66 protein-coding genes and 5 tRNA genes (1 of these 71 cut by a window edge) are annotated in these 55,381 nt (G+C 47.3%); 15 read left to right on the top strand and 56 right to left on the bottom strand.

Annotated features, from left to right (window positions below; translation table 11 throughout):
* From VFH06_00290 to VFH06_00305, 4 genes are all read right to left on the bottom strand, one after another.
* On the bottom strand, positions 1 to 266 hold a 266-nt coding region (locus VFH06_00290), incomplete at its 3' end, for an NUDIX domain-containing protein (protein HET6746531.1).
* Positions 267 to 300: 34 nt separating this feature from the next.
* Positions 301 to 377 (bottom strand) — tRNA-Pro (locus VFH06_00295).
* A gap of 180 nt (positions 378 to 557) precedes the next feature.
* Complete coding sequence (locus VFH06_00300) at positions 558 to 1,190, bottom strand: site-2 protease family protein (GenBank protein HET6746532.1); 633 nt, start codon at positions 1,188 to 1,190, stop codon at positions 558 to 560.
* A gap of 19 nt (positions 1,191 to 1,209) precedes the next feature.
* Positions 1,210 to 1,920, bottom strand: a complete 711-nt coding sequence (locus VFH06_00305; protein ID HET6746533.1) for an NUDIX domain-containing protein — start codon at positions 1,918 to 1,920, stop codon at positions 1,210 to 1,212.
* Positions 1,921 to 2,058: 138 nt separating this feature from the next.
* Between VFH06_00305 and rpmB the strand changes: the two genes are divergently transcribed.
* The gene (gene rpmB, locus VFH06_00310) at positions 2,059 to 2,262 is read left to right on the top strand and encodes a 50S ribosomal protein L28 (GenBank protein ID HET6746534.1); all 204 of its coding nucleotides are present in this window, start codon (positions 2,059 to 2,061) and stop codon (positions 2,260 to 2,262) included.
* A gap of 58 nt (positions 2,263 to 2,320) precedes the next feature.
* Here the strand turns inward: rpmB and VFH06_00315 are convergent, their stop codons facing one another.
* Genes VFH06_00315 through thrS form a run of 5 tightly spaced genes read right to left on the bottom strand, consistent with a single transcriptional unit; the run spans position 2,321 to position 6,597 of the window.
* Positions 2,321 to 2,959 (bottom strand): MBL fold metallo-hydrolase, encoded by a 639-nt coding sequence (locus tag VFH06_00315; protein ID HET6746535.1) that lies wholly within the window; start codon positions 2,957 to 2,959, stop codon positions 2,321 to 2,323.
* A 12-nt stretch (positions 2,960 to 2,971) separates the two neighbouring features.
* On the bottom strand, positions 2,972 to 3,559 hold the full coding sequence (locus VFH06_00320; GenBank protein ID HET6746536.1) for a transcriptional regulator: 588 nt from the start codon (positions 3,557 to 3,559) through the stop codon (positions 2,972 to 2,974).
* Positions 3,560 to 3,606: 47 nt separating this feature from the next.
* Positions 3,607 to 4,485 carry a tRNA (adenosine(37)-N6)-dimethylallyltransferase MiaA gene (locus tag VFH06_00325; GenBank protein HET6746537.1) on the bottom strand — a complete coding sequence of 293 codons (879 nt, stop codon included), beginning with the start codon at positions 4,483 to 4,485 and terminating at the stop codon, positions 3,607 to 3,609.
* Positions 4,446 to 4,787 (bottom strand): MGMT family protein, encoded by a 342-nt coding sequence (locus tag VFH06_00330; protein ID HET6746538.1) that lies wholly within the window; start codon positions 4,785 to 4,787, stop codon positions 4,446 to 4,448. Before VFH06_00330 ends, VFH06_00325 begins: the two co-directional genes overlap by 40 nt.
* Before the next feature lies 1 nt (position 4,788).
* A complete protein-coding gene (gene thrS / locus VFH06_00335; protein ID HET6746539.1) occupies positions 4,789 to 6,597 on the bottom strand; it encodes a threonine--tRNA ligase in 1,809 nt (602 codons plus the stop codon).
* Between the two features lie 273 nt (positions 6,598 to 6,870).
* On the opposite strand from thrS, the gene VFH06_00340 reads away from it, so the two are divergent.
* A tRNA-Val gene (locus tag VFH06_00340) sits at positions 6,871 to 6,947 on the top strand.
* Positions 6,948 to 7,007: 60 nt separating this feature from the next.
* A complete protein-coding gene (locus VFH06_00345; GenBank protein ID HET6746540.1) occupies positions 7,008 to 7,307 on the top strand; it encodes a hypothetical protein in 300 nt (99 codons plus the stop codon).
* A 209-nt stretch (positions 7,308 to 7,516) separates the two neighbouring features.
* On the opposite strand, the gene VFH06_00350 is transcribed toward VFH06_00345, so the two are convergent.
* Positions 7,517 to 8,005, bottom strand: coding sequence for an NUDIX domain-containing protein (locus VFH06_00350; GenBank protein HET6746541.1), 489 nt, complete (start codon positions 8,003 to 8,005; stop codon positions 7,517 to 7,519).
* 150 nt (positions 8,006 to 8,155) lie between these two features.
* Here VFH06_00350 and VFH06_00355 point away from each other — a divergent pair, with 150 nt between their 5' ends.
* Positions 8,156 to 8,278, top strand: coding sequence for a hypothetical protein (locus tag VFH06_00355; protein ID HET6746542.1), 123 nt, complete (start codon positions 8,156 to 8,158; stop codon positions 8,276 to 8,278).
* Positions 8,279 to 8,791: 513 nt separating this feature from the next.
* Here VFH06_00355 and VFH06_00360 read toward each other — a convergent pair.
* The 3 genes from VFH06_00360 to VFH06_00370 all read right to left on the bottom strand — a co-directional run bounded on the left by VFH06_00360 (position 8,792) and on the right by VFH06_00370 (position 10,946).
* Positions 8,792 to 10,468 carry a hypothetical protein gene (locus VFH06_00360; protein ID HET6746543.1) on the bottom strand — a complete coding sequence of 559 codons (1,677 nt, stop codon included), beginning with the start codon at positions 10,466 to 10,468 and terminating at the stop codon, positions 8,792 to 8,794.
* 3 nt (positions 10,469 to 10,471) lie between these two features.
* Positions 10,472 to 10,846, bottom strand: a complete 375-nt coding sequence (locus VFH06_00365) for a hypothetical protein (protein ID HET6746544.1) — start codon at positions 10,844 to 10,846, stop codon at positions 10,472 to 10,474.
* 24 nt (positions 10,847 to 10,870) lie between these two features.
* Positions 10,871 to 10,946, bottom strand: a tRNA-Thr gene (locus VFH06_00370).
* A 117-nt stretch (positions 10,947 to 11,063) separates the two neighbouring features.
* Between VFH06_00370 and VFH06_00375 the strand changes: the two genes are divergently transcribed.
* The 3 genes from VFH06_00375 (at position 11,064) to VFH06_00385 (ending at position 12,048) form a co-directional block, all read left to right on the top strand.
* Positions 11,064 to 11,139: transfer RNA gene (locus VFH06_00375), tRNA-Asp, on the top strand.
* Between the two features lie 201 nt (positions 11,140 to 11,340).
* The gene (locus tag VFH06_00380; protein HET6746545.1) at positions 11,341 to 11,778 is read left to right on the top strand and encodes a GNAT family N-acetyltransferase; all 438 of its coding nucleotides are present in this window, start codon (positions 11,341 to 11,343) and stop codon (positions 11,776 to 11,778) included.
* Between the two features lie 81 nt (positions 11,779 to 11,859).
* Entirely contained in the window at positions 11,860 to 12,048 is a 189-nt protein-coding gene (locus VFH06_00385; GenBank protein ID HET6746546.1) for a hypothetical protein, read from the top strand.
* Positions 12,049 to 12,157: 109 nt separating this feature from the next.
* On the opposite strand, the gene VFH06_00390 is transcribed toward VFH06_00385, so the two are convergent.
* From VFH06_00390 to VFH06_00415, 6 genes are all read right to left on the bottom strand, one after another.
* Positions 12,158 to 12,754 carry a superoxide dismutase gene (locus VFH06_00390; protein HET6746547.1) on the bottom strand — a complete coding sequence of 199 codons (597 nt, stop codon included), beginning with the start codon at positions 12,752 to 12,754 and terminating at the stop codon, positions 12,158 to 12,160.
* A gap of 11 nt (positions 12,755 to 12,765) precedes the next feature.
* The gene (locus tag VFH06_00395) at positions 12,766 to 13,836 is read right to left on the bottom strand and encodes a SurA N-terminal domain-containing protein (protein ID HET6746548.1); all 1,071 of its coding nucleotides are present in this window, start codon (positions 13,834 to 13,836) and stop codon (positions 12,766 to 12,768) included.
* Positions 13,817 to 14,353, bottom strand: a complete 537-nt coding sequence (locus VFH06_00400; GenBank protein HET6746549.1) for a PH domain-containing protein — start codon at positions 14,351 to 14,353, stop codon at positions 13,817 to 13,819. Before VFH06_00400 ends, VFH06_00395 begins: the two co-directional genes overlap by 20 nt.
* Before the next feature lie 10 nt (positions 14,354 to 14,363).
* Positions 14,364 to 14,440: transfer RNA gene (locus tag VFH06_00405), tRNA-Arg, on the bottom strand.
* A 66-nt stretch (positions 14,441 to 14,506) separates the two neighbouring features.
* A complete protein-coding gene (locus VFH06_00410) occupies positions 14,507 to 15,028 on the bottom strand; it encodes a nucleoside-diphosphate kinase (protein HET6746550.1) in 522 nt (173 codons plus the stop codon).
* Between the two features lie 31 nt (positions 15,029 to 15,059).
* Positions 15,060 to 15,854, bottom strand: a complete 795-nt coding sequence (locus VFH06_00415; GenBank protein ID HET6746551.1) for an undecaprenyl-diphosphate phosphatase — start codon at positions 15,852 to 15,854, stop codon at positions 15,060 to 15,062.
* Between the two features lie 46 nt (positions 15,855 to 15,900).
* On the opposite strand from VFH06_00415, the gene xerA reads away from it, so the two are divergent.
* Complete coding sequence (gene xerA / locus VFH06_00420; protein ID HET6746552.1) at positions 15,901 to 16,815, top strand: site-specific tyrosine recombinase/integron integrase; 915 nt, start codon at positions 15,901 to 15,903, stop codon at positions 16,813 to 16,815.
* Here the strand turns inward: xerA and VFH06_00425 are convergent, their stop codons facing one another.
* The 17 genes from VFH06_00425 to VFH06_00505 form a co-directional block, all read right to left on the bottom strand.
* A complete protein-coding gene (locus VFH06_00425) occupies positions 16,816 to 18,003 on the bottom strand; it encodes a hypothetical protein (GenBank protein HET6746553.1) in 1,188 nt (395 codons plus the stop codon).
* Positions 18,003 to 18,707 carry a prepilin-type N-terminal cleavage/methylation domain-containing protein gene (locus VFH06_00430; protein HET6746554.1) on the bottom strand — a complete coding sequence of 235 codons (705 nt, stop codon included), beginning with the start codon at positions 18,705 to 18,707 and terminating at the stop codon, positions 18,003 to 18,005. Before VFH06_00430 ends, VFH06_00425 begins: the two co-directional genes overlap by 1 nt.
* Complete coding sequence (locus VFH06_00435) at positions 18,694 to 19,320, bottom strand: hypothetical protein (protein HET6746555.1); 627 nt, start codon at positions 19,318 to 19,320, stop codon at positions 18,694 to 18,696. The genes VFH06_00430 and VFH06_00435 overlap by 14 nt, the downstream gene beginning before the upstream one ends.
* Positions 19,311 to 20,048, bottom strand: coding sequence for a hypothetical protein (locus VFH06_00440; protein ID HET6746556.1), 738 nt, complete (start codon positions 20,046 to 20,048; stop codon positions 19,311 to 19,313). The genes VFH06_00435 and VFH06_00440 overlap by 10 nt, the downstream gene beginning before the upstream one ends.
* A 31-nt stretch (positions 20,049 to 20,079) precedes the next feature.
* Complete coding sequence (locus tag VFH06_00445) at positions 20,080 to 20,958, bottom strand: prepilin peptidase (GenBank protein HET6746557.1); 879 nt, start codon at positions 20,956 to 20,958, stop codon at positions 20,080 to 20,082.
* 135 nt (positions 20,959 to 21,093) lie between these two features.
* Positions 21,094 to 21,561 carry a type II secretion system protein gene (locus VFH06_00450; protein HET6746558.1) on the bottom strand — a complete coding sequence of 156 codons (468 nt, stop codon included), beginning with the start codon at positions 21,559 to 21,561 and terminating at the stop codon, positions 21,094 to 21,096.
* 83 nt (positions 21,562 to 21,644) lie between these two features.
* Entirely contained in the window at positions 21,645 to 22,856 is a 1,212-nt protein-coding gene (locus VFH06_00455; GenBank protein ID HET6746559.1) for a type II secretion system F family protein, read from the bottom strand.
* A 3-nt stretch (positions 22,857 to 22,859) separates the two neighbouring features.
* Positions 22,860 to 23,930, bottom strand: coding sequence for a type IV pilus twitching motility protein PilT (locus tag VFH06_00460; protein HET6746560.1), 1,071 nt, complete (start codon positions 23,928 to 23,930; stop codon positions 22,860 to 22,862).
* A gap of 15 nt (positions 23,931 to 23,945) precedes the next feature.
* Positions 23,946 to 25,709 (bottom strand): GspE/PulE family protein, encoded by a 1,764-nt coding sequence (locus tag VFH06_00465; GenBank protein ID HET6746561.1) that lies wholly within the window; start codon positions 25,707 to 25,709, stop codon positions 23,946 to 23,948.
* Positions 25,710 to 25,718: 9 nt separating this feature from the next.
* Positions 25,719 to 25,952: a hypothetical protein gene (locus tag VFH06_00470; protein HET6746562.1), complete on the bottom strand. Its 234-nt coding sequence runs from the start codon at positions 25,950 to 25,952 to the stop codon at positions 25,719 to 25,721.
* Positions 25,949 to 26,650: a hypothetical protein gene (locus VFH06_00475; GenBank protein HET6746563.1), complete on the bottom strand. Its 702-nt coding sequence runs from the start codon at positions 26,648 to 26,650 to the stop codon at positions 25,949 to 25,951. Before VFH06_00475 ends, VFH06_00470 begins: the two co-directional genes overlap by 4 nt.
* A 2-nt stretch (positions 26,651 to 26,652) precedes the next feature.
* Complete coding sequence (locus VFH06_00480; GenBank protein HET6746564.1) at positions 26,653 to 27,378, bottom strand: hypothetical protein; 726 nt, start codon at positions 27,376 to 27,378, stop codon at positions 26,653 to 26,655.
* Positions 27,378 to 28,424, bottom strand: a complete 1,047-nt coding sequence (gene pilM / locus VFH06_00485) for a type IV pilus assembly protein PilM (protein HET6746565.1) — start codon at positions 28,422 to 28,424, stop codon at positions 27,378 to 27,380. Before pilM ends, VFH06_00480 begins: the two co-directional genes overlap by 1 nt.
* A 58-nt stretch (positions 28,425 to 28,482) precedes the next feature.
* A complete protein-coding gene (locus VFH06_00490; protein ID HET6746566.1) occupies positions 28,483 to 30,444 on the bottom strand; it encodes a hypothetical protein in 1,962 nt (653 codons plus the stop codon).
* Positions 30,444 to 30,983 carry a hypothetical protein gene (locus tag VFH06_00495; GenBank protein ID HET6746567.1) on the bottom strand — a complete coding sequence of 180 codons (540 nt, stop codon included), beginning with the start codon at positions 30,981 to 30,983 and terminating at the stop codon, positions 30,444 to 30,446. The genes VFH06_00490 and VFH06_00495 overlap by 1 nt, the downstream gene beginning before the upstream one ends.
* Positions 30,984 to 31,061: 78 nt before the next feature.
* On the bottom strand, positions 31,062 to 31,592 hold the full coding sequence (locus tag VFH06_00500) for a YbaK/EbsC family protein (protein HET6746568.1): 531 nt from the start codon (positions 31,590 to 31,592) through the stop codon (positions 31,062 to 31,064).
* 67 nt (positions 31,593 to 31,659) lie between these two features.
* Positions 31,660 to 32,268, bottom strand: a complete 609-nt coding sequence (locus VFH06_00505) for a hypothetical protein (GenBank protein HET6746569.1) — start codon at positions 32,266 to 32,268, stop codon at positions 31,660 to 31,662.
* 190 nt (positions 32,269 to 32,458) lie between these two features.
* Here VFH06_00505 and ychF point away from each other — a divergent pair, with 190 nt between their 5' ends.
* The gene (gene ychF, locus VFH06_00510; GenBank protein ID HET6746570.1) at positions 32,459 to 33,535 is read left to right on the top strand and encodes a redox-regulated ATPase YchF; all 1,077 of its coding nucleotides are present in this window, start codon (positions 32,459 to 32,461) and stop codon (positions 33,533 to 33,535) included.
* A 20-nt stretch (positions 33,536 to 33,555) separates the two neighbouring features.
* Here the strand turns inward: ychF and VFH06_00515 are convergent, their stop codons facing one another.
* From VFH06_00515 to VFH06_00565, 11 genes are all read right to left on the bottom strand, one after another.
* On the bottom strand, positions 33,556 to 34,458 hold the full coding sequence (locus VFH06_00515; GenBank protein HET6746571.1) for a hypothetical protein: 903 nt from the start codon (positions 34,456 to 34,458) through the stop codon (positions 33,556 to 33,558).
* A 66-nt stretch (positions 34,459 to 34,524) separates the two neighbouring features.
* Complete coding sequence (locus tag VFH06_00520) at positions 34,525 to 35,247, bottom strand: TlyA family RNA methyltransferase (GenBank protein ID HET6746572.1); 723 nt, start codon at positions 35,245 to 35,247, stop codon at positions 34,525 to 34,527.
* Positions 35,244 to 36,962, bottom strand: a complete 1,719-nt coding sequence (locus VFH06_00525) for a serine hydrolase (GenBank protein HET6746573.1) — start codon at positions 36,960 to 36,962, stop codon at positions 35,244 to 35,246. The genes VFH06_00520 and VFH06_00525 overlap by 4 nt, the downstream gene beginning before the upstream one ends.
* 32 nt (positions 36,963 to 36,994) lie before the next feature.
* Positions 36,995 to 37,555: an elongation factor P gene (gene efp, locus VFH06_00530; GenBank protein ID HET6746574.1), complete on the bottom strand. Its 561-nt coding sequence runs from the start codon at positions 37,553 to 37,555 to the stop codon at positions 36,995 to 36,997.
* Between the two features lie 15 nt (positions 37,556 to 37,570).
* Positions 37,571 to 37,984 carry an NUDIX domain-containing protein gene (locus tag VFH06_00535; protein HET6746575.1) on the bottom strand — a complete coding sequence of 138 codons (414 nt, stop codon included), beginning with the start codon at positions 37,982 to 37,984 and terminating at the stop codon, positions 37,571 to 37,573.
* Complete coding sequence (locus VFH06_00540) at positions 37,971 to 38,447, bottom strand: NUDIX domain-containing protein (protein HET6746576.1); 477 nt, start codon at positions 38,445 to 38,447, stop codon at positions 37,971 to 37,973. Before VFH06_00540 ends, VFH06_00535 begins: the two co-directional genes overlap by 14 nt.
* 13 nt (positions 38,448 to 38,460) lie before the next feature.
* On the bottom strand, positions 38,461 to 38,667 hold the full coding sequence (gene rpsR, locus VFH06_00545) for a 30S ribosomal protein S18 (protein HET6746577.1): 207 nt from the start codon (positions 38,665 to 38,667) through the stop codon (positions 38,461 to 38,463).
* An 11-nt stretch (positions 38,668 to 38,678) separates the two neighbouring features.
* Positions 38,679 to 39,119 (bottom strand): single-stranded DNA-binding protein, encoded by a 441-nt coding sequence (locus VFH06_00550; protein ID HET6746578.1) that lies wholly within the window; start codon positions 39,117 to 39,119, stop codon positions 38,679 to 38,681.
* A 12-nt stretch (positions 39,120 to 39,131) separates the two neighbouring features.
* Positions 39,132 to 39,476: a 30S ribosomal protein S6 gene (gene rpsF, locus VFH06_00555; GenBank protein HET6746579.1), complete on the bottom strand. Its 345-nt coding sequence runs from the start codon at positions 39,474 to 39,476 to the stop codon at positions 39,132 to 39,134.
* A 142-nt stretch (positions 39,477 to 39,618) separates the two neighbouring features.
* Positions 39,619 to 41,847 carry a DNA translocase FtsK 4TM domain-containing protein gene (locus VFH06_00560; protein ID HET6746580.1) on the bottom strand — a complete coding sequence of 743 codons (2,229 nt, stop codon included), beginning with the start codon at positions 41,845 to 41,847 and terminating at the stop codon, positions 39,619 to 39,621.
* A gap of 132 nt (positions 41,848 to 41,979) precedes the next feature.
* Positions 41,980 to 44,106, bottom strand: a complete 2,127-nt coding sequence (locus VFH06_00565; GenBank protein HET6746581.1) for a ribonuclease J — start codon at positions 44,104 to 44,106, stop codon at positions 41,980 to 41,982.
* A gap of 221 nt (positions 44,107 to 44,327) precedes the next feature.
* On the opposite strand from VFH06_00565, the gene VFH06_00570 reads away from it, so the two are divergent.
* Entirely contained in the window at positions 44,328 to 45,257 is a 930-nt protein-coding gene (locus tag VFH06_00570) for an alpha/beta hydrolase (protein HET6746582.1), read from the top strand.
* 67 nt (positions 45,258 to 45,324) lie between these two features.
* Here the strand turns inward: VFH06_00570 and VFH06_00575 are convergent, their stop codons facing one another.
* Positions 45,325 to 45,909, bottom strand: coding sequence for a uracil-DNA glycosylase (locus tag VFH06_00575; protein HET6746583.1), 585 nt, complete (start codon positions 45,907 to 45,909; stop codon positions 45,325 to 45,327).
* Between the two features lie 128 nt (positions 45,910 to 46,037).
* On the opposite strand from VFH06_00575, the gene VFH06_00580 reads away from it, so the two are divergent.
* Entirely contained in the window at positions 46,038 to 46,349 is a 312-nt protein-coding gene (locus VFH06_00580; protein ID HET6746584.1) for a hypothetical protein, read from the top strand.
* Between the two features lie 187 nt (positions 46,350 to 46,536).
* Positions 46,537 to 46,737, top strand: a complete 201-nt coding sequence (locus tag VFH06_00585; GenBank protein HET6746585.1) for a hypothetical protein — start codon at positions 46,537 to 46,539, stop codon at positions 46,735 to 46,737.
* 134 nt (positions 46,738 to 46,871) lie between these two features.
* Here VFH06_00585 and VFH06_00590 read toward each other — a convergent pair whose 3' ends face one another.
* The 3 genes from VFH06_00590 to VFH06_00600 form a co-directional block, all read right to left on the bottom strand.
* Positions 46,872 to 47,111, bottom strand: a complete 240-nt coding sequence (locus VFH06_00590) for a hypothetical protein (protein ID HET6746586.1) — start codon at positions 47,109 to 47,111, stop codon at positions 46,872 to 46,874.
* An 85-nt stretch (positions 47,112 to 47,196) separates the two neighbouring features.
* Positions 47,197 to 49,314 carry a polyribonucleotide nucleotidyltransferase gene (gene pnp, locus VFH06_00595; protein ID HET6746587.1) on the bottom strand — a complete coding sequence of 706 codons (2,118 nt, stop codon included), beginning with the start codon at positions 49,312 to 49,314 and terminating at the stop codon, positions 47,197 to 47,199.
* A 608-nt stretch (positions 49,315 to 49,922) separates the two neighbouring features.
* Positions 49,923 to 50,915, bottom strand: coding sequence for a histidinol-phosphate transaminase (locus tag VFH06_00600; GenBank protein ID HET6746588.1), 993 nt, complete (start codon positions 50,913 to 50,915; stop codon positions 49,923 to 49,925).
* 88 nt (positions 50,916 to 51,003) lie between these two features.
* On the opposite strand from VFH06_00600, the gene VFH06_00605 reads away from it, so the two are divergent.
* On the top strand, positions 51,004 to 51,741 hold the full coding sequence (locus tag VFH06_00605; GenBank protein HET6746589.1) for a hypothetical protein: 738 nt from the start codon (positions 51,004 to 51,006) through the stop codon (positions 51,739 to 51,741).
* Here the strand turns inward: VFH06_00605 and VFH06_00610 are convergent.
* From VFH06_00610 to truB, 4 genes are read right to left on the bottom strand one after another with little or no spacing between them, the layout of a single operon-like run.
* On the bottom strand, positions 51,733 to 52,602 hold the full coding sequence (locus VFH06_00610) for an inositol monophosphatase family protein (GenBank protein ID HET6746590.1): 870 nt from the start codon (positions 52,600 to 52,602) through the stop codon (positions 51,733 to 51,735). The genes VFH06_00605 and VFH06_00610 overlap by 9 nt on opposite strands.
* 60 nt (positions 52,603 to 52,662) lie before the next feature.
* On the bottom strand, positions 52,663 to 53,367 hold the full coding sequence (locus VFH06_00615; protein ID HET6746591.1) for a hypothetical protein: 705 nt from the start codon (positions 53,365 to 53,367) through the stop codon (positions 52,663 to 52,665).
* A 27-nt stretch (positions 53,368 to 53,394) separates the two neighbouring features.
* Positions 53,395 to 53,661: a 30S ribosomal protein S15 gene (rpsO, locus tag VFH06_00620; GenBank protein HET6746592.1), complete on the bottom strand. Its 267-nt coding sequence runs from the start codon at positions 53,659 to 53,661 to the stop codon at positions 53,395 to 53,397.
* Between the two features lie 40 nt (positions 53,662 to 53,701).
* Entirely contained in the window at positions 53,702 to 54,358 is a 657-nt protein-coding gene (gene truB, locus VFH06_00625) for a tRNA pseudouridine(55) synthase TruB (GenBank protein ID HET6746593.1), read from the bottom strand.
* Positions 54,359 to 54,408: 50 nt separating this feature from the next.
* On the opposite strand from truB, the gene VFH06_00630 reads away from it, so the two are divergent.
* The gene (locus VFH06_00630) at positions 54,409 to 54,561 is read left to right on the top strand and encodes a hypothetical protein (protein HET6746594.1); all 153 of its coding nucleotides are present in this window, start codon (positions 54,409 to 54,411) and stop codon (positions 54,559 to 54,561) included.
* Between the two features lie 99 nt (positions 54,562 to 54,660).
* Positions 54,661 to 55,347, top strand: coding sequence for a PIG-L family deacetylase (locus VFH06_00635; protein HET6746595.1), 687 nt, complete (start codon positions 54,661 to 54,663; stop codon positions 55,345 to 55,347).
* Here VFH06_00635 and VFH06_00640 read toward each other — a convergent pair.
* On the bottom strand, positions 55,344 to 55,381 hold the 3' portion of the coding sequence (locus tag VFH06_00640) for a hypothetical protein (GenBank protein ID HET6746596.1). 1,891 nt of this gene lie beyond the right edge of the window; 38 of the gene's 1,929 nt are visible here — the last part of the coding sequence; its start codon lies off the right edge, out of view — the gene reads right to left on this strand; it ends in the stop codon at positions 55,344 to 55,346. The genes VFH06_00635 and VFH06_00640 overlap by 4 nt on opposite strands.

The raw sequence follows: 55,381 nt of genomic DNA on the forward strand, positions 1-55,381 counted from the left end.
AGGTACAAGATGAATACATACTGGATATCTCTATCGTCATGGTCTATATATGTTAATACATCAAAAAGCTGAGCTGTTTGGATAACCAAGCCGGCATCTTTTTGTAAATATCTGGCAAGTGCATCTTCAGGTTGCTCGCCATAGTCTAAGCGCCCCCCCGGAAGCTCAAACTTACCTAAAATTGAGGGACGTCCCGTAGAACGTCGCAACAAAAGTGTCTTCTCATCTTTCCGGATAATAGCTCGGACAGCAATTCGTTGGTTCATGTTTATTTCCGCCTGACTTGAAAAATAATACTGATGGTCGGGATGACAAGACTTGAACTTGCGACCTCACGGCCCCCAGCCGTGCGCGCTACCAGGCTGCGCCACATCCCGTCATAAAATCCCAGAACACCACTGTTGGCGCTTGATATTCCTCGCGACATTGCAAGGTGGGTGCTCTCAACGTATTTCCACGGAAATACATCATATTAAGCTCCCTATCAATATGATATTCAGGAAAATCATATACGCCTAGGTATGTCCTGGGACTCTTTTATTATAGCACTTCTCTTCTTACGAAATGCTGAAGATATGACTAAATACTGTCACAAAAAAGTCTATAGCAGAGCTCATAAAGGCTCCTATTAGCGGGCTTAGGAGAAGAACGAGGAGAAAAACAAAGATAATCCCATATCGTTCAATCGCCTCCATTCCCCTTCGAACAAACTCGGGCGCAAGCGCATACAATACGCGTGAGCCATCCAGAGGCGGAATAGGAATAATGTTAAAAACGAAAAAGCCGAGGTTCACATATACAGCAGCATGGAGAATTAATGCGCCAACTCCATCTTGAGGTAGCCCACAGATAACAAAAATGCCGAACGAGATGAATGCAAGCAGAAGGTTGGTAAGAGGTCCCGCAATCGCAATAAGAGCAGCTCCCCATTCGTCATATCGTACCCGCGCAGGATTAAACGGAACCGGCTTGGCGCCACCAAAGATAGGGAGTCCCGCTATCGCAAGCGTCAGAGGAAGCACAAGGGTTAAGAAAGGATCTATGTGTTTTAAAGGGTTAAGAGTAAGACGTCCTTCCAGCTTAGCTGTGTCATCTCCGAGCCAATATCCCGTAAAGGCATGCATTGCCTCATGAAGCGTCATCGACACCAAAATAACTCCAAAAACGATGAGAATATGCACAAAATCCATGTATATCCATTATACAGGACTAATACTCAGATTCGTCGTAATAGAATTGTCTCTCTGCGTAATGAATGTCCCTTTGCATCAGATCAGTGAAATCATCCACACTGACGAACCTCTTAGGTTGCTGGTGAAATTCTTCTATCGTCATCCACTTATTAACTCCTCCCTCAAATTGCTCAATGAGGGCCCCGCTATATTCGGTCGCATAGACACACAGAAAGATCTTATCCTCAAGAAGCTTCCCTGTTTGCTTATTGAAATCTCGTTTATGGTAAAGTGTTTTATACTCAAACTTTGCAGTCAGCCCCGTTTCTTCTAGCAGCTCCCTATTTGCCGCCTCTATAATCGTCTCGCCCCAGCGCATTTTCCCGCCTATACGACCCCAAAAGTCGAAATATGGATTCTTTTTGCGCTGCTGAAAAAGAAATTCGGCCTCTCCCTTATTATTTTTACGTTCAATTGTAATGGCGATTGAGACCTTGGGCTGTTTTTCAATCTCTTTCTCGTCAGTATCCATACGATTAGCGTATTCTTTCCCTTTGTGCGTCAGACGATATATCTTATCTATTTTTTCGACATACCCCTCTTCGACGAGCTTTTTTACGTGGAAGTTAAAGTGATCACTCGTTAGCTTAGTGCCTTTTTGTAGTTCAGCAAAACCCGCATGAGGGGTAAATAACAGATGTCGCAATATAGCTACCTGTGCTTCGTGGGCTTGGGGTTCATAACTCATATGTCTCTCCTTCATATCTAGTTACCTCTAGAATATACCTCGACCTACTATTTTATCTAGTAAAGTCAGCTTCACCTTGACGAAAACCATCAAAAGAGGTAAACTGGTACAGATTGTAAAAATAAGTGGAAATTAATTATGGCATCTCGATGTGAACTTACAGGAAAAGGCGCTTTGACTGGCAACAACGTCAGTTTCTCTTTGCGACGCACAAAACGCCGCTTTAAGCCAAATCTACAAAAGAAAACCTTCGAAGTCGATGGCCAAAAAGTAACTATGATCCTTAGTACTCAGGCTATTCGCACTCTTAAGAAAAAAGGCATTTTAGCAAAAGCCGCTTAGGTTATATCTACAAAAAATTAGCCTCTTTCGAGGCTAATTTTTGTTATGGTAGCAACTTCTACGAAATGCTTAGCGCAAGCGTCGTAAGTGTAGCCGGAAGCGAAGCGACGCCCTTTACCTTGAATTTACCTTCGATCTTTTCCACGGGAGCAGCCAATTCTTTTGTAAACACCTCGAGACTCTCCTGAGGCACCTCGTAAGTAAGCGTACTATCCGCATAATGTACAGGAATAACTACCTTGGGATCCACACTACGGACGATAGCAGCGGCGCTCGTGGCATCAAGGGTAAGTCCGCCACCACCTACAGGAAGGATCAACACATCTACGACACCTATCTCTTCCAATTGATCTTCACTCAACTTAGGGGCAACATTACCTAAAAGTGCAATTCTTACATCACCTACTTCTATTCGATAAATTGTAGACTTCTTCTCATCAGTTTCGTTATCGATATGGCGATGAGCACTTATCCCCTGAATAGAAAAGTCCCCTACCTCATATTCGCCCGGACCCTCCGCATTCAAAATAGCCTCGGGATCATTAATAGCAAACCGCTCCTCTGTAGCAAGCTCTATTTTCCCTTTTGTAACAAGCGGCTTAAGGCCAACGACGGTCAGATTCGGGTCAATTACCAATTCGCTTTTTTTAGTGGCGATAACCACGCCGTTTCCACCTTTATACTCGATATCAAACATATAGCTCCTCTCTTACGGTTTCAGCACTTTATCGGTATCTAGCAATACAGCATGCTTACCATTCAATATCTCTGTAATAAACTTATCACGAACGCTAAGCCTATAATAGAACTCATCGTAGCTTATCACGCTGTAATTTATTTCCCTACCCTCGATTTTCTCTATTTGCTTAACCACATTCTTTACTTTCACAGCCGAAACGTTTCCTACGACCAGGAGATCAATACCAACTCCTGAGCCCCTAACTAACACGCCTGCAAGAAGAACGATACGAACACCACTGAGCCCCTCAAGAAGATTGTGCCAACTATCCTGACGGTTAGTCGGACTCACCTCACTTATTTTTTCGTCTGCAAAAATGGCCCGAAACGGCACATAGTATTCATACCTCTGATTCACCTCATAGTACAATTTATTGTCCGCCGTATCACTCGTAATAATCCCTACATTAAGCATATTTGCCAATTCTCTACGAACCGAATTTATTTGTTCATCGATAAGTCGGGTAATCTCACGAACGTAAAAAGACTTGCCTGGGTTATTCAGGAAAAGGTGGAGTAGCTTTACTCTCGTTTTTGAACCAAATAGTGCATCAATCATCTCTCTACCTCGAGTAACTTTCGTGTTCTATAATAGCATGCTTCGTACTACTTGGCGAGTAGACCAGAAATATAGTGCTCGGCATCTCCTAAGTTAGCCCAATAGATGGATCGGTTTCGCCGCAGCCATGTCATTTGGCGCTTAGCAAGTTGACGATCCAATGTTGTAAATTTATCTTTCATTTCTTCTTCCTTCAGTTCTCCCGATAGATAAAGTCGAACGATTTTGTAGATATTTCCCGTAAAAGCTTCGCTCTCCCAGCCATACTTTTTGCCTAACTTTATTGCTTCTTCCACAACACCGTTTTGAAATAATTGTTCAGTTCGCAGTGCAATCCTTTTATCAAGAATGGGCTTTCCCGTAGAAATTCCTACAATAATACTATTGCTTATTGGTTCACTTTTTCTCCTTAAATTGACACCTTTCTGCTCAATAGCACGAATAAGATACCGTTTGTTTTGAACATTTTGCGGCAACACTATGCTGTTTTTGCGACAATATTCTTGTAATTCCAGAAGAGACAGTCCTTCAAGCATTTGGCGCTGGCTTGGGTCAGTATTGGGACCAAACTGATAATCAAAAAGAATCGCATCAATATAAAGCCCTGTTCCGCCTACAAGAAACGGTATACGTCCCCGTGCCCGTATCTCCCCTATCTTTGCCTCGGCATAGCTCTTAAAGTCTGCCGCCGTAAAGCGTTCACCTGGCTCTACTAAATCAATACCCCAGTGAGGCACTTCCGCCTGTTCCTCTGCCGTCGGCTTAGCCGTTCCAATGTCCATTCCACGGTAGATCGTTCTTGAGTCGGCACAAATAATCTCACCGTTGTACTTTTTAGCAAGTTTTATCGCGAGCGCAGTCTTGCCGCTCGCTGTCGGCCCGGCTATTACAACCAAGGGAAGCTGGTCTGGGGATCGAGATTCCATCGTACATCCTTAAAGTTATCAATGATAAAATCCGTACACATAACACCCTCTTGGGCCAAGAGCTGTTCCTGCGCTTCTCGACCACCGTGAAAACCTGACGCCAGTCCACCAAACCGATTCACTAATCTATGCCACGGCAACTCTATAGGGCCATGATGAGCAACGCCACCTACAATTCGGGCTGCATTCGCCCTACCCGCAAGACCAGCAACATCTCCATAAGTTATAACGCGTCCATAGGGCACCTGCGCCATAATTTCGTACACTTTTTCGCGAAAGCCAACAGGAACTTCCTCTTTCACTTTAAAGCCCTTTCAAGTAGTCCTGAAGCCTATCGAGAGAAACTTTCTCTTCACTGTCACGAGTACGCACACTTACCTCTCGCGCCTCTTTGTCCTTAGGCCCGATGATTAGCTGAACAGGAATTTTCCAAGAGGTCGCCTCGCGAATCTTCTTGCCAAGGCTTTCATTGCGATCATCGCGTGTAAATCGAATTTCATTGTACTTAACAGGCTGCATCAACACGGTATTCTGAAGAACCTTTTCAATTTCATCGACATAATCCAGCACCGTATCATTAATAGTAAGGATACGAACCTGCTCCGGTGCTACCCATAACGGGAACCAGCCTCCAGTGTGTTCGATATAGATACTAAGGAAGCGCTCGATAGATCCCAGCAAAGCGCAGTGCACCATAACAGGTCGGCGTTTTTCACCAGCTTCATCTGTATATTCAAGACCGAACCGTTCAGGCATAGCATAGTCAAGTTGGACGGTAGCAAGCTGGAATTTGCGCCCAAGAGCATCGGTTGCCATAAAGTCCATCTTCGGACCATAAATCGCAGCCTCACCAATTCCAACTTCGTACTCAAGCTCAAACTTTTCTGCCAAGTGCTTAATCGATCCTTGTGCCCGTTCCCACACCTCAGGATCGCCAAGATAGTTGTCGGCGTCATCCCGAAATGAAAGACGAAGAGAAAGTTTCAATCCAAGTAATTCATACATCTCTTGGGCGCTGGCTATCAGCTCAGAAAATACACTTTCTACCTGTTCTTCCGCACAGAAAACATGCGAATCATCTTGAGTGATTGCGCGGACACGGTTCAAGCCTCCGAGCTCACCGCTTTTCTCGTCGCGAAACACAGTTGTTGTTTCCAGGTACTTGATAGGAAGTTCACGATAACTTCGTGGCCGGCCTGCAAATATCTGAGTATGATGCGGACAGTTTACAGGCTTAAGGGCAAGCTCGTCACCTGATTCCATTGAGGTGAATCTCAGTAATTCTGGAAACTTTTCAAAATGGCCGGAGGTCTTATATGTGTCTAACTTTGCGATATGGGGGATCCAGACTTTCTCATAGCCATTTTTACTACGATATGACTGTGCAAGTTCATTAATTTTATCCCGAAGAATAGTCCCTCTTGGGGTAAACAGGGGGAGGCCAGCACCTATGAGTGTTGAACTTGTATAGATATCCAGGTCTTTCCCTAGCTTACGGTGATCACGTTGCTTAGCCTGCTCAAGGCGCTCCAAATAGTCGTCCAATTCTACTTTTGTTGTAAAAGCAACACCATATAACCGCTGCATTTGGGGGTTGTTTTCTTTACCACGCCAGTATGCGCCGGCTACTCGCATCAGTTTAAAGGCCCCTACTTCTTTCGTATTTGCCACATGAGGGCCCCTACAAAGATCGGTGAAGTCTCCGTTTTTAAAGAAGGATACTTCATCCAGAGCCGCATCGCCCTCAGCGATTGTGCCCATAGCTTCACTATCGATATCTTTTGCGACTGTTGTTCCCGCGCGCTTCAAATCATTAAGAAGCTCTTCTTTATAAGGCTGGTTATTTTCTTTAGCCCAGGCGATTGCCTCGTCAATCGGCATCGTAAACCGCTCAAAGGGCTGTCCTTCATTAATGATCTGCCGCATCACTTTCTCAATTTTAGCGAAGTCAGCCTCGGAGACCTTCTGCGCCCCCAGATCAATGTCATAGTAAAAGCCATTTTCAACAACAGGTCCCACGCCAAACTTCGCCTCTGGCCAAAGTTTTTTGACCGCAGAAGCGGTAATATGCGCCAAACTGTGCCGCATTGCATGTAATTGTTCGTTACTCATAATGCCTCCTCTTTTAGTTTAAATAATAAAAACATGCGATAACTGGTTTTAATAGCGTTAAATCCATATATCGCATGTCTCGGACCCTTTTATGGGCGGTTCCACCGGACTTCCTGAAAAACTCAGGCACTTATGAAGCAACGTTTACGTACGTCACTCCTCCCACGGAGTTCAGCGGATGGTTGGGCCGCGTCGTCACTCTATCACATAATAATCACTTACCCTTGTTATTGCAAGTCCCTCCTCTGTTTGCTATGCTATTTAAGGCTGAACGGGCGATTAGCTCAGCTGGCTAGAGCGCCACATTGACGTTGTGGAGGTCAGAGGTTCGACTCCTCTATCGCCCACCAAAAAGATTAGAGGTCCTTCTCCCAGGAGGGCTTTTATTATCTTATGCTATAGTTTGGTATATGATTCGCGGATTTCTTTTTGACTATGATGGTGTTATGACTCGAAGCAACGATGCCAAATACACCCCTCCTGAAAAACTTGCAACTACGCTCAATATGCCTAAGGATAAAGTAAATGATATTTTTATGTCAGTCTGGCCCGACTATCTACGAGGCCGCATCACCGATGAGACTCTCTGGAAAACTATTGAGAGACGAACGGGCCAAGTTATCCCATCGGGCTTCTTACGAATGTTACGCCTACGACTGAACGTGAGGTACGGGAAGGTGGTGGCTACGAAAGCTTTGATTTCACTATAAAATCGTGCGAGGTAGGCTACGCTAAACCAGATGGTGAAATATACACCATAGCGCTCGAACACTTTGCGGATCTCTCACCGGAAGAGATAGTCTATATTGATGATCGCGAACGGTTTTTGGTCCCCGCTCGAGCTCTAGGAATGACAGCAATTCTCTCCACGAATAGTCAGCAGGTTATCTCTGATATCCACCAGCTTCTTGGTAAATAATCACGGGAAAAGTGCTAAAATCTCAGGCATCACCTGAATGTACTTCTCTGGATTATGGCGGAGCTCTTCTAATAGTTGACTCCGAGGTATCCAAGCAATTTGTTCCACTTCTTCTCGTTGAATTGTAAATGCTTCGATTGGCAGATCTACCGTAGCACTATACCACTGAACAAAGTAATCACAAGGAGAAGTGATAAATTGCTTAGGACCTTCTTTAACAATAACACCAGAAAGACCCAGTTCTTCTTCGGCTTCGCGAAGAACCGTATCTACATACGAGTCTTCGCCCTCAACAGTCCCACCAACTGCTTCCGCCCATTTTCCTGGATCTACTTTCTTATCAAACTTGCGCTGAGCTAGAAGGATATCGCCCCTATTGTTGGTAATCCATAAGGAAGCTGTTCGAAAGATATCCGAACTATAATCAACTTCTTCGCGCTCTTTATAGACAATGATATGGTCGTCCTTATCGACGATAGGAATTTTCATGATGAGCTTAAGTATAACAAAGGAGACTTTTTTCTCACAAGTTTTCCACGAAAAAAATAGCTTTTATATCTCTGTTTTCATTTCATATATGATATATTTTCTCCATCCTGCATGATTGACATTTTTATATGCTTATGCTAATATTAAAGTATGGCTAAAGATACCATACGGCACAAACCATCTGCGCTAGAAAAAGTCCCTATCTCATTTGAATATGATATGACTTGGCGTGATGCAAAAAAAGCTATTCGCGTTCGTACCCATAAGCAATAGTTTACAGTTAAGTAAATACCGGAGACACTCCTTACCTGGGAGTGTCTCTTTTCATCCACATTCTTTTTTATGGTTTTCCACTAGCTTTTTATATAGCTGTATGTCAATATATAGACATGTTTTGCATAAATTGTTTTCACCCAAAGACGCAGGTCGTTAACTCTCGGCCCAAGAAAAAACAGCCACTCATATGGCGCCGACGTTTTTGTTCTAACTGTAAGGTTGTCTTTACAACCCATGAATCACCTTCTTTGGCTGAGAATGCTATGGTACATCGTCCAGACAAAGCTGAGCCCTTCAATTTGGGGCGACTCACGCTTAGCCTTGCAAAAGCATTCACTCACTCCGAAACATCCGCAAAGCTCCACACGCTAGAGCTTGCCCGAACTATCGAGACTACCCTTTCTACTCAGGTAGAGGTCCTCACCCCTGAAGAAATAGCAGCCTGCGCACACGGAGTTTTAAAGCGATTTGACGAACTGGCAGCCCTTCAATATGCTGCGCAACATCAGCTTATCGTTTCAACCCGGCAGCGCCGTGGACGCCCTTCGACCGCCTGGCGCGGGCAACCGACTGATGAGTCGCCTTCTCGGTGACATCGAATTTGTCGAGATATTTGCCGAGGAGAAGGTGTGTTTGTGCATTGAACGCTGCAAATGCACTGTAAGCGATCGCCGTGACAGGCATGAGCCCCCATTGAAGAAGCATCCAGATGGTCCGATGCCGCTTATATCTTTCTGGACGAGGCGGTAGCATTTTAAACGCCAAGAAGATAGTAATAACCAGGCCTATCATCGCCACCCTCTGCACTCCACTTACCACCTCTGGAAGTTGATGCGCGGCAATATCACGAGCAGCCTGACTGTTAACAAGAAGCGGTATCCAGCCCCCTACAGCTACAAGGATTGGTACGCTGGCTAGCGTAACATGCCCATCAACAAGGCGAAGGAGCCGGGCTAAGCCCGCAAAGAAAGGAACGTTCCTTTGCTTTGAGAACAAGCGCGTTGCAACGTAAGGTATATCTGAAGCGCCATATGCCCACCTTCGAAGCTGAATAAATTGGGCTTTAAGGGTGCGAGGGTAAGTGTCCGCAAGAACGGCGTCTTGATAAATTGGAACATACACTGGTATAACAGAGTAGTTTCCACCAAAATAGAAATAACTTCGCCAATACTGGTGGCCATCTTCTACGATACTTCGCTTACTCCAGAAGTCCATCTCAACCAATGCATCCATGGGCTGAGAATGGGAGGCGAAATTCCTTAGCGTATGAGGCCGCATTGAACTGATAATATTCCAAAATGAGTTGCCCGTCGCCAACACCCGCATCGGTGCCGGAGCATCCCAAATATTATTCAAAAAAAGGGCTATCGGCTGGTATGAGAGATGCTTGCGATCTTCGTGCACGATATACTCGTACGTTACATAGTCAAAATAGGTCGCGTGGGGACGGTTATCGCTATCGAGAGTAGTGACAATGACATTTTTGTATTCAATGTTTTCCTTTTTGAGCCAGTCTTTTAAGAAATGTCCGGCAAACGTAATGTTGCTTCCTTTACCTCGAATCTCGTCTGGAAGGCCGTCAGGGTGCTCAATAACGTGAAACGCTTTGAATGAATGAGCAAACTTTTCTTTCAGCCTTGCCGCCGTAGCTGCGATAGCTTCGCCTCCCCTGCTTTCATATGTAAAAACAACGATCAGCTTATCATTATCAAACGTTGTATCAGAGACGGACTGGATGGTCGGCTCGATGACTTCGTAGGACTCGTTATATGCGGCAACTATAACGGCGTTATATACCTCCGAGGGCTTTGGAAACGCCGCCGGGTCGGCAGCCATAAGACGAAGATTTTCTTTGTGAACTTCGAATCCGAACCCTTTGGAGCGAGCAAGTTTCTCCTGCTTGTAGCTCTTCACCGGATCCTCAAGCTGGAGAAGCCTTGCACGCCAGTCAACGTTCTGAGCTCTATCAAGCCTGTTGCGGCCGCCAACCGTATGGATTGCGATACCTATAGCTTTTACAAGTACCGTAATGATAATGAGGAGTAGATAGACAGCTGCCGCTAGTGGGCTAAAGAAAGATAGTATAACAAGCAACAAAAGCATACCGTAGCTTAAGATAGCAGGAAGCATTTCAAAAAAACGGTAGAACCGCGTACGTTTTTTTAGAGGTAGCTCTAGATCTAGCATAGATTAAAGGAATGCCACCCTTAGGACTGCCCAAGTTGTAAACCAGACAATAACCGCAAGGAGGATACTAAACCAAACAAATGCCAGTGCAAGCGTACGACGACCCTGAGTGAAAAGTTTCACCGTTAAGACAGTGTGCGCGATTGCCATCAGAGCACCAACAACGATGAAGTTAATAAAATAATACCATTTATCGCGATAGAAACTTGTTTCGCCGAACGAGCTATAGTGCACCGCCACTTGAAGGTCACTTGGCCTCAAGGAAACACCCACATAGATAGAGTAAGCTACGATAATGAGAATAAACAGCAAAAGCAGCAACGCAAGCGCCCTATCGGCGATAATGAGTTTAATGTAATTAATGCCTGCTGTTTTCATATTTTTCCTATAAGAGATCGACCATGGAGCCGCTGACCGGATTTGAACCGGTGACCTACGCTTTACGAAAGCGCCGCTCTACCAGCTGAGCTACAGCGGCATCTATGTAAGTCTCTTGGTTATTATAGCACCGCCCGGACATCCAACAAATAGTCTCTTTCCCTGTTGCGCCTCAAGGCAAAAACTGCTATCATGTGTGGAGCTAAGATAGCATCATGGGCTCGTAGTGAAGGGGTTATCACGCCTCCCTGTCACGGAGGAGATCGCCGGTTCAAATCCGGTCGGGCCCGCCAAGATATGATTCAAATTCACCTCATCGTCTTATGACACCTTGATGGGGTGAATTTTTTATAAAGACAATCGAGCCTATGATAGGTTTATACTTTGTTGAAAGGACCTCGACGCAAAGGCCGAATGGCCGTCCCGGTGAATACCTGTATGTACTGACGAGTGGACATTGATTCTGCCTTCTTTCCATGTCATCATATTCGTAGATGCAAGCAATTCACTATACTGAACTGACTCCAGATGCCGTCACGGCTTCTACTATTAGCAGCCTTAATCGTCTTCTTCCCCAGTTATCTCCAGATATTAAGCCGCTCAATCGTGAGTGGCTTGAATATATTTTGGCCAACAACACCCGAATCTTCATTGCCCTGGATGGTGATCGTATAGTCGGCACCGCCCTTCTCTGCTCCATGGTCATCTTGGTTGGGCAGAAGGACTGGATAGAAGACGTTGTGGTTGATAGGGCTTATCGAGGGAAAGGTATTGCTTCAAGGCTAATGGATATAGCGGAGAGTGCTAGTAGACAAAGCCCAGCTAAGAACATCAACCTCACTTCGAGTTCCCACCGAGAAGGCGCTCGGGGTATGTACGTGAAGCGTGGATACAAACTTCGAGATACAAGTGTCTTTCGCTTAGAGAGATAGACTTTCTGATATGACATCACGGAGATGCTGGATGAGCTATCCGATAATTTTCAAGGTGAGTCGTAAGCCACCGGGAAGATAGTGTTAATCTTCACCTATATTGACGATGAGCACCTTGCCGTGGGTATTGTTGCACTCGACAAGCGTATGGGTCAACGCACGCTTTTTATGATTTTTCAAGAGCGTTACCCTTCGGGAACGGCAGTCACGAGAAAAGCGAAGTTATCCTTGACCAAGGATGGTTCACTTTTGGCCAAGCCGAAGAGCTAATGCTCGACGGCCAAATAAGCGCTGGACATACGCTTGCGAGCATCGCGCTCGTCAACGCTTTCATTTACCAGAATCCGGACCACTCTATTGTTCGCGTGACTCGATAGTTCTACTTCGACTCGTAACGACTTTGGACGAAGTCCCAATTTACTACACTCCACCATGCTTTAATATAATCATCACGTTTGTTTTTGTAATCAAGATAGTAAGCATGCTCCCAAACATCGAGGCCCAAAAGAGGCGCTTCTAACCCCTGGCTAAGGGGCGTGTCTTGGTTTGGTGTTGTAATAATATCAAGATTCGGCTGAAGCCACGCCCATCCACTTCCAAATACACCAAGAGACTTTGCTGTAAATTCATCTACAAATGCCTGGAAATTTCCGTAACGATCTGTGATCGCCTTTGCCAGATCACCAGTCGGCTCTCCGCCTCCGTCCGGTGACATCCATTGCCAAAATAGGCTGTGGTTATAATGACCACCACCTTGGTTTCGAATAGCCGCCTGAACCGACTCGGGTAGACTGCCTAGGTCCGAAAGGAGCGTCTCGAGAGGACGTTCTTTTAAAGCCGGTGCGGCTTCAAGAGCCGCGTTAAGCTTGTCAACATATGCCTGATGATGCTTATCATGATGGAGTTGCATGATTTCTTTACTGATATACTTACCCAACTGATCGTATTCGTATGGTAAATCCGGTAGTGTGTACATTTCACCCCTCCTTATTGTGTTTGACTATTGTTATCAGTAACCCCTTGAGCCTGCACTTCAGGGATCTGAATAAATTCTTTCACCTTGCCTGCCTTTTTTAATTCCGTAAGGCGTTTGTTAAATTCCGTAAGGGGTATTTTTAGAAAAGCATAGCTTACTTGAGTATCGGTTTTTTCAAGCAGACGGATAAAGTAATAGCCATCACCTGTTGTTGTTTTTATAACGCCAGATACTTCGTCTTTATTTAGCTTCACCGCAGCAGCACTCAAGCCACCATCACGGTTGGTATACGAAACGAGTCCCGAAATTCCCGATTCAACCTTGCTCTCACCACTAAGCTCGGCCGCAATTTTATCGAAGTCGGGACCAGCCGTTTTAATGAGCTCGGCCGCCTTTTCTTCTTTTTGCTTGGCCTGTGTGTCAATTGAGTAAGACACATCTTGGCGTGTGAGCTTCGCTTTTACATCCTCTCTGTACTCATCGGGACTCCAACCAAGCACGTTAAGGGCAGATGCGTCGTATGTCTCCTGAGAGATGCGACCATTTGCCGTATTTCTATCATCATCAATGACTTTATCAATCCGATCGTTTGATATTGTAATACCAAGATCGTGTGCAAGTTTAGCAGCGTAGGCATCGGCAAGAACGGTGTTCATAGACTTTCGCTTTACGAAATCTAGTTGCCGCTTGCCATCTTCGCTGCTAAGATTGAGCTGCTCGCTTCGCTGTAAGTAGTGAGCCGAGCTATTATAGTACATGAGGTAGTCGCCATAACGAACCGACTCTCCGTCAATAGATGCAACCGGTAGCGGTAATACACGTGTTACCCGATAAAAAAAGGTGCTGGTATTTTGAACGATATAAAGCTGCCACCACCCTACAAGCACAACGAGAAGCAGTGCGACGATTGTGACCAAAATCGTATTAAAAACAAGACGGTGTTTGGCATATTGCATCGGGTACTTGAAGCGACGACCGCCAGCCAAGATTCGCTCACGATGCTCTGCGACGGTTTCGTTGGTTATACGAGCAGGTGCTTGTTTGCTTGCTTTATCGCGTCGTTTAAGTCGTAATTTTTTCATAATCCCCTTGCTTCTCGTTACCCACCGCTACAGATACTGCGTCCTGGAGCTTGTTATAAATTTCTTCGGGATGATCAACCTTCTTGATAATGAGGTCGCCAACAACGGTTTGGATGATGATTGTCCCAAATCCAAATATCTCTCCCGTGAATCCAGGTATATTATAGCTTATGTTTTGGATTTTTGATAGATTGAGCTCCACCACATCCTTTCCAAAGAAACCATGTTGCGTCACTTGTCTTATGCGCTGGTCGGTCACGATGTAGATGGTAAAATACCACATGATAAAATGGTACGCAAACAGCAGAATACCAATGATCAAACCAGCAATCGGAAGAAGAAAGAGTTCAATCGTATTTTGCCAGATAAGCGGCGGGATGGCCGAAAGAGCGAACGGAATAAGAAGAAGATAAAATCCCTTTCGCATAGATATCATATGACGACGAAAGATAAATAATAATTGCTCGTCCGCGCGTTGACCGTCAAACTCTGGTTGAAAATCGTCTTTTTTAGTCATAATTCCCCTTTGGTACCCCGGGCAGGAGTCGAACCTGCAACCTTTTCCTTAGGACGGAACTGCTCTATCCAATTGAGCTACCGAGGCGTATTAGGGTTAGTATAGCATAAAAACAGCGGCCGCCTGACCGCTGTTTTTTCATAAAGGATGCCCCTATTTGCGGGCGCTGCCAGGACGTGGCTGAGTAAAGTACTCGTGAACAGTCTGGTATTCGTCATAAATTTCATCTTCAGAGAACCAGTGTTCAATTTCTTGCTTTGCTTCATCAGGATCACCTGACGCGTGAAGGATAGTAGGCAGTGCTACGTTATGAGCGTTGACATGATCAAGGCTAGCGTGGGCGTAGTCACCACGGATTGTCCCCGGTGCCGCTTCTTTGGTATTGGTCGCGCCAACCATTTTGCGTACTAAAACAACAGCTTCAACTCCCTCTAGGATCATTGCGATAACCGGACCCTCTTGCATTGCGCCAAGCTGAACCTTAAACTGGTCTTCGCCTCGCCTCGAAACCATCTTGCCAATTGTTTCGTAGTGATGGAAATAGTGATCCTCATCCGGATTAGCCATTTTCATCGCTACGATTTTTAATCCAACTTTTTCAAATCTGCTTAAGACTTCCCCGACAATGCCGCGCTGTACAGCATCTGGCTTAAAAACAACCAGTGTTCGTTCCATAAGTTATTCTCCTACTTGCTTGTAACGTCTCTTATTTTAGCAAAAGTACAACCGTTAAGATACCCGCGAGGCCAAGCCGATACCAGCCAAATAACGCCAGGCCATGTTTGGATAAGTATTTCATAAGGAAACCTACGGCAATAAGTCCTGAAATAAACGCGACAGCATTACTTAAAAGCAACATTGGTAAGTGATCGAACAGGTAGGCACGGTCGCTTGATTTGACGAGCAGCTTTACTGAAACGCCAATCATAATAGGAAGTGACACTAAAAAACTATATTCTGCTGCCGCCGCTGCATTAAGCCCTGCCAAGCGTCCAGCAATAATTGTCGAGCCGGAACGCGAAACACCTGGGATAAGTGCAAACACTTGCGCAATACCAATCCAGAATGCACGCGATGGTCCTAAATGCTGGCCATGTTCTTTAGGGCTGGCCTTGGGTAACTTGTCGGCCAAAACCATAATTGCCCCTACCGTCGCTAGTGCGACTGTGACGACAATTAAGCTACTAAAGAAAGGTGATGTTTCAATAAAATTAGAAAGGAAAAAGCCAATTGCACCGGCCGGAATGGCTGTAATAAGGATGTTGCGTGCCAGGATGAAGTTACGATTAACAAATACGTCCTTGCAAATTTCAATGATGCGCTTACGGAAGTAAATAACCAGCGCGAAAAGTGTTCCGAAGTTAATAAATTCAATGAATAAGTGGTCGGGTGCCATACCGAATAGCTGCTGCGCAATAACGAGGTGCCCCGAACTACTTACTGGTATGAATTCAGTGAGCCCCTGTACCAGTCCAAGGACAATAGCTTCAATAACATTCATCTCCACTATTATACCCAAGAGCTCTTATCTAGGCTATGCTAATACTATGTATTTAAGCGAACTGATCCTCGATTATATTGAACACCTTGAAGTAGAGGGTGGACGATCTGCTAAGACCGCAGAGAACTATCGTCTCTATTTGGAGCGCCTGGTTGAATTTACGAATGATATAACTGTAGATAAAATAACATCAGAGGTCTTGAGAAAATATAGATTATGGCTTAACAGATACAAAAATAACAACGAGGATGAGTTGGCAACAATTACTCAAAGTTACCATCTTATCGCACTGCGAGGGTTCTTGAATTATCTCGCTAAACGTGACATTCCAAGCCTCAGTCCCGAAAAAGTGGAGCTTCCCAAGATATCGAGAAAGCAGGTCACCTTTCTTCACTTTGACGAGGTAGCCCGTATGCTTGACGCTATCCCTCTTGATGACGAGCAGGGTTTGCGCGATAGAGCCATTGTTGAGCTTCTTTTCTCTAGCGGCCTCCGTGTATCAGAACTAGTTAACCTCAACCGCGACCATGTAAACACAAGACGCCGTGAATTTATGGTTCGCGGTAAAGGTCAGAAAGACCGTCCGGTATTTATTGGTGAGACAGCAGCCCTACGAGTTGAAGACTACCTAAAGGCTCGTCTCGATAACCTTCCTCCTCTTTTTTTAAGCTACAGCCGCAATAACATATCGGGTACTACTGGCGACTACCGCAGGTTAACCGCTCGTAGTATTCAGCGTATTATCTCAAAGTATGCACGGCTTGCGGGGATTACGAAACATGTCAGCCCTCATACTATGCGTCACAGTTTCGCGACCGATCTTCTTATGAATGGTGCCGACCTGCGAAGCGTACAGTCGATGCTTGGCCATAGCAACATTAGCACAACCCAAGCATATACCCACGTTACCGACGAACATCTTCGCGAAGTCTACGAAAAATTCCATAGTGACACCGAATAATTACGGTGTACAGGTACCACCGTTAGAGTAACCATCTTCGGCGTCAGTAACGGTAAAGTTTTTACAAAGATCGCCATTCATATCCACCGCGGCTTCAGGATACGTAAAGTCACCTTGTAGCTCAACCCGAGCCTTTACGCGGCGAAAAAGATCATTGGCACGACCAGTTGAGTCGACCTGTGGCTGTACACGGTTGAAGTAAACGTCGTCCGATCCATTTTTCAACTTGACGCTGACATGCGCGCCATTGTAGAGCGCGGTAAGGCGCAGGAATGCATTGCGATTTGCCGTATTGCCGTCGATAGGGGTCGGCAACATTATGGTCGCCTTACAAACATACTCTGCGCTTAAGAAATCGTTGTTGCAAAGTACCTGCTGCGGCGTGCCGGTAGGTGCCTTTCGCGCATCGAGTGCAAAATCCTTATTCGGCACTCCTGTAGCCGATGGATACAAGAAGAGTGTGTTAGCATTGCTTCTATTGCCCGGCTGGCTATCGTCGAAGTCACTGAGCAAGAAACTTGAACCTGTTTGAATAAGTTGCGTGCGCAGGAGCGGTGGATAGTTTAGCTGCCACTTGCTTCCAATTCGTGGAAGGCTCACATCTGCTCCTGTTGTTGGAAATCCAACGACAGTACTATTGGTAGATGCTGAGACGTCGCTTCGACTGAACCAGCTTACCTCTACCCTGTCGAACGTTCCGACACCGGCAATAGGAACGAGGATCGACTGATTCGTCCCGATTTTATTCGTATAGTCCGCAGTATTGACACCTATTTTGACGCATGTGTAGGCCTCATCGAGTTTGGCAGCGTTATCCCCTATAGACTGCTGAACGATCGTCTCGTTATTTGTCTGGCCGACAAGTCCAGCTTTTACCAATGCATCACAATCTGTCTCATTTTGCCCAGGAGGCGGCGTAAGAGCGCTTGCTATTGCTGCGCAATTAACAGTTGAGGCGGCCGTTCCGTTACGACACGATTCGTCTAGCACAAGGAGGCGCTTGGCGTCTTCAATACCCGCAAGTGCCGCGTCGTTAGCGCTTTGAGATAGATCGTTCATGGTTGCCTGACGTTGATCTCGAAGCATAAGTTGTACAAACCCAACCGTGACGATCGTAAGGAGAAGTGCAGCAAAGATGACCACGAAAAGCGACACCGCTCCCTGCTGGTTCATATGTATTCGTTTCATTACTGACCTCCCGCCGCGTTCCCGGCTCGCGCAATTATATCAAACTGATTCACTGAACAATACGCTTCATCTCCAACTCCTTCAGACGGCGGCTTGCACGATGCATCATTGGTCGTCAGTTGTTCTCTATCGTTGGTGCCGATAGTAAATGACAAGGCATAAAGGGATTGGCCTACTCCGGTATCGTCGGCGGTTTTTTTGATGTCAAAAGCATGGATAACAAGATCTCGATCGCCACTCGAAAGCAAATCACTGCTATCCGCCCTCTTAATTAGCTTCGTAGTATCTTCACACAAAGCGCTCCCCGGATCAAGAACCTTCGCGAATCGTACAGTACTTCCATCGTCATATTTGTTGAATATATCTGATCCGCTAGCGATCACCTTTCCGTAGTTCCAGACGTAACTGTAGTTGCCCAAACATAGGCGTCCGCCACCAGGACGCACTACATACTTAGAGGTCGCCGTTGCAGGAGAGCTATCGACCTTCGGCGTTACATCAAATGGAACCGCGTTTGCAATACTCCGCTGAAACTCGTCACTAAGACTTCGACCGGCCTGATTTACCTCACGCAACGTTATTCCTTTATTATAGATATTACTCACCTGAATCGTTGTCATCGCTATAGCGATCAGTAATACTGCGATAAATGTCATCGCAAGCATCAGCTCGATAAGGGTGAATCCTTTATTATCGCGGCTCATACAACCTCACAATCGTCCCTAATGTCACGGGATTCGAGCTCCCAATGGTGTCCCAGCATGCACGAATATGGAAATCAACGAACCCCGGCCCATCAACGTTGGTAGATGGAACCGCTTCAACCCACAGACCGTAGGCACTATTGATGCTGGAGTCTGGATTATAAATAATTTGCGCAAATGGCGGAAATGATCCACCGGGAGGCGCGGACATTGAAGGAGCACCATTCCACAGCTGAGCCGTACGGGCATTAACAAGGAATGGTTTTTCACCGGGCACTGTAGAAGGACAGGCCGAACCATTAGTCGCCCCAAAGTCAGAAGCGCCATTCGCACCTTTGCCCGTTGCTTTGTTGGTAAGTTTGGGCCATTCTGCCGCAATGCCCGTAGGCGGCGTGCCATCCTTTTGATACGACGCAATGTATGCCTGATGGATATATCGGATAGCTTGAGCTTCACTATCGATCTGTTGCCGCACAAGTGTAATTTCAAGCGCCCGCTGAGCCGACGCCGTTCCCTGATTCATAATAGCCATACTGCCAACTGCTACCATAGCAAATACTGTTACGGCAAAAAGCACCTCTATGATGGTGTCGCCCCGCTGCTTTAGTCGCATACGCTCTCACTTTCGGGAGGAATCAGTACCCCACCCTGGTTGGTTGCATACGCATCGATGCGAACTTCCATACGTCTTCCCACGAATGAGCCTATGTCCGCGTTAACACATAGATCGCGAGGTTGACTGGTGTTGCTCACTGTCACCATCGCATTCGGATTCGTAGTCGCTCCTTCGGTCGTGAAAGTGAATAGTGATCCACTCAGAGGAGAGCGAACAATAAGTATGGAGAGCGAAAACGGTTGCGTCGTCTTTTGGCGAACGATCTGTGCGCCCCAAGAAACATCTTGGGTGACTTGGTCTATCGGCGAGATACTCATGCGATAGTTGGTTGCGATTTCCGCGATATCTCCTGGAAGCACAGCAGCCCCCGGAGTACGATATGCGACCACATTTGAAGCCGTTAGCTTCGTCCCCGAGGCATCGACGGTTATCACTCTTCCAATAATGACGCAGTCGCTTGTTCCACGTGGCTGCCCGCTCGTTACCTCAGTAACAACAGCACCTGTGTCACAGGTCCACCCTGCGGATCGGCTATTATCAACGCTCGTCACTTCACTATATTGATCTTGAATAAAAGATTTAAGGCTATTTACACTATCTCGGTACCGTTGCTGCCCGATTGCCACGCCTGACCCTACTAAAATACCTATCGCAAGCAAGCCCGTGACGGACAGGAAGAGCATTATCTCTATAATTGTAAATCCTGTTTGTGTGTGCTTGCCCATTTGGGCTTCATTATAGCATAAGTAGTTTGGCCTAAGCGAATGTCATGAAATACCATTGGATGAGACTCGGACCCCAGAGCATGGTAAGTATCGTGCCAAGGATAAGCAAGGGTCCGAACGGAATACGCGAGGTACGTTTTATCTTGCCCGTAAACATTCCCGGCAAGACGATGAGGCAGCCAATAAGATTTGCCGCAAACAGGGCCAGAAAAGCCAGTTGCCATTGCCCGAGCAGAAGAGCCAGTCCTAAGCCCAGCTTTACATCTCCAAATCCAACCCAAGCCCCTTTTGAGGCAACCCATAATACAAAATAGAGCCCGCTCAAAATAGCCACCGAGAGACAGAGACTGAGCAGTGCAGCTGGAATATCATGTTTGGACATAATACCTAAAAGGGCAACTACTCCGGCTACGGTTATAAATGGAAAAACGATTCGATTCGGAAGCAGATACCACTTCGTGTCATAAGCAAAAAGCGTTACAAGTAAGACACCAGCCGCAAGCCAAAGCAAGAAATGGACTATTTCGAATGGATCGTGAAGTGTAATCGGCCAGAACGCATAGGACACCACAAAAAAGGCAGCCATCCCCAATTCCATAAGAGGTTCAAATATTCCGATCGGTTTATGACAGTACCGGCATCTCCCTCCTGTGCTTACCCAGCTCACGAGTGGCAGTAAATCATACCAAGCAAGTTCGTGACCACAGTGTAAACACCTGGAACGATCTTGAAGCCCCGTCGTCTCACGAAGAGGCACGAGCTTTTCGTATTCTTTTTTATTCACCTTCTCGCCAGCCGCTTTATCCTCAACAAGCTGGCGTGCTCGGAGGCGCCATACGAGCGCCCCTGAATAACTCCCCATAATAAGGCCGATAACGACAAGTAGCGTATAGACAAGTGGCTGATCCATAAGCACTATCATACATGAGATACTCGTGCTATGCGAGTTCACTTCTAAATATCGTACAGATACTAAGCTTCGTGGTTTTTAGATAATAAACAAATCCCGCTACTCATTAGCGGGATTTTGTATTATTTTTCCAGACTAGTTGTTTTCGCAGGCGATACCACCACCTTCAAGTTTAATTCGAAGAGCAACTTTACGAGTGCCTGCATCTGAAAGCCCCTCACCATTACATGTTTTATTGGTTGCTACAGTAATCACTGCGGTGTCTGTGCCAAACGTTGGATCGGCTGTTGTCACATTGAAGGTATAGTCACCTCGGCTCGGATCGGCAAACGAATCGCCTCCTGCTCGAAGATATGTCGTTGCAAAACTATTCCAGGCAGCATTGTTTTCAGCTGGTAGTGCATTTCGGTTATTCGACTGGTAATCGTTTACCTTTGTTAGTGCACGGCTCAGATCTTGCTTTCGCTGTGTGTCACGCTGACTTCGCTGAAGTGCCGGGAGTGCAATGAAGACCATCAAAAAGATCAGTCCAGCAATGGCGAGCACCAAAACCACCTCGATAATGGTGAAGCCTTTTTCTTTATTTTTTTGTTGTACGTTCATAAAATCTTTTCCACCTTTCTATGAACCGTTTATACCTTGCGTAAAACGCTTACGTTTATAGTACTCTACCTGTGCTGGCTTGTCTATACGTTAATGCCGTTCACGAGGCTGTAGATAGGCAAAAGGATGGCGCCTACCATACCTCCAGCCACAACCGCAAGGATAACCATGAGAATCGGCTCAATTGCTGTTGAGATGGCCTTGATCTCCTCATCGAGCTCGTCTTCATATACTTGTGCGGTCTTCCCCATCATACTGTCGATCTGGCCGGATTGTTCACCGATCTTGATCATCTGAGGGACAAGAGGAAGAATATAATCTTCAGGTTGCAAAGCGGCAGAAAGTGATTTTCCCCCTTTTACTTTCTCGGCTGCACGATCGATACTCTTTGCGACAACAACGTTATTGACCGCTCCGCTACTAATACGAAGCATGTCGAGCATCGCGACACCGGTGGCAAGAAGGGTCTGGCCAGTGCGCGCGAATCGGGCCATGTAAAGCTTACGAAACATCGGGCCGAAAAGAGGCACATTGAGTTTAAGTGTATCTTTGAATTTAATCCCGTCCTCTGTTTTAAGGTATTGTACAAGAAAGTAAACTCCTACCCCGACGATAATAATAATGAGCCACCAAAACCTGGCGCTAAAATCAGCGACTGATACCATAACCTGCGTAAGAAATGGTAGCTCTTTTTTAAGGTCATGGTAGAGCTTCTCTACCTGAGGTACCACGGTAAAGAGCATGAACGCCATGACACCGAAGATAACGACAAGCACGATCACCGGATATGTGAGAGCTCCGCGAATTTTACTGAGAGTCGCGGCATCTTTTTCTTGCTGTGCCGCAATGCGAATTAGGGCATCATCGAGCGTACCGGAGGCCTCACCCGCGGAGATGAGCGCCAGGAACACCTTATCAAAGACCTCAGTATGCTGAGCAAACGCATCGGAAAGTGATTTCCCCCCCTCAACAGCAGCGATGATGTCCTCTATTACCCCTTGGAGTCGCTTATTTTCAGTTTGCTCCAGAACGGTATGAAGACTTTGCGTAAGCGGTAACCCGGCTCCGATAAGCGTGGCAAGCTGGCGCGTAAATACGATTTTATCCTTCGCTGTAATCCGCCCGGTGAGGCGCGAAAGGAATGTTCCCTCTTCGTTAACTTCAGAGATATTAAGCGGCGTAAACCCTTGGGTAATAAGCAGTTTCGCCGCCGCGTTTTCAGAATCCGCCTGGACGGTTGCTTTGACGATTTTGTTCGTCGAGGTGTCGCGCGCTTCGTAATTAAATTTTTTCATCCACTAGCCTCGCATCAAGCGTTCGAACTCCGTTAAATCAACAGCAAAGTCACGTGCATCATCGTAAGTAACCGTTCCGTTTTGGATAAGACTGACGAGTGTACGGTCCATCGTTTGCATACCCTGGTCAGCACCGGTCTGGATGACAGCATCAAGCTGATGCGATTTGCCTTCACGAATAATGTTGCGCACTGCGGGGTTGGCAATAAGCACTTCGGCTGCGGCCACACGACCGCCACCAATGGCCGGCACGAGACGCTGTGAACAGATAGCCATAAGGATATTGGAAAGCTGAGCCCGAATTTGCGGCTGTTGGTGCGGCGGGAATACATCAATCATACGGTCGATACTCTGAGCCGCACTGTTGGTGTGGAGTGTCGCAAATACCAAGTGACCTGTTTCAGCGATAGTAATAGCTGCTGAGATGGTTTCGAGGTCACGCATCTCACCAATCAACACGACATCCGGGTCCTGACGGAGGCTGGAACGAAGCGCCGCAGAGAAGCTGTAGGTGTCGTAGTGAACTTCACGCTGTACCACCACTGATTTCTTTGACTTATGAGTAAACTCGATCGGATCCTCAATTGTAATAATATGATCAGCACGTTCGCTGTTGATCTTATCGACAAGCGCCGCAAGCGTCGTTGATTTACCCGAACCGGTTGGCCCAGTTACAAGCACCAATCCGCGCGGGTAATCCGCGAAGCTCATTACCACTGGCGGCATACCGAGCTCCGTCACTGACTTGATCTCATTTGGAATAAGGCGAAGCGCCGCAGCAAGGTTACCGCGTTCATGGAAGGCATTGACGCGAAAACGACCAAGCGTGCCGAAGGCAAAACTGAAATCAAATTCTTTATCTTTAAGAAGGATTTGCTGCTGGTCTTGATCAAGGATTGCAAAGATAAGTCCCTCTACGGCCGGCTCATCGAGCGGCCCATAACCCGGAATCGGCGAAAGGCTACCGTCAACACGGAGCATGGGTGGCAACCCAACTTGTAAGTGGAGATCCGAGGCACGCTTTTTAATTACTTCTTCTAGTAATACCTCTATACGTAATTCTTGACTATTCATTTTTCTCCACCCTTCTTATGCTGTATCGGCCGTCACGCGGTTTACTTCTTCAAGTGTTGTAATCCCTTGGAGCGCCTTGAGATATCCATCTTGACGCATGGTAATCATACCTTGCTCTACCGCTTTGCGCTCGATTTCTCGGCTCGTTGCCCGCGATACGATAAGGTTTTGGATTTCTTCGGAGACATCCATCACTTCGTAGAGCCCGGCACGACCCGAGTAACCCCGAGGCGTTTGCGGTGTATCCCGCCCCTTCACTAAAGTATAAGCGCTTTGGCCCGCCAGGGGCAAGTCTTTATAGCCTAAATCTTCTGAAACTCGAGCCACATCTGCTTTAGTCCTCGGCAAAAGATGGCCTACGGTTGTCATAATGTTCTGCGTTTCAATCGGTGAAGATTGGTATGCATCGCGTTTTGCGGCCACACGACGCACCAATCGCTGTCCGATAATCGTATTCACCGTACTCGCTATCAGAAACGGCTCCACGTTCATATCAAGAAGTCGAGGTAGCACACCAGCTGCCGAATTAGTGTGAAGTGTACTGAACACCAAGTGGCCGGTAAGCGCCGCCTGCACAGCCAACTGCGCAGTTTCAGCGTCACGGATCTCACCCACCATCACAATATCGGGGTCTTGCCGAAGAATTGAGCGAAGCCCGTTGGCAAAGGTAAGCCCCACTTCGGCATTTACCTGGATTTGGTTTACCCCATCCATCTTGTATTCAACTGGATCTTCAAGCGTCACGATATTAACTGTATCGTTTTTGATTTCCTTGATGAGCGCGTAGAGGCTAGTGGACTTACCCGAACCAGTTGGACCAGAGGTGAGGATCATTCCATTCGGGCGCTTGATCCCCTTTCGGATCGCTCGAAGCGCGCGCCCAGCGTAGCCCATTTGTTCGATATCGAAAGAATTACCTGATTTATCGAGTAATCGGATAACCACTTGCTCGCCCCAAACAACTGGGCTGATAGCGATTCGAAGGTCAACCTCTTTTCCCGCAACCTTGACAGTAAATTGACCATCCTGTGGAATACGGTGTTCATCAATTTTGAGGTTCGAGAGGATTTTAATGCGGCTTACGAGCGCAGGCTCGATGGATTTAGGTAGCTGCATCACTTCGCGCAGTACACCATCAACACGGCAACGGATTTTAAGCGACCCTTCAAGCGGTTCGATATGAACGTCACTTGAGCGAGTTTTCACCGCATATTCCAAGATAGTGCTGAGTGCCCGGCTGATCGGCGAATCTTGAACGATCGTCTTGATATCGCTTTCACTTGCCTTATTTGCTTCTTCTTGAGAAGCTTTGGCTGCCTCACCCACACTGGAAAGGTCCGTGCGATACTGATCGAGCACATGACGGACGCCTGCCTCTGACGCCATGAATACTTTGATCGGGCGCTGAATACGATTAGCTAAGTAATCCACAGCCTGGACGTTATTCGCATCGATCATAGCCACGGCCAAACGATTCTGCACTTCTGCCAGCGGAACGGCCATAAAGCGCTCGGCGATATCCTCAGGCAAGAGCTGTAATACGTCTTGATTGATAAGACTATTGCTCAAATTAACATACGGTACGCCCGAAACCTGAGCAATGGCGTGTGTCAGCAGTTCATCATCGACAACACCCTGCTCGGTAAGAGCGGCGAAAAGTGGCTTATTTGTTTTAGCGGCGTCATCCTCAGCTGCACGCAGTACATTTTCTGCGACAAGCCCCTCATCAACCAGAAGAGTGATGAGTTTTTCTTGAATGTCACTCGTCAGTAGTGCCATATCGCTCGCTTACTGACCCTGTGATTGATTATTGCCGATGATAACCTCAACCGTTGGATTGATGGCATCTTTATTAAATACCGTTGGGTCAGGCTCATCGATATTAGTCGTTATTTTATCTGTCGTCTTCACCTTTGCTGTCTGACTGCCTACATCTCCAATAATTGCCTTGGCGACAAAATAAGCAATCAGAACACTTACTGAGGCGATGAGAATTATCATTGCAATGTCGGATTTTTTCATTGTTTTACCGTCTTGTCCTTTAGCTCAACTGTTTTAGCTGGTTCATAAAATGCACGGCCATTCACTGCGAGTATAATGCGGTTGCCCTGCGTTTCTACGGAAAGATTGGTAATATCGATCGCGCGAATCGAGCGTTCGAGCTTCCGAAGGAGCTCTTTAAATGCACTCGCATTCTTTACATCCGCACTGACCGAAAACCTAAACGTGATCTGGTGTTCGTTTTCTGTCGTGCTTGTCTTCGAGGCGTCTTGTACGTTCTGCGTATCCTGTGACTCAACGCCTTGCACAGGATCAACATTCAACGATTCGATAGTGAGTCCGCTGCCATTAAGGAATTTTTCCTGTAAGGACGAACCAAAGGCCGATGAGTTCGCGTCGGATGGAAGCGCATCAAGCACAACCTGCACCGGCTGACTGTCTGCTGGCGTCATCACTGACCGCAAGGCATCATTGGTATTAAGAACACGCACTTGGTCTTTTAGTTCGCCAATAACTTTGTTGTTATTTGTCAGCGTTGCTGCTGTGTTACCTTTTTCGGCTAATACCTTTTCGTTGAACCATGCCTTTTGCAACAGGAAGAGTGAGGCAACGATCGAGATTCCTACTACTACCGATACGCCGGCCACCCATAAGAACATCATGCGGTTTGCCTTCGCAATCTGTTGTCGTTTTCGAATTGCCGTACCTTGTTCAACCATACCTAATTCCCCGATCCCGTGTCACTAGCACGCTGTGTGAATAAGCTCTGCGGAACTCCTAAGAAAGAATCGGTCACATTCGTCTTTTCAGGGGCAACGACCGTCGCGTTCTGGGCTGTTCGCGCAAACAATTCCGCCGGATACTCAAATGTCAAAGTGAATCGAAGCACCTTTGCACCGCTTGCGTCTTCACCATAACTGCGATCGCTATCACTCATACTTGTCGCGAGTGCGACAGACTGCTTCTTCCCGTCCTTCGTATATTCAAACTTGGTAGCATTAATTGTCTTTTTGAAGACCTCGAGTGCCGGATACCCATTAACTGCCTGGGCCTCGATTTTAATCGTCGAATCGGCAGAATCCAAAGTAAGTTTAGTAATTGAAACATTATTCGGAGCCGAAGGATTAATAGTATTGAGGATGTCAAAAATTCGCGAATCAATGTGCTTTCCATCGTGCATGGCAACTAATTTAGAGAGTTGATTCTGAATAGTTAGAGTACTTGAGACATCTTCAACGCCTGATAACTTTTGGCTCTCGCTTTTGATCGTATTATCCGTAATAACATCTCGCGCTGCCTGAACAGCAAATACCCACATGGCAAGCGCCACAACAATACCAACTGCCACAATACCAACGACAATTGCCATTGAAATGACGCTCGTGCGAACACGCTGAGCCTTCAGTAGCTCTTGCTTGACATCAGGAATAAGATTGATTTCAATCATTACTTCTCACCTCGCTGTGCAAGGCCTATGGCCGTTGCGAATTCGCTTGCGATAGGTGTCAGCTGTTGCTGGTCGCCCTGAGAAACACGTACTTTTTGCCATGGGTTAGCTTGAGTTGACTGAACACCGGTTTTAGCAGTAACATAATCGCCAAACTTCGGCACGACACTTGCGTACCCAGAGAGGAGAATGCCTCCTACGGGAGTATTGGGGTATCTGGTTTGGAAGAACTTGATAGATTTTACAAGTTCAGCCGCAAAACCATCAAGTACACTCTCTACTGCGTGAAATACCTGACCCTCAAGCCGGTCGGGAGCTAGGCCAAATTTTACGATAAACTGACGAGCCTGATCTTCCTGTACATTAAGGTTTTGCACAGCAGCTTTCACAAGTGACTGAAGGCCAGTTGGAATGGTCCGCACAAGTCGCGGCGCATCCGCATATGTAACCACCAAATTCGTAGCCAACTCACCCACGTCAATGATTAATCGCGCATCCTGAACACCGGTCGGAAGTAGGGAGCGCACAATTGCGATAGGATCAGGTTCAGCGGCAATAACGTTAAGCCCCAGTCCTTCAATGAATTCAAGCCGCTCTTCAGCATAACTATTAGCCGTACTTGCCAAAAGTACCTCTTGCTGCTGTGGATTATGTGCCGATTGGCCGAGGAGTACCCAATCTACCTTGGCCTCATCGATCGACATCGGTATGTATTGGTCGATCTGATACTTGATAGTGGTACGAAGCTCGGCTTCGCTCATCATCGGAACATCAATAACCGTTGTGAATGTTTTTTGAGAAGGCAAACCGATAGCGACATTTTTGGTTTTAATACCGCTCTGCCCTACCGCCGTCATGATCACCTCGCCAAGACGTCGCTCTGATTCTTTGGTGTTGGCCGCAGTCGTTTTCATATCTACTGTAGCGTATCCGTAGTGTTGCAATGTCCAGTTATCCTGGCCATTGTGAGCAAGTTGCACTACACGTACCGCATTGGTACCTATATCAAGTGCAAAGAAGTCGCCCACGCCTTTGAGTAATGCCATATTGGCTTTTATTATACATAAGCATCATGCTATCTGGCAAGTGCTATCACTAAGATAACTAGAAACGAGGAGGAAGTTCTGTAGTATAGACCGTCTGGGCCTTACTGCCACCCTTGGCTTGCAAGTTAGCCCACAAGAAAGCATCAGCACGAAGATTAAATCGCTCAGCAGGAGCACCCGAATCAGGTCCTGTGCCTGAACCCGCCGTACGGTTAAGGAGCAGCCTGTCGGTCACTACCGGTCCGTTTACTTCAAGGAGCGCACCACACTTATTTGAAGTAGGATTTCCTACCAAGTTATAGCAGGTGTTTATCGTATTGCTCGCTATAAGCCATGCATCCACGCGGCCTACCGTATCACGGATCTGAATATTTTGCGCAATAATGACAACTTGTGGAACATCTTGAATACTCGAGAAGGGACCGTTCGCATAGCTAATATTACCGTCGATCGTTACCGTACCTGAAGCGATGATAATTATAGAGCGCTTCGCAGGGATGTTGCTTGTTCCTATCGTAAAGTCGTTTGCTGTATTCACGACGATCGGACTGCCGTTCGTATATCCGAACCCAGGTCCACTGATGTCGTTCCCTGCTCCTACAGGCTGTTTATTGGAAAGTGAACTGAAGAAACTTGCGATATTAGGTACTGGCGGGAAGCCCGGGCCTGTCGTGTATTGACCGAACGAATCTGCCCCCGTATCATCTTTGTTCGCAAAGGTCAGCTTGCTCCATGCCGTTTGGCTGTTATCCGTTTGACCGTTCAACCCCGAGCCTGAAGCAAATCGTGAGTTTGTACCTACCGAAAACGCACCATATTCCACCCAGCTTCCAAAGGTTTGCTGCGTACCGCCTACGTCTTTTGTTGAGGTGCTCGTATCTATTTTACCGCGGACATTTACATCACCACCCCATATCTGCACTTTTGGCTTTTTACCCACTACCGTACAAATGGGTTTTGAATGGCCCCACTGAGCATCCGTGTTGGAGCGCGGCTGGATAGAAAGCGCAAAACAAATTCTTGTTCCTACCGGAACATCACCTATATCCCATCCTGTTACGCCTGGCTTAAGGTTTTGCGATGGCGAGCCCAAGTTAAACGAGCCTGAGCCCTTGGCTGCATTGCGACAGGTTGCATCGGCACTCGTAAAGTAGTTACCTACCGGCGCACCTCCGTTACTTTGGCATGGTGCTTGTCCAGAAGCTGTCGGACCTTCATCTTCATGCGGTGCCTTTTTGCCAGGTTTTACGGTGATTTGCGTGATCTCCCACTGAGTTGACGCACTCGCCACATCACCGACATTATTAACACTAGAAGTAACTGTCATTTTAGCACCTGATTCGACCTCAGTCGGCGTAATCGCATTTACCTGAGGCGTCAGTGTATAGTTTTGTGGCGCAGGTATACCAATAGAATCACCGATCGGGTTGGCACAGCGGCGAAGGAGCCTATACACCACGTTGTTATTGTAGTCTCGAATTTGGATACCAGCTTCATTTTTGAATTCGCCATAATAGGCATCGTCATCCGTGTCGGGGCCTTGCCAGTAGCTATTGACATCTGCACTAACGTTTCCATACCAGTCAACCTTGCCCGCCTGATCAAGAGCTTTTAGGTACGTATATAGAGTATTCCACTGGGCTTCGCTCACATTCTTCCCTATACCGGGAGCGTCATTACCCATCATTGTATTGTAAATGAAAGCCGCACCAGTACGTCGCTGCGCATTTCCGCTAAAATAAGCGGCACGGAGGGCACCATAAAGCGTGTCGGCGTTATACACATCAACCGTTGGCAATGCCTGACCATTTTTTATCTCGGGCAGCACGTTATCACCCCAAGGGTCATAGGTGTTGGAGAAATAACCGCGATAACATGTTCTGTTTGTGACCGACCCCGGATAACAGGCTGCGGTCGATGTAAGAGCATACACCCCACTGAACGTAAGGATGGCAATAACTGCCAAAATAAAGAAATGCCTCTTCCCTAGCCAACTCAGATCAAGGCGCTTCGTTTTCATTACCTGCCAGCCTCCAGATCTGTAACGATACTCGTATAATACTTCTTATCTTTCTCTCCCATAGGGCTACTACTGGTATCAACAAGATTGATGGCTTTTTTGTAGTAATCAATCGCCGTCGCCCGATCGCCAAGCTGCCGTGCGATCTGACCCACAAAGGCCGCACCATCTTTCGTCTGCTCTTGTTCGAATGCCTGTTTGGCCGCCACAAGAGCCTCACTCAGTTTATTGTTATTGAATAATAAAAGTGCTTTTTGCGAATAATACTGAAATTTCGCATGAGAATCGGCGCTATTTTTGATTGCGTTATCGAGCACCTCCACTCCGCCTTGAACATCACCACCGTAGGCTAGCTTATCAGCCTCCGTAGTATTGTTTTCTACCTGCTTTGACTCCTGAGTAGCTTCTTGCTGTTTCGCACTCTGCTGATTTGACTCTGAACTATTGCGGAAACTAAGCCATACCGCGATCGCAGAACTTGCGCACACAACGACGACAATGATGCCGCCAAGGATAATGTATCGAAGGTACTTTTTCATTTTTATGAGTGCCCTAGCCCTTAGTTACTTTTGAGCTAATAGTAGCATAAGCATAATGGCAATAGCAACTTACCTATCTCAGTTCTTGACGATAGCAACCACTTGGGCGCCCGATAGCTCTCCCAGGACTTTTGCTGTCGTTAGGATTTTCGAACCACGAATACCGCTCCCCAAGATAAGTTTTTCCTGCTTCATAGCATGATCGTCGATAAATATCGGCCACTCCGGCGGAAGCCCAATAGGAGTAATCCCGCCATACTCCATACCAGTTAATTTAATCGCGGAATCCATTGGTGCAAACGAAACTTTGCGAGCTTCAAGTAGCTTTCGCACAGCGCCATTCACATCGATTCGGTTCGTTGCCAAAACAACACAGGCAGCATACCACGCCCGCTCGCCTCGTTTTGCTTCTACGACCACGCAGTTTGCGGATACTCCCAGGCTGACCTCGTACGCATCACAAAACGCAGCCGTATCTGCCAGCGACGGATCGATCCCACTCACCCACACATCGCGGAGCTGATAAGCCTTTAAATAATCTAGGGTCGGCCCAGCTAAAAGTTCGGGCTTATCCAGTGCCTCTTCAAACGTCAACGTTCCATATCTCATATTTTCATCTTAACAGTTTTATTCTACCTGTTATACGGCTCATATAAGCTCACTTTCTATCGGCATGCTATGTTTTAGAATAAGCCGACGGCACTATTGTAGTGCAACGTGACCCATTGGCTTGGCTGCTGCTTGACGCCGAGTAAAGTAATCTTTCGAGTCGCTGGGTATCAGACGAAAACAGACGCGCGCTCACTTCTTCAAATGCACCAGATATAAGCACTTCGCTCTGGTTTCTCATTTCTTCATGCGCAGTAGTGCTATTACTACCCTGCCTGGCTGTATCAGAGTACATGCCCATGCGCTCTGCCATAATTGCATGGTCGGATTTGTTTTGGCGTATAAAATATCCGGTCGCTCCAAAAGACCTGCCTCTACGAGAAGCGCGTAATTTCTGCATACCTCTTATGCCCATAAGTGTGATTTCTGTTGCGTGCTCAGGACCAGCATAGGTAGCTCCGCTTACAAAGTCATCGTCGTCCATGTCAAGCATAGGGGTAAAATCGACACCTGAAACAGTACCTTCAAATCCCTTTACCTGTTCGGGCTTTTGAATACGAATACCATTAAACCCATCCTCGAACTGAAATTTTGAAACTACACCCTTAGATTCTAACTCACGTCGGTACTCCGCCTGTGCCACAAGCTGCCTTAACCGTTGCGGCTCCAGCGACACACCTCGAGTCTAAGCAACGCGGGAAATAGCTTTATCGGCAGATGTTTCTGATTTTTGTTCGTAAGTGGATGTAGCAAGTTGTTCTACGGGCATATTTGTTTTTCTTTACTTTAATAAAATCATATCACAAAAAGCTAAGATAGTCAACTAGTGCTTCTCTCCTACCTCTGTTGATGCTATAATTGTTTTTATGAGTTTAGAAATCGGCATCGTCGGCCTTCCAAACGTGGGGAAATCCACGCTTTTTAACGCCCTTACAAACAATGATATTCTTGCTGCCAACTATCCATTTGCAACCATTGAGCCTAATACGGGCATTGTTCCTGTACCGGATAAGCGCCTGGAGAAGCTCGCAGAGATGTACAATGCCGCCAAGGTCGTGCCTGCAACCGTCACCTTTGTTGATATCGCTGGGCTCGTGTCGGGCGCGTCAAAGGGAGAAGGATTGGGCAATAAATTCCTTTCCAATATCCGTGAGTGCGATGCCATCATTCACATCGTCCGAGCTTTTGTGAATACCGATATTGTTCACGTTGCCAACCGTATTCATCCCTCTGATGATATTGATATCATTAATACCGAGCTTATTCTCGCCGATATCCAAAGCATCGAAAACCGCCTGCCGAAACTTCAAAAAGAAGCTAAGGCAAATCCCGCGGCTCGGGCTGGCGTTGATTATCTTCTCACCTTAAAGGGCACGCTAGAAAAAGGCATTCCGCTATCGCAGGCGGGCGAACTCAACCAAGAGTATATCAATGACCTTCATCTCTTAACTGCCAAACCAGTCATCTACGCCTTTAATGTTGATGAAGAGACGCTCACCGACGACGACCGCAAGACAGAGCTGATCAATCTTGTCGCACCAAACAAAGCAGTTTTTGTCTGCGCTAAGCTTGAAGAAGAACTAAAAGGTCTCAACGAAAGTGATGCCGAAGAGCTGCTTGAAAGTTATGGCGTAAATGAGACTGGGCTTGTGCAAATGATCCAGTCTGCCTACGACATTCTTGGGCTTCAAAGTTACCTTACAGCCGGACCAAAGGAAGTTCGCGCTTGGACTATCAAAAAAGGCTTTACCGCGCCTCAGGCCGCCGGTGTTATTCATACGGATTTTGAACGTGGCTTTATTGCCGCTCAAATCGTTGATTATGACGATCTTATCGAAGCAGGCTCAGAAGCAGCAGCAAAAAGCGCCGGAAAGGTTCGCACCGAAGGCAAAGATTACGTCATGCGGCCGAACGACGTCGTAGAATTTCGCTTCAACGTATAAGGTGTAGGGACTTTTAATTCCTATGGAGCTCCATTTCGTAGTCCTACATTTCCTAAACTTCGAACTACCCTTTTTCCCGTGCCTAGAGCTTCTCCCACTTCCTCACGTAAATCGTTAAGGTTATTATTTGGATCATTCATTATACCCAACCGTCCATCTGGCAGTTTGCCTTTTTCTGTGTCATCGAGTGTAAAGACGGCCGCAACCGCCTCCTCAGTTTCCCGCGGAATAACACCGCTATGTTCATCCTTGTTAAACTTCAGGGGAAGACCAGGGATAACAACCATCTCTTTTAGAGCACTGGAATGGATCAGCCTCCCTTGATTGGCGTGGCGGTTCCCTTCGCGCAACGATTTAGATGAACGCACCTCGAAATACTGATAATTTGCGCTGAGATCAGGATCTATACCCCTCGCCCTGGCTTGTTCTTGTGCTTGGATAACTGACTTGGGAAGTCGGGGGTCACCCGCTTTTAAGCGGCGCATGGCGATAGCATCACCGTTTTCCATTGCAAAAATAGCAATATTGGCACTTCCGCCAATTTTTTCACCAAACCAATTGGCCATATGCTGAGCGCCATTTCTTTTGCTTGGATCTTCAGCCACTTCCGAGAAGTTACTGCCAAGATAGCCATATGGTGCAAACACCTCAGGGTGGACAAACGCCGCATAAGGAGTTTCTACTCCACTGGCATCCCTTTTGGTGAAGAAACGCCGATTATTACGTACTCCTTCATGATTCGCTGTAAACCTTTGCGCATCCTCGAATCGTTCACGCCGCTCATGAATTGATAACTCATTCGGGTTCGTGCGCAACTCTCTAATACCGTGTAGTCGTCTTTGATGCTCTAACGCAAGTTGACGATGGTTTTCCTGTGCTTTCTGCCTATTTGCAGCGAGTTGTTCGGGCGATATATGTGTCATTATTTTTGTTTTTATGGGTGTCTTAAATTTACAATAGCACAATAAACACGAGAAGTCAATCACCGTTTATCTAACGACTTTTAAAAGATAGAAGCGCTCGCGATTGCCCTTGCTGCCCGCTATTTCACTGTCGCGCTTATCAAGTATGACAAAGTATCGTTTTGCCCACGTTTCAAACTCTTTTAAGATTTGACGACGAACCGCATCATTCTTAATCACTCCCTTGTTCGTCTGGTCCTTCCCCGCCTCAAACTGAGGCTTCAGCATAGCTGCGATTCGTGTATTTGGACCACATAAGTTTTTGGCAAGATGAGGTAAGATTTCGCGAAGACTGATAAACGAAACATCGATCACAATGATATCCGGCTTTTCTTCGCTGAAGAACTCTCGAATATCCGTTTTTTCATGGAGTTCGATCTTAGAATTATCACGCAAACTCGGATGGAGCTGCTCGGTCCCGACATCAATGGCAAGTACTTTGCGAGCACCGTGCTGCAAAGCGTAATCGGTAAAGCCACCTGTGCTGCTCCCTACATCGAGAACAAGTGCATCATCAAACCGGAGGCCCAGCAGCTTAGCAACGCTTGCCAGCTTCAATCCCGCCCGGCTCACATACTGTTCGTCGGCTTCGAGTTTCAAGCGAGCGGTATCGCTTACAAAAAAACCTGGCTTTGTAACCGATTTGCCATCGACTGTCACTTTGCCAAGGCGAATCCAGCTCTCGGCCTGCGAACGAGTTGATGCAATTCCCTGCTTAGTCAGTGCTATATCTAATCGGATCTTGGTCATGGATACATAATTCTTTCTACTTCACGGGTAATGGCAGCAATCGTCGCATACGAATATCCCTTTGTCATAACTGTCATAATATACGTGCCTTTAGGATGTTGCACAATAGCTGTGTCGTGGATGTAGTCCCATAAAAATCCCACTTTATCGTGCACTACACCCTGACTACCGGTAGGAATGCCGTAGCGGTACGGATGGCGACCAAGCGAATCGAGCAAACGGTCACGGTGGACACCACTCAGCAAACTGCTATCAAACAAGCCTGTCATATATTTTGTAAGATCAGCTGCGGTGCTTCGATTTGCATCATTCGCTGTAAATGTAGTACTGCTACTAAAGCCGCGTGCATGAACAAAATCATTGATATACTGACGGCCGAACTGCGCGATCCAGGCTTCCGCACATGGATTGGTTGACGCGACGGTCATCCGCTCGAAACAGCCCGCCACAGTCGTATCGAGCATCGGGTCATCCCAATGGATCTCACCTTTATCCATCTTATCGAATAGCACCAGTGCGACATAGAGCTTGTAGGTACTTCCGCTAGGCGTGCTTTCGTTGGCGCGGGCAGCTGCCGACCACCTTGGGCCGTCGATTTGCTGAATAGAGATACGAATATTCTTGGTAGCAGCTACGTCGGCAACGTATGCCCTTAAGCCAGCCTCCGATGTCGTATATTTACTATTGAAAATGACGCTTGGCAGAACGTCGACAAACGGCGCAGATAATGCGATCGTGGCCGGTGGTACTAAAATTTTCATGGCGAGCTGATCCGCAACCGACTGAATATCGATCGCACGGCCAGTTTCACCTGTCACGCGCCCCGTTTCGCGGCCATCAACGATAGAAATATTCGTCTGACCTGCTGGCACACCTACCTCTTTATTAATCGTGGTGAGGTACGCCTTTATTTTTTCTTTATCAACAGAAAGTGTCACCTTGCCACCGTTGTCGTCGAGAAGAATCCATGATGCGATTTCATTTTTAGAAGGCGTGAATGTTTTGCTCCCTGCGGTAAGTGATACATTATGCCCGAGCGCTGCCTCGGCATCTTTTTGCACTGAAGCAAGATCTTTTGAATAACGCTCGGCTTTCAATCGCTTTGAGGGTGCCTCAATCGTAGTCGTTGTGCCAAGGGTGATCTGCGCCCGGCTTACCGTATCAAGCAGTGCGCTCCATGTCACATCACTCCCCTCTACCGCTTCATTGGCTGTAAGCCTGCCGTCCTTTATGGCCAATCTTGCATTTTGAGGAGGAAAACTAAGTTCTTTAGCTTTCGTTTCAATAAAATCTTTGAACGGTTTATTCGTAAAGTAAACGTCCGCTAGTGTGACCGCACTAGGCTGCCAAAAGATAGAACCTGGGATAAACCGCTGCCACAGAGGATAATCGCTCAATCGAGCCACCATGGTTTCGGTGTTAGGCTCGGCCCCTGCTTGTTTCAGATCAAACTCTACGGAGATATCTTTTCCTACCGTCAACTTCACACGTGACGCTGCAAATGCGTCAACGACTGCCTTTGTCATCTCATCGTGCGTCGCTAATCTTACAGACTTGCCTGCAACACTGGCGAATGGCAACCCCTTCCCCTGTGGATACAGTAGTTGAGCGCCAACGACAAATAAAACAAAGACGGCACCAATAATAACAAGCGCGCGTTTTGAAGGTTTTAAGCGTGTATACCATAAATCAGCTGTTTGTTTTTTGTGGATCATACCCGTAGATCCATTGTACCACCAGCCGTGAGTTATTTTTTGCGTTCGCGGTACTCGCCGGTGGCGGTATCGACTGAGATGATATCCCCTACCTTGATAAAGGCCGGTACCTTTACGGTAATGCCTGTTTCAAGCGTGGCATCTTTTAGTACGCTGCTGGTCGTATCACCTTTTACTACATCCTCTGCGTAAGTTACTTCAAGGTAGAGATTCTTTGGAAGTTCCACATTGATAACAAGATCGCCAAAGAACTGAAGGGAAAGCATGTCACCTTCTTTAAGGTATCCAGCAGCCGTATCAACGATATCGCTTGAAAGCTCAAATTGCTCAAATGTCTCCGGATCCATAAAGTAGAATGTTTCGCCATCCCGGTAAAGATACTGGACAGATTTGTTACTCACTTCTGCCGGTTCGATCTTATCTTGCCCTTTGAATGTTTTTGGAATAACGCTTCCATCAATCAAGTTTTTCAGGCGGACATTGACAATGCTTCCCCCGCGGCCCATTACCTTTTGCCCATACTCAATCACACGATATGGCTTTCCTTCAAGCTGGACGACCGTCCCTTTTTTCAAATCTGTTGGCTGATACATATCTTTAATCCTTTCCTATACTATAAGTCGTTCAAAACATACTTTCGTTGCTGGCGTTAATCGATCACGCTGCTCAAGCGCTTCAGCTTTCGTCATGGCCACTATGTCACCTTCCTTGGGATGCACTTTAACACTCGCGTCAATCTGAAGACAAAATACCGTTGCATGAACTTGCACATCCTCAAGACGATGGTCAGAGATGATATCGAGTTCTCCAAGATACGTCAAATCTTCGATAGCGGGAAGCAGCGTTGTTTCTTCGGCGAGTTCTCTACATACCGCCTCGGCGGCCGTCTCACCTTGTTCAAGCTTTCCACCGAAGGCGCCTATTCGTCCCGCAGCGCCAATCATAGGATCATCCCCACGAAGCTGCAACAAATAGTTAGTACCCTGGCAAATAATCCCAAGCGCAATATTAAGCCGACGCATCCTGCGATTCTCTTTCTGTAATGATCCCTTTTAGTGTTTTGTATGCAAAGGGCGTTAACTCACGAGCACTCGCCTCAAGACCTTCTCTATTTTTTGGAATATCGACGATTTCGCCAGCTTCTTTCAAAACCATAGTCTCTCGGCCCAGTGCCGTTAAGCCAAGATGATACACGGCCACATGGCGAAGCACAGGCTCACCCTGTTTGCCGGTTCCTTCAAATTCACCTCTCCAATGTTCAGTAAACGCTTCGGGTGATAGATTTATTGTTGCCTCTTCCTCAAGCTCACGCGCTACGACGACGGCTTCATCTTGCTTTTCTTCATGCTTTTCGACATGACCGCCAAAAAACTGAAGCATACCCGGATACGCTAGTTTTCCGGGTAGATCAGGGCGCCGCTGCAATACAAAACTTTCTGTCGTTTCAATAACGGCAACTGCGCTTCTTGTCACACGTTCTGCCACGCGTACCTACAACCTAGTTAGAAGTTACGAATGGAAGTAGCGCCAAGTGACGCGCACGCTTAATTGCGGTTGCAAGTTGGCGTTGTTGTTTCGTACTTAGACCTGTCTTGGTAATCGGCTCGATCTGGCCGTATGCATCGATGTAACGCTGTAGTGTTTTTACGTCTTTGTAGTCAAAGTACTCAGGCGTGTCTTTCTTAAATCGCTTCGTTAAAGCCATATAGGTTCTCCTTAGAATGGAATTTCACTTAAATCAATAGGTTTGTCATCGATGTCTTCAATGACGACATCGTCAGACTTTTTTGGTGCGCTTGAAGCGCGAGGTGCTGATGGAGCATTTCCGCCATCACCGCTTGGGCCATCGAGAAAGGTAACATCAGTTGCGACCACTTCTATCCTGCTGCGTTTCTTGCCGGTTTCTTTGTCGTCCCAGCTATCTTGGCGAAGACGGCCCTGCACAAGGCAGCGGCGGCCCTTTGAAAGATACTGGCTCACAAGTTCACCGAGTTTTTCCCAAGCTGTTACTTCGAAGAAGTCAGTTGCATCATCCTGGCCGCCTCGATCAACCGCAAGACTGAAGCTTGCAATAGTTTTACCGCTTGTTGTTGTACGGGTTTCTGGGTCACGCGTTAGGCGCCCCATCAAAATTACTTGATTGATACTTTTGGCCATGGATTTCCCCTTCTATTCTTCGTCTTTTGCTTCGTTATCATCGCTGTTTGCTTGTTCGAGAGCTTTTTTAGCCTTCTCGTCTACCGTTACAAGCAGATAGCGGAGTACTTCGTCGGTAATATTGAGTACGTTGCTGATTTTTAGTGGTGCATCAGCGGGGAGCTGAACGTCAAAGTAGATGTATACAGCGAAGTCCTCGCGGTTGATGCGGTACGCCAACTTCTTCTTACCCCAGTTATCCTCGCGAGTGATCTCACCACCTGCGTTTTTAATGATACTGCGCACTTTTTCGAGCGGCGCGTTCAGATTAGCCTCTAAATCGGGATGAATCAGAACGGTCAGTTCATATTCTTTCATGATTTCCTCCTCTGGAATCCATTTGGATGCTTGCTCTTTTAAAGCAAGCCGAGTTATTAACACCTTTATTTTACCAGATTTATGCCATTATTACCAGAGAGTAAAGCTGGAGTTAGACTTTAATACCCTGTTCAACTCAGATTTAGGCTTCGGCGCTTGGAGAGAGGTCGTCAAGATTGGTAATAAGTACTTCGCGTGGACGAGCGCCGTCAGCTGGGCCAATGACGCCTTGTTCTTCCATCTGCTCGATAATACGGGCTGCTCGAGCGTAGCCGACACGAAGACGTCGTTGCAATAGTGAGGTTGAGGCTTTACCACTCTCAACCACAACACGAAGGGCGTCTTTGTACATATCGTCATCACCGCCGCCGTCGAAGTCCATAACAACGCCACCTTTACCATTAAGCTGAACGGGCTGAGAAATGATCTCATCGTTATATTGTGGTGCGGATTGCATACGAAGATGGTCGGTAATTTTTACGACTTCTTCGTCCATTACCCATGCACCCTGAATACGTTTCGGCTTGCTCATGCTTGGCGTTAATAGCAGCATGTCACCCTGGCCAAGCAGCTTCTCGGCACCAATTTGGTCGAGAATGGTGCGGCTATCGATTTGGCTTGCTACCGTAAAGGCAATACGCGCCGGTACGTTCGCCTTAATAAGGCCGGTGATAACATCCACGCTTGGACGCTGCGTCGCAAGTACAAGGTGAATACCCACCGCACGGGCTTTTTGCGCCAAGCGCACGATCAAGGCTTCTACATCACGTGCTGCAACCATCATCAGATCGGCGAGCTCGTCGATCACAATCACGATGTATGGCATAGCGCCTTCATCAACACGCTGCTCGTTGCCGTCCTCATCTGGGACCGAAATCTTTTTCGTACCGGATTGGATTTTTTGGTTGTAGCTTTTAATATCGCGGATCTTTTCTTCAGCCAGCAGCTTATAGCGCCGTTCCATTTCGTTTACCGCCCACTTTAAGGCGCTAATCGTTTTTTCAGGCTCGGTAATCACCGGCGTAAGAAGGTGTGGAATATCCTCGTAGGGTGCCATTTCAACCTGCTTAGGGTCAACCAAAATCAGCTTCATTTCGCTTGGGCTATTACGATATAAAAGGCTCGTGAGAAGCGTATTAATCATGACTGACTTACCACTACCCGTCTGACCGGCAATAAGGAGATGTGGCATTTTATTAAGCTCACCTACGACCGCTTCACCAGAAATGTCTTTGCCAATTGCAAATGCCAGTGGTTCATGCTCATTCTTCCATTGTTTTGCTGTCAGAATTCCGTGCAAGCGGACATCTGCCGCTTTACGGTTTGGTACTTCAATACCAACTGCGCGCTGACCAGGAATCGGCGCTTCAATACGAAGGCTTTGAGCAGCCAGGTTAAGCGCGATGTTCGTCTCAAGCGCGGTAATACGCGTCAGCTTGACGCCGCTTGGCGGCTTTAGGGTGTATTGGGTTACCTTCGGACCAATGTTCGCGCCTTCCATTTCAACATCAATATTGAACTCACTTAACGTATCGCGGATCGTTTGGGCGTTCTGCTGAACGTCACCGGCATCTGCCGGAGACTGCTTTTTTTCAAGCAGATCGATGCTCGGCGGCTGCCAGTTGGGATCGCTCACCGCCACGAGTGCGGCTTGCTCTTCTGCAACTTTGTCCTGTTTTACACTCCCACGAAGACTTGAGAGATGACTTGTTTTTTTGTCGCTCTCAGAGTCAAGTGTCGGCACACCGGCGTTCAACTTGAGCTCCCCTATAGTGCGTGACTTTGGGGCGTCCGCTGTGGCGGCTTTACGCATAACCTGAACGTTTTCGCTGTCTTCACCTACGTCGCGGCGCATAAGCTCCCAGAGATGACGAATGACCGTAATTGGGGAGACTCTCAGCATAAATAGCGCTGTTACGACGATAAGAAGTACGTAAATGAATGCGGCAATACCGGCATCGACCAGAGAAAGGATCGCATTATTGATAGTATTGCCAACGAACCCGCCCGTTGCTTCGCCCGCTCCGTTCTTCATAAGACCAAATAGACCAGAAAACCACACGACAATAAGCGCGGCTGCAAGTTTTACTACAAACGATAAGCGGTTTTCTTCGGCTCTGAAGATTTCAACAGCGATATAAATGAATATCAGAGGGATAACGTACACAGCATAGCCAACAGCTAAAACAGCGGTGTTCTGAAACCATTCCAGCACGGGGCCGCCGGCACCAAACCATGCCACAATAAAAAGAAGTGAGATAGCAATAAGGAACACTGCCCCTACTTGCGACCAAAACCCTACTGGCAAACTATGCTTTGGAGCTATTTTTTTAGCTCTGCTGTGTTTTGCGGTTCGTTTTCTCTTTGCCATACCTGTTTATTATAAGCGCTTTTACTGTTGTTTAGTAATTTATATTATAGCAAAAATTACTACATAATGCAAGTGCTTAAAAGCCTCATCTTAGGCATATTGGGTGAGGCTTTTGCATTTCAAAGTAATCTGTTAGTAATCGCGAGCTTCGACCTTGGTCATGGGCTCGACCACTTCCGTGTCAGGAATCACTGGCTCAGGAAAGGTTTTTCCTGAAGGTTTTGGCAGTATGTCACGGCGACTACCTTGCGGCTGCCCTGGGCGCTGACGATCTTGCTGAGGAGCCCCGCCACCAATTTCATTAATTACCGGAATCACGATCGGCGTACGACGAGTCTGATCATACAAAATGTGTGTAATCTCATCCTTAAGCTCTTTTTTAATTACATCAAGATCAATTTTCTTATTACTAAAGCTGCGAGCAACTTTTTGCTTAAGATATTGGCGGATGATTCCCATCAGCTCTTCGCTGTCGCGCAAGTAAATAAAGCCACGCGAAATGATGTCTGGGCTGGTAAGCAGGCGGCCGTTACCGCGAGCAACCGTAAGGATCACCACAAACATACCTTCTGATGCCATGTGGATGCGGTCTTTTAGGACTACTTCGCTGACGATTGCACCACTGTCATCGTACATGATGCCACCGACAGGAATACGGCCAGCTTTTTTGGCAGTTGAACCATCAAATTCAAGCACATCGCCACTATCGCAAACAAAGATGTTATCGCGCGGGATTCCACATTCTTTTTCTGCAAGCTCAGCATTGTGGACAAGCATGTGGAATTCTCCGTGGATCGGCATGTAATACTTTGGATTAAGCGCATTTACGAGCTTTACGTGATCATCGTAATACCCATGACCCGAAAGGTGGAGTGGGCCGACACCGGTAAGATGCGTCTTGCCATTCTGGATAACGTCGCTTCCCTCTCGCATAAGACCATCAACAGTACGAACAACGTACTTTTCGTTACCGGGAATCGGGTTTGATGAGAATACGACGACGTCGCTGTTTTTGATTTTGATAAATTTATGCGCACCAGAAGCCATGCGGTTCAGCACAGCATTGAACTCACCCTGAGAACCGGTACAAACAATCGTCACCTTACTATCAGGAAGTTTTACGATGTCTTCCATCTTCACTACAACATCTTTTGGTACCTTAATAACCCCTGCACGAAGCGCAACCTCGAGGTTCTGGATCATGCTATAGCCAGCAAAGGCGACTTTGCGGTCGTGTTTTTTGGCTTCTTCCAAAATCACCTGCATACGATGGATCTGGCTAGAGAAACAACTGAGAATCAAGCGGCTGTTGGGGTACTTTTGCATGACTTCACCCATACTATGTTGGATATCGAACTCACCATGATTGTGCGTTCCTTCAGACTCACAGTTAGTACTTTCGTTCATAAGGAGCAAAATGCCTTCTTTTGTAGCGATTTCGGTGAGGCGTTCGAGATCAAATTTTTTGCCATCCACCGGGTTTTCCTCAAAACGCCAGTCACCCGTATCAACCACCACACCAAGCGGTGTTCGGACCACAACCGCAGTTGCATCAGGAATCGAGTGATTAACACGCACGAGCTCTACAGAGAAGCTATCGCCCAGCTGTACGCGTTCGTGCGACTCAGGGTTAAGCTCATTATATTGCGGTTCGTAGCCACTAGTAGCTTCTTCCATGGTTCGTTGCAACATCCCAAGAGTGAATTTACTTCCGTAAACGGGCGCAGGAATGCGATGAATGAGATGACGAAAAGCACCAATATGGTCAAGGTGTCCATGGGTAAAGATATGACCACGAATCTTGTGCTTGTTTTCTTCAAGGTAGTTGATATCGGGGGTAATATAGTTGATGCCTGGGTAATCTGCACCGGGGAATAAAAAGCCCATATCAATAACGATGATGTCATTATCGTATTCAATCGCCATCATGTTTTTGCCGATACCCATTTCGCCAAGGCCGCCGATAGGCATAACCCGGAGGGTTGGGCGTGGGCTGCGAGAGCGTTTTGGTTGATCAGCCATGCTGAATTGACGCCCTTGGTAGCCGTTATAGATTGATTTGTTAACCGGTACGTTTACCACGTGCTGACTGGCACGAAGATTGACGTTTTCACTGGTGCGACGCTGCGCCCTGAAGGCTTCGCCCTTACGAGTACTAGTATTTGCAAGCACGGTATTGTTATTCGGCTTTGGTTTTTGTGAGTTTGGCCGCTTTGACATGTCGTCAGATTGCGCGCCAGCGAGTCGTCGTTGACCCATAATTATATTGTTCTCCTTTTGTTACATTCGAAAATGATATCTTTATACACCATGTACAAGACGGGGATATTACTCTGTTAGTTTGTATACGTTCCCCTGTTGAGTGCTTTCAGTATAGCAAACAAGTATCCATAAAGCAATCCTGAAATTGATTTTATAGTTAAAATATGTTATAATTAAATCAAGCACCTCGACAACTCGACTACAGAAAGGGACAGCCTGTGCGCTGGCTTCTTTTGCCTTTCAAGGCAATCCGCCATCTGTACCGCTGGATGTGGCGGATTCCCCGCTACATCGGCCTGTTCATGATCTTCATGGTCACAATCAGCCCCCTCTTGGCCTACATCGGCCTGGATGCTGCCTCTCGCCTCGCCCTGTCGGACGAACCCACAGTTCAGTCCTATAAGGGCACGGGTACTAAGGTAGGTCGCATCGTCTTCCTTGGTGGAGCCGGCGCGTCTCCGTCCGCACAGGCGGCCGGCATGCTGGCAATGCTTCAGGCGGAAGCAAAGAATGTTGACGTGATCGAGTATGCTTCGGGAAAGTTCTCGAGCAAAAAGATTGAGGACTTCGTGATCGCGAGAATCGCAGATGACGAGCATGTCATCTTCGTTGGCGCATCACTCGGTGGCCTGCTCAGCTATGACATCATCAAAAAGCTGAGAGTCAGCGGCGACACGCGCAAGTTCGGTGTTGTCCTGATCGACGCACCGGCCTCGGGCAGCGATGTCATCGGAATCCCCTGGATTCTGAAGCAGTTCTCGTGGCTCCCCCTGGGCGGTATCACCAACCAGTGGTATCACCCGCCGTTCGACCGCAATGCGCCCGCCCTAATCGATCCCGACGCCAACCGACAGCAGCTCGAAGCACTCTGGCAGAGCTACGAGACCTGGGAAACCAGCTGCTGGATCAACCAGGGCGACTACGTGTTCTCTCATGATCCGATAGAGAGACTCACTGATGTCACCTGGTATTACATCCGCTCGGGTGCCGATGATTTCGTAGGTGAAAACTCCCGGAGTCACTGGCAGAATGACCAGGGGCCGATGGAGGGTGGGATTGTTCCCGAAGGCAAGCACATAGCCTTCCTGAACCGACCCAAGCTGTACAATGCCGAAATTAAGACCGGCATCGAACGCGTGGCGGCCTGATCTGTAGTTGGACAATCGAGGTGAACGCCCGCTCTGAAATACGAGCGGGCTTCACTGCTTCACTATTTTAAATCTTTTTGATTATTTCTGGCACCATAACAAAATCGTCTATTAATGTTTGGCGCATACTGCCATTGTAAAGCGCCGCGGCCGGATGAAATAGAGGGATAATAACGAGCTTATCTTTGCCAAATTGGATTCTTTTAGGTTGGCCATGTATGGCGCTTATGCGCATACCGGGCAAAAAATATTCCATGCTGTGCCGCCCGAGCGTAATCACTACCTTTGGCTTAATAATCTGAAGTTGTTTTAGAAGATAAGGCCAAAACGCTTTCTTTTCCTCGGGTAAAGGGTCGCGATTATTTGGAGGGCGATATTTTACGATGTTTGTAATGTACACGTCGCTCCGTTGCATGCCAACTTCAGCAAGCATTTCATTAAGAAATTTTCCCGCGGCGCCCACAAATGGAAGCCCTTGCTCATCCTCATTTTTACCGGGTGCTTCACCAATAAATACGATTTCGGCATTGATATTTCCATCGCCCATAACAAGGTTTGTCGCCTGCTCCGCTAGTTCCGAACAAATTTTTTTATCGATAATTTCTTGTTTGATTCGGTCCAGCTGGGCTTGTTTATCGTCATCGCTGCTCATAACTTTACTTTACAGAGTGCTTATAAATAAGGCAAACGACCTGCGGTTTTGCATACGTACAGGATTGATAAACAGCTATATTTCTGGCATAATACCGGGGCGTATCAACCAACTACAGAGGGATGGTCATGGAATACAGATTTCCGGCCAACGAGATCCACACGATCCAGTCGACACGCGTGGCTACATACACGACGCAGACGGCAGAAGTCGGAGATGACATCGTCGTTGTTGTCCCCGATGGGGTGAACTGCGAGGCTGAAGTTGTCGCTGGTGTCCTGAACCTCACCGGGGACGGCGGCAACGCCACACTGAGCGGCGACCTCAACCTCCAGGTGGGCTTCGTCTCGGGTAATGTCTCGGGCGGTGCGCTCAGCCAGTCTGTGCAAATCAAGGTTCCGCCCTACAAGAGCAACCTGAACATCCGCAACAGCTGGTAGCAATTTACATCCCATTCTTGGCCATTGGCCAAGAATGGGATGTAGAAATACTTCCTTAGCCTCTAAGAAGCTCTGAAATTATCATAAAAACGACTCCGTTCATAAGGAGTTATTTTGCTTTTTAGAAAGTTATTCTCGTATTATAAGGAGGAGCCACTACTCTTTTTGAGAGGAGGTGAAGATACATATGGCTCGGTATGTGTGTCACAAGTGTGGCGGCCGCGACCCCTTCTGCATTATTTGTTGGGGAAAGCGTTACTACGCGCCAAAGGAGAAGGCGGACCAGAAAATCGAGGAAATCCCAGCTCAGCGCACAGGACCATCCGAAGATCTTGGTACGCCATCAACTGACACTGAAAGAACGGAATCAACCGATGCCTGCACCTAGCGGCTCTATGGGTGAGAGTGCCAGGTTTATTCCCTTGCACTCTCCCCAGCTCCCTGTTGAGAATCAAACAACCCCTCAGCTTAGGGGTTGTTTTATATAACCAGTGAAGAGTGCGGACGAGCGCACTCTCTTCCTTATTTGGAAAGCGGTAGTGGGCTGAAGTCATAAACACTGATGCACTTGTGGGCCAGCGACTTACCAACGATTCCCGCTGGTGTGTCCACACCGAACAGATCAGACAACTCCTTGATATGGAGTTCGACGTCCGCAACCGGTATCGACATCTTGGCCGCGATGGCCTCGTTGTCGTATCCGTCGCCGAGCCACTTGACGATTCTGGACTGGGTGTCGTCCAGAGCGATCCTTGATTCCATTGCTACACTCCTTGTGTGTATGTAGCTCGTCCGCAGGTGTAATTGTACGCCTGATTACATCTGTTTGCAATTAGATTTTTTACAACTATTCGTCGACAGCTTTAATGCTAAGGCTTAAGCGACCTCGCTCATCGATTCCAGTCAGTTTCGCCTTTACCATCTGACCTTCATGGAGAACATCAGTCACCTTTTCAACACGGTCCTTAGAGAGTTGTGAAATGTGGACCATGCCGTCGATACCCGGCATAATATTTACGAATGCGCCGAAATCTTTGATGCTTACGACCTTGCCTTCGTAGATCTTGCCCACTTCAGGTTCTTCGGTAAGGCTCTTGATCCAGGCAAGTGCTTTTTCGATATTTGTCGTATCTGAAGCAGAAACGGTAATGAGGCCATCCTCTTTAATATCGATTTCAGCACCGGTCTCAGCAGTAATTTTGTTGATGACTTCTCCGCCCTTACCAATGACAGCGCCGATTTTCTCCGGGTTAATCTTGATTTTTTCGATACGTGGGGCGTATGGACTGATTGTGGTTCGTGGTGCGGCCAACGTTGAAAGCATATGCTCTAAGATATGTGCACGACCCGGCTTTGCCTTACGGATGGCTTCACCAAGGATCTCTACCGGAAGACCGTGAACTTTCATATCCATTTGAATGGCGGTGATTCCCTGCTCGGTACCAGTGACCTTAAAGTCCATGTCGCCGGCAAAGTCTTCGGCGTCAGCGATGTCGCTTAATACATATGGTGTATCGCCATCCATCATCAGACCCATAGCGATACCGCTAACTGGACGTTTGAGCGGAACACCTGCATCCATCAGTGCCAAAACGCTGCTACAGGTTGCTGCCATAGAGGTTGAACCATTCTGGCTCATGATTTCCGTCACACTACGGATTGCATACGGGAATTCTTCTTCGCTAGGGAGCATGGGAAGAACAGCACGCTCCGCCAGGTAGCCATGCCCAATTTCACGGCGACCCGGACTACCGAGGCGACGGACTTCGCCTACGGTATACCCAGGAGCATTGTAGTGATGCATATAACGACGCTCGCCATCATTGACTTCCATCGTATCGACAAGTTGCGCATAGCTCAGCGGTGCTAAGGTAACGATGTTCATACCCTGAGTAACACCACGAGTGAAGAGGCTTGAGCCATGCGTTCGCGGCAATATACCAACCTCGCTTGAGAGCTGGCGGATTTCATCCAATTTACGGCCATCTGGGCGAGTGCCATGTTCAACGATGCCTTTTCGCACATCTTTATGAAGCGCCATAGTGAAGGCTTCATTGTATTCATCTCTGAGTTCCTGATAGTCTTCTTCGCCGAATTTTTCAATCATTGCCGCATGGAACTCGTCTCGAAGTTGGGCTACCATTTCGTTTCGCTCAGGGTATGGCTTGCGAAGGTCTTCACCGATCTTACCCTCCATCCATTCATCGACGATTTTCTGAAAATCTTCATTTGGCAAGACAAGCTCATATTCGACTGGTTGTGGAGCGATTTTTTCAACCAATTCTTTTTGTAGTGCGATTGCTGGTTGAAAAGCCTCGTAAGCCCAGGCAAGTGCATCGATAACGACGTCTTCGGTGACTTCGTTTGCTCCGGCTTCAACCATCGTAATGCCGCTCTCGATTCCCGCAACCACGAGATCAAGCTCACTTGCGGCACGTTCTTCAGGCGTTGCAAAAGCTTTGAATTCACCGTTAACGTGAGCAACACGGAGCCCAGCGACAGGCCCATCAAATGGTACGCCCGAAAGCATAATAGCGGTGCTTGCTGCGATCATAGCAATTGCATCGGGGCGGAAATCCGGATCCATCGAGAGGACACTTGCCACCACCTGCACTTCTTGGCGATATCCCTTTGGAAAGAGCGGGCGAATCGGGCGATCGATAAGACGGCCGATAAGAATCGCTTCGTCACTAGGACGCCCCTCACGCTTGATAAAGCGACTGCCTGAGATTTTTCCAGCTGCATAAAATTTTTCTTCATAGTCGATAGAAAGCGGAAAGTAATCCATCCCTGTTTGCGTACGTCCGGCCATAGCCGTTCCAAGCACGACGGTCTCACCGTATGTAACGAGCACGCTTGCCGACGTACGAAAGCCGACACGGTTTACCTCTAGTGTAAGCGGCTTGCCGCAAAAGTCAGTACTGACAGAGATGATTTCTTTGCCATTTGGGTTGATTGTAGACATTATATGTCCTCCTTATTTTTATTCGCCCGTTTGTTAAAGCGAATAAGTAACGGGTGGAGAAGTTCCTTGTATAGTATAGGAATTCCTCCATCCACCACTTACTATGCCACGGTGCGATTATCTTCTCATTATATCACGAGGCTTCTCTTATTGGGTGATATCAGTCACAGTTTCTACCCCTGTTAATATTTGTGCAAATATTCAGATTATGCTATCGTATTCTTACGTTGCACCCAAATGAAAAGAGGACGCAGTGGCACCTCAGTACAAGCGGCTACCTGGCCCCGTCTCGGACATGTGGGATTGGCAGCGCCTCGGCAACTGTCGCGACGAGGACAGCGCCACGTTCTTCCTGCCCGACGGATGCCGTGGGCTGGAGCGAGCACGTCGAGAAGCACGTGCAAAAGCCATCTGTCAGACCTGTCCCGTACTCGAGCGGTGTCGGGAACACTCATTCACTGCTCCGGAAGCTTACGGCGTCTGGGGCGGGCTTAGTGAAGGTGAGCGGAACGCGATCATCAAAGCCAACCGATTGCGCACCACAGCCTAACTTAGGGTGAAACAACGGACCTCCTAGAACTTTGTTCTAGGAGGCTGTTTCAATCCTTTTACGCGAGCAATTTGAGTGCATCCAGCAAACGATCCATATCAGGCTGTCTGGCTGAAGCGACCCGAATTACACTATGGCCTTTGAAGTTGTCAAAGAGATGCGTTTCAATCTGGTATTTTTCTCTCAGTATCTTATGCAGGTCATTACTTGGCATTGTTTTATGCTTGAAAATCACGAATAGATCGAGTGATGCGAACGTTTCATACCCTAGTTTATTCACCGCGTCCGCGGTCGTCTGATGTGACTTTTTTATCGCGGCTATGGAGCTATGAAAATCGTTGATTTTTTTGAGCGCAAAAAGCGTCCGCGCCTGAGCCTCACTATTAACATTAAAAAACGGCCGATGCCGGTTAAATTCTTTAATAAGATGCGGATCGGCAAGAACGTATCCAAAGCGACTTCCGGCCATGGCGCAAAACTTACTTAGGGTCCGCGAAACGACTAGATGACGTGGGTATACTGGTATCAAATCGCTCACTGTTTTGCCATAAAACTCAAAATAAGCTTCGTCGGCAAATACCTTATAGCCCGCCTCCAGTATCTCGATAATTTGTTCGCGTGCTACCACATCGCCAGCAGGATTACTCGGGTTGTCAAGCATTACTACAGTGTGCGCTGGCTCGGCCCCATACTCTTTTAATACCTTCGACGAAAGCTGCGTCCTATCATGCGGAAGACTAATGACGTTCGCCCCGATATGCGATGCATACACCGGATACTGATAATACATTGGTGGGATGACCACGACATTCAATTGATCATCAGCTAGTTTGTTAAAACGAAGATAAATATCGATAAGCTCGTCAGAGCCGTTTCCACACACGATCATCTCGGAGTCGACGCCAGTATAATCGCTAAGTACCTGTCGAGTAACCGTGCTAAACGGATCGGGGTACGCGCTTGTTACCTGTAATGGTTCGTACGTATCGTACACATGATCAGCATGAAGGTTAATTCCATACTCCAAATGGAGTGTTGTTGTTTTTTCCAAAAGATCCCCCCTTTTTTTAACCTTGGAGTATAATAGCATAAAGTACGCATATTGTGTGTAAAATAAAAATAACGTAGAGGGGTGGGCTATGTTAAAAGAACGTATATTGCATGCGGCTACAGTGCCGCGATATTGGCTGGTGCCTCGCAAAGAGCGAGCGGTATTGGCTATCATTGCCATGATATTTTGGGGAGGGACCATCTGGCAGGCAATTTCTCATACAACCGCTGGAGCAAGCGTATTTTCCCTTTTTGGCCTGGGCTTACTATATCTCATATTTAGTATGTGGAATTTAATCGAAGGCCTACGACTCGCCTTCTCCAGCTTTAAAAAAGGTGATACCGAAGAAGCGTATCCTCGCGAACTAACCGAGCTATTGGTTGTTCTGGGGGCAATGGCCGTACTCAATGGTGTAGTTCTTCTTATTTACCTGTTAAGGGGGGCGTCATTTACTCTTGTTGACACGATAAGTCTGGGTGTAGGTTCTTTGATCGTTGCCGCCCTTGCGTTTTCTCATGGACTATCCGGACTACTTCGTCACCCTATGGCCAGGGGGTGGCTGGCAATTGCTGGAAAAACCGTACCCCAGCTCGTGCTCGCTCTGCTTTTCCTTATACATCCTACTGCTGCGAGTGGGCTTGCCCTCATTACTCTTCTCGGTATTGATGCACTTTCGCTTCTGCGGTTTATTCCAACCATAAAGGGCTATCGTAAGAATAGGCAGAATACGCATCTTCGTGGCTTACTCCTTGGCGAAGCCGGCAATACTGCCAGCGGACTTTTGCTGACAGCATGCTGGGTAATCGCGCAGTTTCAGTTACGTTAAGTGTTCTACGAGCTCATTCGCAAGCGCGGGAGTTGCGGCCGCAACGACACCTCCTACTGGATCCATCCGCCAATCAATATCCTCATACGAATGGCCTTCAAGGGAACGAACAGCTCCGCCAGCCGCCTGTACGATATGAGCCCCTGGCACCACATCATGCGGGTGAGAGGGCGCCGGAAAGGCTGATATATCCGTATCTCGCAGTGCCACAGAGGCCATTCGTAATTGGTGCCGAATACGACGTGCCGAGGGCATCATGGATTCGAGCGGTCTAAGGGATTCGCCCCAGCTTGAATATTCATAGCGATCTACATCCTTAAGGTGTTGAGGGCCACCAGATATAGTAAGCTTCCTGGGCCGAGGATCTGCTGAAGTAACGAACGTCGCTCCTCCCAGGCCAGCCATAGCTAGCATCTGCTTACGCTGAAATGGACTATACACAGCACTTATAATCGGCTCTTTCATGCCTGGCGCAAAACCACAAAGTAGTACTGTGGAATTACAGTCGCCAAAATCGCCTCGCTCATACGAGCGCCAGAGTTTATTGGTACCATCAATCGGATCTGTTATCCAAAGCCACTGCTGGTCGGCGATATCAAGGTTGCCTTTTTCACTATTTGACGCCTCTTCTCCCCATACAAGATCGTTGGGGAATTGTCGGGCGACACGGTCGAGCAGCAGCTGATTGAGTGTCTCGTCAACATCGGTTACCTTGCTCCCGTCAGCTTTACGGCACATGGTTACGGTGCCTTTCACCATCTCACAGGCCCTATCACCAAGTGCCCGCACAGTCGCCTCCATAAATTCGTATCGTTTGGATAGCTCGCGCGTATCAGGGTATTTCTCGTAGTTTCTACTCATTGCTTATCTCCTTCTCTTTCGACTGTAAGGAAAAGGAGGTCAAGCAGTAAGTAAATTAATTTACCCCGCGTGGAGAGTAAAATCGATGTCGATGGGTTCGTGCGAGGCTGCCTTGAGCCGCTTTAGACCCTCAGAGAGCTCGGGAAGAGCATCGCCTGATGCAGCTGCGTCTTGAATTACCATCCAGCGGGTTGCACCACTCTCTGTTGTTCGTTCGTTTTTCTTGCCCTCATACGCAACGTGCCATAAAATACCCGGGCGATGCACGACGATTTCATTATTGAGAATGTATCGCACATTAAGCGGACAGACTTGGTGTACTGTATATTTCTCATCGAGATTGCGGCGCTTCATCTCTCTTTCGATACTCCCGGTAATGCTGTCGCCATAGTGCATCTTTCCGGAAGGAAGGCTTAGCTTACCCGTCTGCGGCTTACGTATCGGGATATACACAAGTACTTCATTACCTTGAGTGACGAGAAGCGTCGTGTAATGATACGGTCGCAACATGAGGCGATGGGTCGTAAATGAAAATGCATCACTCACCAAATGGCCCGTATTCGTAAGATGATATACCCCCTCCCTCAGTTCCACAAGACCACTGCTTTTTAAGTTTCTTAGGTGATAATTGTATGCGTTTCCTTCTAAACCTTTTGGTTTTAGCTCGGCATATTTTTTAGGGCCGGACTGACGCAGAGCGATAATAATTTGGCGCTGTACATGGTGGCTTATGTCAATATTTGTAGTAGGAATGTCGCGTGCCATAATGTCATAAAAGAAAAACCCCGCAACTTATTTGCGGAGTCCGAGTTTAGCGACTGTTGCCTTGTACATCTCAAAATTCTTCTTTTCGAGATACTTCAGCAGCTTTTTGCGTCGCCCAACCATTTGCATCAATCCACGGCGAGCCATGAAGTCATGCTTGTTGCCCTTAAGATGGGTAGTCACTTCATTGATACGAGCCGTTAAAACAGAAACCTGCGCCTGAGGTGATCCGACGTCGGTTTTGTGGACTTGTGTCAAAGCAAGTGCTTTGTCTTTATTCTCTCGTGTAATCATCCAAGCTAGTGTACCAGAGTTGAGGACACTTTTCAACAGGTTAATTGCCAATATCTTCAATCACAAGGCTATCGGCTATATCATATTGTGCAATTCGTGTGCGCCGAAGCTGCGAGCAATACGCACCGACCCCTAATCTTTCTCCAATATCCTCACCAAGCGTCCGGATATATGTGCCACTTGAAACATGAGCGCGAACTTTTACCTCAGGGTACGTGTATTCGAGTAGTTCCAGCGAGTAAACAGTGACATTCCTAAAAGGAATCTCTACCTCCTCCCCTTTTCGCGCGAGTTTATAGGCTCGCTGGCCGTTGATTTTAATTGCACTGTAGATAGGTGGTCGCTGGGTAATATTGCCAACAAAATGTGCCATGGCCGCTTCGACCTCCTCTTTTGGAGGCCGGCGAGTATCCTTAGCATGTATTTCTCCCTCGGGATCGCCCGTAGAACTCGTTTCACCAAGTCGAAATGTCGCCTCGTAGACCTTATCGAGCTTAGAATATTCACCGGCATTCTTGCATTCCTTCCCTGTTACAATGATCATGAGGCCTGTGGCAAACGGATCAAGCGTTCCTGTATGGCCCACCTTCACTTTTTTACCCATCTGCTCACTCAGCCGGCGACGAATCCGTGCCACCACACCAAAACTGGTCATACCAGCAGGCTTATCGATTAAAATAACTCTATCTTGCATCATCTTATATTGGTTTAGCTACTGGTTTGCAGTTTACATGACTCCGTGAGACAATGCCACTACTATCTCATCACCCTGGAAGGATGCGAGATGGCGAAAAAGGTGAAGAAGCAGAGAAAGCAGTCTCACCAACGGATGGACTGGCACGGTCAGCCATGGACACCATCAGCGGCATGCCTGGCGGCGGCTGGGAAACCATCCGGTAATTCTCCATGCGGGTATATGTTTGGTCATCCCGAACGTATACCCGCATCAACAACTTTGAAGCTTCACTAAGACACACCTCTTTTTGTTATTATAAGGATATGAAAAAAATTATTTTTGGCATTTTTGCTCATCCGGACGATGAAGCATTCGGTCCAAGCGGCGCACTTTTAAAAGCTACCCGGCAAGGCGATGAACTTCATCTCATTACCTTCACAAATGGCGATGCGGGGACAAACCCGGACAATATTCCTGATCTCGGTAGTGCTCGCCTTGAGGAATGGAAAAGGGCTGGAGAGCTCATGAGCGCAAAAACCATGCATTTCTTAGGCTACAAGGATGGCTCTCTTAGTAATACCATATTGCTTGAGGCCACGCAGAAAATAACAGAGATTGTACGATCGATTACCGAGAGCGCGGATGAAGACCACGAAGTCGAATTCATGACTATGGATCTTAATGGTATTACGGGCCACATAGATCATATCGTCGCCGCACGTACAGCTTGCCTCGTTTTTTATCGACTCAAAGCCACTAATTCTCGCTTCAGGCGTATTCGCCTGGCTTGTTGGCCGAAAGAAGCTTTTCCTGTCATCAACACTGATTGGATTTTCATGGAACCTGGTCGCAGCAAAGAGGAAATAGATGAGACTATTGACGCGCGCAATCTACAAGACGAGCTCAAAGCAATCATAGAAACACATCACACTCAGCGCCATGACGGCGAAAACTTCCTCGCTTGGCAAGGAAGTGATCTGGGATTGTGCTATTTTTTGGTAAAATCTTAAGACTGACCGGGAATCTTAAATTGACCGGGATCGT

This window comes from Candidatus Saccharimonadales bacterium (assembly GCA_035697325.1).
Lineage (GTDB): Bacteria > Patescibacteriota > Saccharimonadia > Saccharimonadales > Saccharimonadaceae > JALRBM01.

Excerpts from the sequence above, each read along its gene's own strand:
- VFH06_00300 (HET6746532.1), bottom strand. The coding sequence starts at position 1,190 with ATGGATTTTGTGCATATTCTCATCGTTTTTGGAGTTATTTTGGTGTCG.
- VFH06_00305 (HET6746533.1), bottom strand. The coding sequence starts at position 1,920 with ATGAGTTATGAACCCCAAGCCCACGAAGCACAGGTAGCTATATTGCGA.
- rpmB (HET6746534.1), top strand. The coding sequence starts at position 2,059 with ATGGCATCTCGATGTGAACTTACAGGAAAAGGCGCTTTGACTGGCAAC.
- VFH06_00315 (HET6746535.1), bottom strand. The coding sequence starts at position 2,959 with ATGTTTGATATCGAGTATAAAGGTGGAAACGGCGTGGTTATCGCCACT.
- VFH06_00320 (HET6746536.1), bottom strand. The coding sequence starts at position 3,559 with ATGATTGATGCACTATTTGGTTCAAAAACGAGAGTAAAGCTACTCCAC.
- VFH06_00325 (HET6746537.1), bottom strand. The coding sequence starts at position 4,485 with ATGGAATCTCGATCCCCAGACCAGCTTCCCTTGGTTGTAATAGCCGGG.
- thrS (HET6746539.1), bottom strand. The coding sequence starts at position 6,597 with ATGAGTAACGAACAATTACATGCAATGCGGCACAGTTTGGCGCATATT.
- VFH06_00345 (HET6746540.1), top strand. The coding sequence starts at position 7,008 with ATGATTCGCGGATTTCTTTTTGACTATGATGGTGTTATGACTCGAAGC.
- VFH06_00350 (HET6746541.1), bottom strand. The coding sequence starts at position 8,005 with ATGAAAATTCCTATCGTCGATAAGGACGACCATATCATTGTCTATAAA.
- VFH06_00355 (HET6746542.1), top strand. The coding sequence starts at position 8,156 with ATGGCTAAAGATACCATACGGCACAAACCATCTGCGCTAGAAAAAGTC.
- VFH06_00360 (HET6746543.1), bottom strand. The coding sequence starts at position 10,468 with ATGCTAGATCTAGAGCTACCTCTAAAAAAACGTACGCGGTTCTACCGT.
- VFH06_00365 (HET6746544.1), bottom strand. The coding sequence starts at position 10,846 with ATGAAAACAGCAGGCATTAATTACATTAAACTCATTATCGCCGATAGG.
- VFH06_00380 (HET6746545.1), top strand. The coding sequence starts at position 11,341 with ATGCAAGCAATTCACTATACTGAACTGACTCCAGATGCCGTCACGGCT.
- VFH06_00390 (HET6746547.1), bottom strand. The coding sequence starts at position 12,754 with ATGTACACACTACCGGATTTACCATACGAATACGATCAGTTGGGTAAG.
- VFH06_00395 (HET6746548.1), bottom strand. The coding sequence starts at position 13,836 with ATGAAAAAATTACGACTTAAACGACGCGATAAAGCAAGCAAACAAGCA.
- VFH06_00400 (HET6746549.1), bottom strand. The coding sequence starts at position 14,353 with ATGACTAAAAAAGACGATTTTCAACCAGAGTTTGACGGTCAACGCGCG.
- VFH06_00410 (HET6746550.1), bottom strand. The coding sequence starts at position 15,028 with ATGGAACGAACACTGGTTGTTTTTAAGCCAGATGCTGTACAGCGCGGC.
- VFH06_00415 (HET6746551.1), bottom strand. The coding sequence starts at position 15,854 with ATGAATGTTATTGAAGCTATTGTCCTTGGACTGGTACAGGGGCTCACT.
- xerA (HET6746552.1), top strand. The coding sequence starts at position 15,901 with ATGTATTTAAGCGAACTGATCCTCGATTATATTGAACACCTTGAAGTA.
- VFH06_00425 (HET6746553.1), bottom strand. The coding sequence starts at position 18,003 with ATGAAACGAATACATATGAACCAGCAGGGAGCGGTGTCGCTTTTCGTG.
- VFH06_00430 (HET6746554.1), bottom strand. The coding sequence starts at position 18,707 with ATGAGCCGCGATAATAAAGGATTCACCCTTATCGAGCTGATGCTTGCG.
- VFH06_00435 (HET6746555.1), bottom strand. The coding sequence starts at position 19,320 with ATGCGACTAAAGCAGCGGGGCGACACCATCATAGAGGTGCTTTTTGCC.
- VFH06_00440 (HET6746556.1), bottom strand. The coding sequence starts at position 20,048 with ATGGGCAAGCACACACAAACAGGATTTACAATTATAGAGATAATGCTC.
- VFH06_00445 (HET6746557.1), bottom strand. The coding sequence starts at position 20,958 with ATGGATCAGCCACTTGTCTATACGCTACTTGTCGTTATCGGCCTTATT.
- VFH06_00450 (HET6746558.1), bottom strand. The coding sequence starts at position 21,561 with ATGAACGTACAACAAAAAAATAAAGAAAAAGGCTTCACCATTATCGAG.
- VFH06_00455 (HET6746559.1), bottom strand. The coding sequence starts at position 22,856 with ATGAAAAAATTTAATTACGAAGCGCGCGACACCTCGACGAACAAAATC.
- VFH06_00460 (HET6746560.1), bottom strand. The coding sequence starts at position 23,930 with ATGAATAGTCAAGAATTACGTATAGAGGTATTACTAGAAGAAGTAATT.
- VFH06_00465 (HET6746561.1), bottom strand. The coding sequence starts at position 25,709 with ATGGCACTACTGACGAGTGACATTCAAGAAAAACTCATCACTCTTCTG.
- VFH06_00470 (HET6746562.1), bottom strand. The coding sequence starts at position 25,952 with ATGAAAAAATCCGACATTGCAATGATAATTCTCATCGCCTCAGTAAGT.
- VFH06_00475 (HET6746563.1), bottom strand. The coding sequence starts at position 26,650 with ATGGTTGAACAAGGTACGGCAATTCGAAAACGACAACAGATTGCGAAG.
- VFH06_00480 (HET6746564.1), bottom strand. The coding sequence starts at position 27,378 with ATGATTGAAATCAATCTTATTCCTGATGTCAAGCAAGAGCTACTGAAG.
- pilM (HET6746565.1), bottom strand. The coding sequence starts at position 28,424 with ATGGCATTACTCAAAGGCGTGGGCGACTTCTTTGCACTTGATATAGGT.
- VFH06_00490 (HET6746566.1), bottom strand. The coding sequence starts at position 30,444 with ATGAAAACGAAGCGCCTTGATCTGAGTTGGCTAGGGAAGAGGCATTTC.
- VFH06_00495 (HET6746567.1), bottom strand. The coding sequence starts at position 30,983 with ATGAAAAAGTACCTTCGATACATTATCCTTGGCGGCATCATTGTCGTC.
- VFH06_00500 (HET6746568.1), bottom strand. The coding sequence starts at position 31,592 with ATGAGATATGGAACGTTGACGTTTGAAGAGGCACTGGATAAGCCCGAA.
- ychF (HET6746570.1), top strand. The coding sequence starts at position 32,459 with ATGAGTTTAGAAATCGGCATCGTCGGCCTTCCAAACGTGGGGAAATCC.
- VFH06_00515 (HET6746571.1), bottom strand. The coding sequence starts at position 34,458 with ATGACACATATATCGCCCGAACAACTCGCTGCAAATAGGCAGAAAGCA.
- VFH06_00520 (HET6746572.1), bottom strand. The coding sequence starts at position 35,247 with ATGACCAAGATCCGATTAGATATAGCACTGACTAAGCAGGGAATTGCA.
- VFH06_00525 (HET6746573.1), bottom strand. The coding sequence starts at position 36,962 with ATGATCCACAAAAAACAAACAGCTGATTTATGGTATACACGCTTAAAA.
- efp (HET6746574.1), bottom strand. The coding sequence starts at position 37,555 with ATGTATCAGCCAACAGATTTGAAAAAAGGGACGGTCGTCCAGCTTGAA.
- VFH06_00535 (HET6746575.1), bottom strand. The coding sequence starts at position 37,984 with ATGCGTCGGCTTAATATTGCGCTTGGGATTATTTGCCAGGGTACTAAC.
- rpsR (HET6746577.1), bottom strand. The coding sequence starts at position 38,667 with ATGGCTTTAACGAAGCGATTTAAGAAAGACACGCCTGAGTACTTTGAC.
- VFH06_00550 (HET6746578.1), bottom strand. The coding sequence starts at position 39,119 with ATGGCCAAAAGTATCAATCAAGTAATTTTGATGGGGCGCCTAACGCGT.
- rpsF (HET6746579.1), bottom strand. The coding sequence starts at position 39,476 with ATGAAAGAATATGAACTGACCGTTCTGATTCATCCCGATTTAGAGGCT.
- VFH06_00560 (HET6746580.1), bottom strand. The coding sequence starts at position 41,847 with ATGGCAAAGAGAAAACGAACCGCAAAACACAGCAGAGCTAAAAAAATA.
- VFH06_00565 (HET6746581.1), bottom strand. The coding sequence starts at position 44,106 with ATGGGTCAACGACGACTCGCTGGCGCGCAATCTGACGACATGTCAAAG.
- VFH06_00575 (HET6746583.1), bottom strand. The coding sequence starts at position 45,909 with ATGAGCAGCGATGACGATAAACAAGCCCAGCTGGACCGAATCAAACAA.
- VFH06_00580 (HET6746584.1), top strand. The coding sequence starts at position 46,038 with ATGGAATACAGATTTCCGGCCAACGAGATCCACACGATCCAGTCGACA.
- VFH06_00585 (HET6746585.1), top strand. The coding sequence starts at position 46,537 with ATGGCTCGGTATGTGTGTCACAAGTGTGGCGGCCGCGACCCCTTCTGC.
- VFH06_00590 (HET6746586.1), bottom strand. The coding sequence starts at position 47,111 with ATGGAATCAAGGATCGCTCTGGACGACACCCAGTCCAGAATCGTCAAG.
- pnp (HET6746587.1), bottom strand. The coding sequence starts at position 49,314 with ATGTCTACAATCAACCCAAATGGCAAAGAAATCATCTCTGTCAGTACT.
- VFH06_00605 (HET6746589.1), top strand. The coding sequence starts at position 51,004 with ATGTTAAAAGAACGTATATTGCATGCGGCTACAGTGCCGCGATATTGG.
- VFH06_00610 (HET6746590.1), bottom strand. The coding sequence starts at position 52,602 with ATGAGTAGAAACTACGAGAAATACCCTGATACGCGCGAGCTATCCAAA.
- VFH06_00615 (HET6746591.1), bottom strand. The coding sequence starts at position 53,367 with ATGGCACGCGACATTCCTACTACAAATATTGACATAAGCCACCATGTA.
- rpsO (HET6746592.1), bottom strand. The coding sequence starts at position 53,661 with ATGATTACACGAGAGAATAAAGACAAAGCACTTGCTTTGACACAAGTC.
- truB (HET6746593.1), bottom strand. The coding sequence starts at position 54,358 with ATGATGCAAGATAGAGTTATTTTAATCGATAAGCCTGCTGGTATGACC.
- VFH06_00630 (HET6746594.1), top strand. The coding sequence starts at position 54,409 with ATGCCACTACTATCTCATCACCCTGGAAGGATGCGAGATGGCGAAAAA.
- VFH06_00635 (HET6746595.1), top strand. The coding sequence starts at position 54,661 with ATGAAAAAAATTATTTTTGGCATTTTTGCTCATCCGGACGATGAAGCA.